Here is a 57,233-nt window from a genome sequence, read left to right as displayed (position 1 = left end):
TGCGAAGTCACGCAGGCAGGCAGCACCACCGTTACCATCAGCGGCCTGGGTGGACAGGCGCCGCGCTCGCCGGCACGGCTGTTCATGGGCAACGCCGGCACGGCCATGCGCCCGCTGACCGCGGCGCTCTCGGTGCTGGGTGGCGATTTCGAACTGTCCGGCATCGCACGCATGCACGAGCGCCCCATTGGCGACCTGGTCGACGCCTTGCGCCAACTGGGCTGCACGATCACCTGCACCGGTGTGGAAGGTTATCCGCCGCTGCGCATTGGCCAGCCCGCGCTGCGGCTGGACGCGCCGGTTCGCGTGCGCGGCGACGTGTCCAGCCAGTTCCTGACCGCGCTGCTGATGGCGCTGCCGCTGGCGGGGCATCGTGCCTCCATGCACGGCGAGGCGGCACGCGACATCGTGATCGAGGTGGTGGGCGAACTGATCTCCAAGCCCTACATCGAGATCACCCTGAACCTGCTGGCACGGTTCGGCATTGCCGTACGCCGCGAGGGCTGGCAGCGTTTCATCATTCCTGCCGGCAGCCGCTACCAGTCGCCGGGAGAGATCCATGTCGAGGCCGACGCATCGTCCGCCAGCTATTTCATCGGCCTCGGTGCGCTGGTTGCACCCGGCGCGGACGGCCAGGGCATCCGCATCCAGGGTGTGGGGGCGGCATCGATCCAGGGTGACATCCGCTTCGTCGAGGCGGCCCAGGCCATGGGCGCACACGTGACGAGCGGCCCGAACTGGCTTGAAATCACACGCGGCGCCTGGCCCTTGAAGGCCATCGACCTCGACTGCAACCACATTCCCGACGCCGCGATGACACTGGGCGTGATGGCGCTCTATGCCGACGGCCCCACCACGCTGCGCAATATCGCCAGCTGGCGCGTCAAGGAAACCGATCGGATTGCCGCCATGGCCCACGAACTGCGAAAGCTGGGCGCCACGGTGGAAGAAGGCGCCGATTTCATCCGGGTCACCCCGCCAGCCACGCCCGCCCACTGGAAGACAGCCCGCATCCACACGTACGACGACCACCGCGTTGCCATGTGTTTTTCGCTCGCAGCCTTCAATCCGGCCGGCCTGCCGGTACGCATCGAAGATCCGAAATGTGTCGCAAAGACATTTCCGGACTACTTCGAGGCGCTGTTTGCGCTGGCCCAGGCGGCCCCCGGGCGGATTCCGGTGATCTGCGTCGATGGCCCAAGCGCCTCGGGCAAGGGTACGCTGGCCGGTCAGGTCGCCGAACGCCTGGGCTACCACTACCTGGATTCGGGCGCGCTGTACCGCGTGGCCGCGCACGCGGCCCTGCGCAGCGGACGAAGCCTGGAGCCTGAGAATGAACCCGCCATCGCCGATCTGGCCCGGCAGTTGCCGGTCACATTTTCGGGTGAACGGGTACTGCTGGACGGCTCGGATGTGACGGAGGCCATCCGCAGCGAGGAAGGCGGCATGAACGCCTCCCGGGTTTCGACGATGCCGGCCGTGCGCGCCGCGCTCGTGGCGCTGCAACAGGGCTTTTCAAGGCTGCCCGGCCTGGTGGCCGACGGGCGCGACATGGGCACCGTGATCTTCCCATCGGCGCCGCTGAAGGTCTTCCTGACCGCCAGCGCCGCCCAACGCGCCGAACGCCGGCATAAGCAGTTGATTTCTAAGGGAATTTCAACTACACTTGACAGTCTTCGCGCCGACTTGGAAGCGCGTGATACCCGGGATTCAACCCGCAGTGTTGCGCCTCTGAAGCCGGCCGCAGATGCCCTGCAACTGGACAATTCGGCCTTGACGATTGAAGAATCGGTCGAGACCGTGTTGCGCTGGTGGCAGGACAGGCAGCCGTTCGGGTCTTCCTGAACCGCTGCAAATGCTGGCAGGCGTTTCACCGCGCTCGCCCTGGCCCACCCAGCCCCCGCCGCGCCTCACGCGCACCGGCTGTGTGGTTCGACAACCCAACCCGCGGGCCAAGCCCGCAAGCAACCGCCGCAGTCAGCCTCAACAAACGATGGCCATTCCGCTGTCGTACGACCTGTTTCTGCGCATCAGGAAAATCAATGTCTGAATCTTTTGCCGCCCTGTTTGAAGAATCCCTGCAACGCACCGAAATGCGTCCGGGCGAAGTCATCACCGCCGAAGTCGTGCGCATCGAGCACAGCTTCGTGGTGGTCAACGCCGGCCTCAAGTCCGAGGCCTACGTTCCCCTGGAAGAGTTCAAGAACGACAAGGGCGAAGTCGAAGTCCAGGTCGGCGACTTCGTGTCGGTGGCCATCGGCTCCATCGAAAACGGTTACGGCGACACCATCCTGTCGCGCGACACTGCCAAGCGCCTGGCGTCGTGGATGAGCCTGGAAAAGGCCCTGGAATCCGGCGAGTTCGTCACCGGCACGACCAGTGGCAAGGTCAAGGGCGGTCTGACCGTGCTGGTCAACGGTATCCGCGCCTTCCTGCCCGGCTCGCTGGTGGACACCCGCCCGACCAAGGACCTGTCCCCGTACGAGAACAAGACCCTGGAATTCAAGGTCATCAAGCTCGACCGCAAGCGCAACAACGTGGTGCTGAGCCGCCGCGCCGTGGTGGAAGCCAGCATGGGCGAAGAGCGCGCCAAGCTGATGGAAACCCTCAAGGAAGGTTCCGTGGTGCGTGGTGTGGTCAAGAACATCACCGAATACGGCGCGTTCGTGGACCTCGGCGGCATCGACGGCCTGTTGCACATCACCGACATGGCCTGGCGCCGTGTCCGCCACCCGAGCGAAGTCGTTCAGGCCGGCCAGGAAATCTCCGCCAAGATCCTCAAGTTCGACACCGAGAAGAACCGCGTGTCGCTGGGTCTCAAGCAGATGGGCGATGACCCCTGGATGGGCGTGAACCGCCGCTACCCGCAAGGCACGCGCATGTTCGGCAAGATCACCAACATCGCCGACTACGGCGCGTTCGTGGAACTTGAGCCCGGCATCGAAGGCCTGGTGCACGTCTCCGAGATGGACTGGACCAACAAGAACATCGCCCCGAGCAAGCTCGTGACGCTGGGCGACGAAGTCGAAGTCATGGTCCTGGAGATCGACGAAGACAAGCGCCGCATCAGCCTGGGCATGAAGCAGTGCAAGGCCAACCCGTGGCAGGAATTCGCGCAGAACACCAAGCGCGGCGACCGCGTCAAGGGCCCGATCAAGTCGATCACCGACTTCGGCGTGTTCGTGGGTCTTGCCGCCGGCATCGACGGCCTGGTGCACCTGTCCGACCTGTCCTGGAACGAGCCGGGCGAAGCCGCCGTGCGCAACTACAAGAAGGGCCAGGAAGTCGAAGCCCTGGTGCTGGCCGTGGACGTGGACCGCGAGCGCATCTCCCTGGGCATCAAGCAGCTCGACCAGGATCCGTTCACCACTTTCGTGTCGGTGAATGACAAGGGCCAGGTCGTGACCGGCAAGGTCAAGACGGTTGACGCCCGCGGCGCCGAGATCGATCTGGGCGAAGACATCATCGGCTACCTGCGCGCCAGCGAAATCTCCCGCGATCGCGTGGAAGATGCCCGCAACGTGCTCAAGGAAGGCGACGAAGTCACGGCCGTGGTGGTCAACGTGGATCGCAAGACCCGCAACATCCAGCTGTCGATCAAGGCCAAGGACATGGCCGACCAGAACGAAGCCATGCAGAGCCTGAGCCAGCAGTCGGCGCGTGAAAACGCCGGCACGACCAGCCTGGGTGCGCTGCTGCGCGCCAAGCTGGACAACAACGAAAAGTAAGCTGCGCTGACCGGGACAGATCCCGCCGGCCCGGCGCTCCCTCGCGGAGCGCCCCGCACGGAGGCTCTGTCCCTTTTCGCGTCCTTCCTGCTCCCTGACCCGCACCGGCACGATGACCCGCTCCGACCTCGTTGAAGAACTGGCCGCCCGTTTCAGCCAGTTGACCCACCGCGATGCCGAGTTCGCCGTGAAAGCCATTCTGGACGCCATGAGCGACGCCCTGGTGCGCGGGCATCGCATCGAAATCCGCGGATTCGGCAGCTTCTCGATCAACCGCCGGCCCCCACGCATCGGGCGCAATCCGCGCTCGGGCGAGAGCGTGGCGATCCCGGAAAAGCGCGTGCCACACTTCAAGCCGGGCAAGGCCCTGCGCGAAGCCGTGGACCGGCGTACCGCCGAACTCAACAGCGGCAAACCCGACTGAGTCAAACTGGCGCGGCCATGCTGCGCCACCCTCCTTGACCGTCAGGGCCACCGGTAGAATCGATCCGTCACCGGGGGGACCCATGAAGAAACTCTTGTGGCTGCTTAAGTGGATGCTTAAGGCAGCCATTTTTTTTACCCTTTTCGCCTTTGCGCTGAACAACCAGCAGGACGCCAGCGTGCACTTTTTCTTTGGCACGCAATGGCGCGCGCCGCTCGTGCTGGTGGTGCTGGCCGCCTTCACGGCGGGCGTGGCCATCGGCGTGCTGGGCATGGTTCCGCGCTGGTGGAAGCACCGCAAGGCGGCGCAACGTGCTCCGATGCAGGCGCCCGGCCAGCCGTCGGCCCAGCCCACCGCAACCCATCCGGCCGAACATGGACTTTGACATCGTCTGGATCCTGCTCGGCCTGCCGCTGGCCTTCATGCTGGGCTGGCTCGCGTCGCGCTTTGACCTGCGCCAGCTCCGGGTGGAAAACCGCCGAGCGCCCAAGGCCTACTTCAAGGGCCTGAACTTCCTGCTCAACGAGCAACAGGATCAGGCGATCGATGCCTTCATCGAGGCCGTCCAGAGCGACCCCGACACCTCGGAGCTGCATTTCGCCCTGGGCAACCTGTTCCGCCGCCGCGGCGAATACGACCGCGCCGTGCGTGTCCATGAACACCTGCTCTCGCGCGGCGACCTGCCACCGGCCGACCGCGTGCGCGCCCAGCATGCGCTGGCACTGGACTTCCTCAAGGCCGGCCTGCTGGACCGCGCGGAAGACGCGCTGCGCAAGCTGGAAAACACCCCGTTCGAAACCCAGGCCCGCCTGGCCTTGCTGGCCATCTACGAGCGCTCACGCGAGTGGCCCCAGGCCGCCGAGGTGGCGCACAAGCTGGAGGCCTCGGGCGAGGCCAGCTTTGCCGGGCGGCTGGCGCATTACCTGTGCGAGCAGGCCGCCGCGCTGACCACGGCAGGCGATCACGAAGGGGCGACCCGGCTGCTCGGGCAGGCCATCGGGGACGCCCCGCAATCCGCCCGCCCGCGCATCCAGCTGGCCGCGCTGCAGCGCAGCCACGGCCAGGACGATGCGGCACTGAAAACCCTTCAGGCATTGATGCAGGCCGTGCCTGGCGCCACACCGCTGGTCGCGGTGTCGCTGGCGGAGACTGCGCTGGCCTGCAATCAGGCGGCAGCCGCGCTGGCCCTGCTGCGAACCAGCTACGAGCAGGTGCCCGCGCTGGACACGATGGAAGCGATCGTCCGTCTGGAAGCGGCCAGCAGTGGCGAAGGCCGCGAGGGCTACATCCGCCATCTGGAGCACGAGCCCTCGCTGATCGCTGCGGCCCGCTGGATCGCCGGCGAAAAGCTGGAGCACGACCAGTTCCATCCGCTGGTCCAGCGTGCGCTGGACCATGCTGTCAAGCCCCTGAGCCGCTACCGCTGTGCCGCCTGTGGGTTCGAGGCCAAGGATCATTTCTGGCAGTGCCCCGGCTGCCAGGCCTGGGACAGCTACCCCCCGCGGCGGGTCGAAGAACTCTGAGGCCGTGACGCCCACGGCGTCAACGGTCTGCGTCCGACGCCCGTTATAGGCAGGACCCGGTAAGTTCGCCGGGTTTTTCATGACCGAGGAGCACCCCCATGTTGAAGAAGATTCTGGCCATCGTGGCCATGCTGTACGCCGCTGCGACCTTCGCCGCAGTGGATGTGAACAAGGCCACCGCCGCCGAACTTGACGGGATCAAGGGCATCGGCCCCGCCATTTCGACCAAGATCATCGACGAGCGCAAGAAAGGCAACTACAAGGACTGGAACGACTTCATCACGCGCGTGCAGGGCGTGGGCGAAGGCAACGCTGCCAAGTTCTCTTCTGAAGGCCTGACCGTCAACGGCGCCACCTTCAGCGGCGCCGCTGCGGCCCCGGCCAAGAAGGATGAGAAGCCGGCCGCGAAGGACGCCAAGCCTGCTGCCAAGGCCGACGAGAAGAAGGCCGATGCCAAGCCGGCCGCCGCTGCGGCATCCGCACCGGCCAAGGACATGAAAGCCGACCCGAAGGCCGAAGCTGCTGCCAAGAAGGAAGCCGACAAGAAGGCCAAGGCTGAAGCGAAGGCCAAGGCCGACGACGAGAAGAAGGCGAAGGCTGAAGCGGACAAGAAGGCCAAGGCCGATGCCACCGCCAAGAAGGCTGATGATGCCAAGGCCAAGGACAGCAAGAAAGACGAGAAGCCCGCTGCCAAACCCGCCGACGCCGCCAAGCCGGTCGCCAGCGCTGCCAGCGCCCCGGCCAAGAAGTAAGCCCTCGTTGGCCCGCTTCAGGCCCCGTCAGCGCGGGGCCGACCTGAAAACCCGCCTCGCGCGGGTTTTTTCATGTCTTTTTGGCCGCTCCCCAGCGCGAAAGGGTCATCAGGCGCTACACCATTGATAGTCGTCAGACCAGGGCGATCAGATCGGTCACCCCCACGTCCACGCCCGCCTGCATGAGCAGCGTCGTGACCTGGCCCCGGTGGTGCGTCTGATGGTTGAAAAAATGCGTCAACGCCTGCCACATCGGATGTTCTCGCTGCACACCCTTTGTGTTGCTGTAGCGCATGGTGCTCTGCGGGAAGTCCGCCGGCAGCGCGGCCAGCCAGGCTTCGATCGCGGCGTCCAGCCGCTCGCGCTGGGCGCGCAGCGCCGCCCAGTCGGCATGCAGTTCGGTCTCGTGGCGGGCGCCCGCGGGCAGCGCGAGCAGGCCGGCGGGCAAGGCATCAGACGCCTCCCCTTGTGCCGCAAAGCGCCCCAGCCACATCGTGTCGCCCCAGAGCAGATGGTTCAGCGTGGCGTGGATGGAGCCGAAAAACGCGCCGCGTGGTGCCTTGCGGGCCGCGTCGTCCAGGCACTCGCAGGCGTCAAACAGGCGGGCGTTGAACCACGTGTTGTAGCGCGCGAGCAAGCGGTAGTTGTCCAGCATCGGATCCACGATCAACTCCTTGTTTCATAGCGATCCGTGACCATTTGGCGCTGGGATGAGCCCATTTCGATCATGGTTTCTCGTCCGCAGCACCAAAGCCGCCGCCGCCGGGGGTGTGGATCTCGAACACATCGCCCGGCAGCATCTCGGCGCTGCCGATGTGGGCCAACGTCTCGACGCGGCCGTCGGCGCGCACCACGCGGTTGATGCCCGGCGCGCCGCTCTGGCCACCGGCCAGGCCGAAGGCCGGATGCACCCGGCCGTTGGACAGGATGCTGGCCGTCATCGCCTCCAGGAAGCGCACGCGGCGCACGCCGCCGTTGCCACCGGTCCAGCGCCCCGCACCGCCCGATCCCTGGCGGATCTCGTAGCTGTCCAGGCGCACCGGAAAGCGGAATTCCAGCACCTCCGGGTCGGTCAGGCGCGAATTGGTCATGTGCGTCTGCACGACGCTGGTCCCATTGAAGCCGCCGTTCAGCAGGCCCGCCGCATCGAACACGCCGCCGGCCCCGCTGCCGCCCGAAATCGTCTCGTAGTACTGGTAGCGAGCATTGCCGAAGGTGAAGTTGTTCATGGTCGGCTGGCTGCCGGCCATCACGCCCAGGGCGCCGAACAGCGCGTTGGTGATGCAGGTGGAGGTTTCCACGTTGCCCGCCACCACCGAGGCCGGCGGATTCGGGTTGAGCATGGAGCCCGGCGGGATGATGACGTGCAGGGGTTTCAGGCAGCCGGCGTTGAGCGGAATGTCGTCGTCCACCAGCGTGCGGAACACATACAGCACTGCCGCCATGCAGACCGCCGTAGGGGCATTGAAGTTGTTGGTCTGCTGGGGGCTGGTACCGGTGAAGTCGATCTCGGCGCTGCGGCTGGCAGCGTCGACGCGGATGGCCACCTGGATCTGCGCGCCGTTGTCCAACGGTAGCGTGAAGGCGCCATCCTTCAGGCGCGTGATGACCCGGCGCACCGACTCCTCGGCGTTGTCCTGCACGTGGCGCATGTAGGCCTGCACCACGTCCAGGCCGAACTGGTCCACCATCTTGCGCAGTTCTTGCACGCCTTTTTCATTGGCGGCGATCTGCGCTTTCAGGTCGGCCATGTTCTGCTGTGGGTTTCTCGACGGATACTCACCGCTTTGCAGCAACGCGATCATTTCCGCCTCGCGCAGCACGCCGCGATCCACCAGCTTGACGTTGTTGATCTGCACGCCCTCTTCCTCGATGCGGGTGGAGAACGGCGGCATCGAACCCGGCGTGGTGCCGCCGATGTCGGCATGGTGACCGCGGCTGCCCACATAGAAAGTCGGCTGGGCAGCGTCGCCGAGGTACACCGGCGTGATGACGGTGATGTCCGGCAGGTGCGTACCGCCGTGGTACGGGTCGTTCAGCACATAGACGTCCCCGGGCTGCATCGTGCCCGCGTTCTCGCGAATGACGGTCTTGATGCTCTCACCCATGCTGCCCAGGTGCACCGGCATGTGCGGCGCGTTGGCGATCAGGTGGCCGTCGGTATCGAACAGCGCGCAGCTGAAGTCCAGCCGCTCCTTGATGTTGACCGAGTAGGCGGTGTTCTGCAGCTGCAGGCCCATCTGCTCGGCGATGTTCATGAACAGGTTGTTGAACACCTCCAGCAGCACCGGGTCTGCGGTGGTGCCGGCGGCGTAGGTCACGGCCCGGGCTTCGCGGCGCTCCAGCACCAGATGGTCCAGCGCCGTCAGCGCCGCTTCCCAGCCGGGCTCGACCACGGTGGTGGCGTTCTGCTCAGCAATGATGGCGGGGCCAGGAATCACGTCGCCGGGGCGCAGGTCCTCACGCACGACCAGCGCAGCATCAAACCACCGGCCACCGGAATACACCGGCACGGTGCTGCGGCGCGGCACTTCGCGCGGCGGGTGCAAGGCATGGCGCGGTTCGGCAGGCGCGTCGCCCGCCACCACGGCCTCGACCGACACCGCCTCCACGACCAGGCCCTTGCCCTGCATCAGGAAGGCAAAGCGCTGGCGGTAGGCGGCTTCGAAGCCGGCGGTGATGGCCGCGAGCAGTTCCACCGGCGAGCTGGCGCCGGCACCGGGCTCAGGCCAACCGACGACCAGCGCCGAGTCGCTGCCCTCGTAGCGCACATGCACGCGCCGGTGCGTCGTGATGGCACCCGCACTCGCCTGCTGCCGGGCCAGTTCGCCCCCTGCAGCCGCGGCCAGGGCGTCGAGCTTCGCAGCGATCTCTGGCAGCGCATCCAGCGCCAGCTTCAACTCGACCGCCTGCTCGCGAATCACGTTCTGGTCGGCCAGGCCCATGCCGTAGGCGCTCAGCACGCCGGCCAGCGGATGCACCAGCACGCGCGTCATGCCCAGCGCGTCGGCCACCAGGCAGGCATGCTGCCCACCCGCGCCGCCGAAGCACTGGAGGGTGTAGCGCGTCACGTCGTAGCCGCGCGCCACCGAAATCTTCTTGATCGCGTTGGCCATCTGCTGCACCGCGATCTGGATGAAGCCTTCCGCCACATCCTCCGCCGCACGGCCGGTCTGGGCGGCCAGCACGGCAAACTTCGCCTTCACCACGTCCCCATCGAGAGCCTCGTCGGCGCCATGGCCAAACACCCTGGGAAAGTACGCCGGCTGGATCTTGCCGACCATCACGTTGGCGTCGGTCACGGCCAGCGGGCCGCCGCGCCGGTAGCTGGCCGGGCCGGGGTTGGCGCCCGCGCTCTGCGGGCCCACGCGAAAACGTGCGCCGTCGAACTGCAGGATGGAGCCGCCACCGGCCGCCACGGTGTGGATGCTCATCATCGGGGCGCGCATGCGCACGCCAGCCACCTGCGTCTCGAACTCGCGTTCGAACTCGCCGGCAAAGTGCGATACGTCCGTGGAGGTGCCGCCCATGTCAAAGCCGATCACGCGCTCCATGCCGGCCAGTTCGGCGGTGCGGGCCATGCCGACGATGCCGCCGGCCGGGCCGGACAGGATCGCGTCCTTGCCCTGAAAGGCGTGTGCGTCGGTCAGGCCCCCGGAGGACTGCATGAAAAAAATCTTCACGCCCGGCATCTCGCCGGCCACCTGCTCCACGTACCGGCGCAGGATGGGCGACAGGTAGGCATCGACCACCGTCGTGTCGCCCCGGCTGACGAACTTCATCATCGGGCTGGTCTGGTGGCTGGTGCTGACCTGGGTGAAGCCCACCTCCCGGGCGATGCGCGCGGCCGCCTGTTCGTGCGCGGTGAAGCGGTAGCCGTGCAGGAAGACGATGGCCACGCTGCGCAGGCCGGCGTCAAATGCGGCCTGCAACTGCGCGCGCAGATGGCCTTCATCGAGCGACTGCACCACGTCGCCTTGCGCGCCGACGCGTTCCTCGGCCTCGATCACGCGGCTGTACAGCAGTTCGGGCAGCACGATGCGCCGGTCGAACAGGCGCGGGCGGTTCTGGTAAGCGATGCGCAGCGCGTCGCGAAACCCGCGCGTGGTGACCAGCAGCGTGGGCTCGCCCTTGCGCTCCAGCAGCGCGTTGGTGGCGACCGTCGTGCCCATCTTCACGCACTCGACCATTGCAGGCGTCACCGGCTGCCCGGGCAGCAGGCCCAGCAGGTGGCGGATGCCGGCCACCGCCGCGTCGCGGTACTGCTCGGGGTTGTCGCTGAGCAGCTTGTGCGTGACGAGTGTGTAGCTGCCGTCCGGCTCCGGCCGCCGGCCCACCACGTCGGTGAAGGTGCCGCCGCGATCGATCCAGAATTGCCAGCGGTTGCCAGCGACTGCGGTGGAATCAGGAAATGCAGGGTTAGTCATAAATCAATAGCTCACAATGACCGAAAGACGCTGGGATGATGCCAATTTGAATCAAAAAACGCGTCACAACGACGCCGCTGCCCGCGCGGCCTGGTCGTACATGCCGGACAACACGCGCAACAGCCGCGCCAGTTCGCCGATGTCGCGGTTCAGGCCGTCGTCGGCCTTGAGCGCGTTGATCAGGCAGGCCTCGCGGATCTCCCGATAGCGCTGCACATGGCCACGCCCGAGCTCGGTGGAGGCATAGGTCACCTCCTTGCCGTTCTTGCTGCCCACCACCACGCCGAGGTTCAGCAGTTTCTTGAGCGAATAGTTGATCAGGTGCGTGTCTTCCACGTTCATGATGAAGCAGATGTCGGCCAGGCGCTTGTCGCGCGCCCGGTGAGTGACGTGGTGCAGCACCAGCACGTCCAGCGGCGTGAGGTCTTTCAGTCCGGCCGCACTCATGCAGTGCGTGATCCAGCGGTGAAAGGCATTGCCAGCGACGATCAGGCCGAACTCGAACTCGCTCAGTTCCGCGCTCTGGGGCGAGACCAGGTGCGCCGACGACACGATGGGCGACGCTGCGGCCGAACGGGCGGCGGGTGCGTCGGCGGCGGGGACGGACTTCTTCGGCATGACCGGACTCCTGGATGAGGCAATGGCGTTACCACGGGGCGGAACGACAGCGTGACGAAGACGCTGCCGCTCCGTCCGGTCTGGCACCGATATTGCAAGAGGCGAATTGTAGGTAGATCAAAAACAATTTATCAACGTTTTGTTGACATTAAGGGAAAACACCGATCATCATCCACCCCGTCGGCACTACAGTCTTTCCACCGTCAACTTGCCTGTTCTAGGAGCCCCTCACCATGAAGCGACGCCTGTTTTCCACCACCGCCATCGTCCTGGCCTTCAGCGCCACCGGCAGCTTTGCCCAGACCAAGTGGGACCTGCCTGCCGCCTACCCGGCCACCAACTTCCATACCGAGAACATCACGCAGTTCGCCAAGGATGTGGACGCGGCCACCGGCGGCAAATTGAAGATCACGGTGCATGCGAATGCCTCGCTGTTCAAGGCCCCCGAGATCAAGCGTGCGGTGCAAGGCGGACAGGCGCAGATCGGTGAAGTCCTGCTGGTGAACTTCGAGAACGAAAACCCGATCTACGGTGCCGATGGCATTCCCTTCCTGGCAACGAGCTTTGCCGAAAGCAAGAAGCTGTATGAGGCCCAGAAGCCGTTCCTGGACAAGATCCTGAATGCGCAGGGCATGAAGCTGCTGTACGCCGTTCCGTGGCCGCCCCAGGGCTTGTATGTCAAGAAGGAAATCGCCTCGGTGGCCGACATGCGCGGCGTGAAGTGGCGCGCCTACAGCCCCGCCACGGCCAAGATGGCCGAACTGATCGGTGCGCAACCGGTCACCATCCAGGCAGCCGAAGTCAGCCAAGCCTTTGCCACAGGCGTGGTGGACAGCATGATGAGCTCCGGCTCGACCGGCTACGACAGCAAGATTTACGAGTCGGTGAAGTACTGGTATGACACCCAGGCCTGGCTGCCCAAGAACGCGGTCATCGTGAACCTGAAAGCCTTCAATGCGCTGGACCCGGCCACGCAGACTGCCGTCACAAAGGCTGCGGCGGAGGCCGAGGCGCGTGGCTGGAAGCTGAGCGCCGAGAAAAACGACTGGTACAAAGCCGAACTGACCAAGAAGGGCATGAAAATCCTGCCGCCCTCGCCCAAGCTCGCATCCGACCTGAAACAGGTGGGCGCCATCATGCTGGCGGACTGGGAAAAGAAGGCGGGGCCCGACGGCCAGGCCCTGGTCGCTGCTTACCGCAAGAAATAAGCCAGCTATTGCATGCGCGCCGCGCTCGACAAACTGTATGACGCGGCCGCTTGGCTGGCTGCGTTCATGATGATCGGCACGCTGCTGATGGTCGTGCTGGGCATGTTGGATCGCTACGTGTCCCTCAATTTCCGCGGCACCGACATGTACGCAGGCTACTGTATGGCCGGTGCCGGTTTCCTGGCACTGGCCCATACCTTGAAGAAGAACGAGCACATCCGCGTCACCCTGCTATTGAACGCGGTGTCGCCAGGCACCAAGCGTGCGCTGGAAATCTGGAGCCTGTGCGCCGCCGTGCTGCTGTCCGGGCTGTTCTGTTTCTACAGCATCAAGCTGGCCTGGCAATCCTGGGACTTCCACGACATCTCCACGGGCAACGATGCCACGCCGCTGTGGATTCCCCAGATTGGCATGGCGCTGGGCACGCTGGTGCTGCTGATCGCCTTTGTTGACGAGTTGGTCATGGAATTGTGCGGCCAGCGCGAGGTCGTCACCAGCGACGAAGCCCTTCACAACGAATAGAAACAGGTAGTCCCATGAGTGAAGTCGGCATCACCGCCTTGCTGGTCTTGTCGCTGTTCCTGATCCTGGGCAGCGGCGTGTGGATCGGCCTCACCCTCGCCGGCGTGGCCTGGATCGGCATGGAATTGTTCTCCAGCCGCCCTGCCGGCGACGCGATGGCGGTGACGATCTGGGGCTCCTCGTCGAGCTGGACATTAACCGCACTGCCGCTGTTCATTTGGATGGGCGAAATCCTGTTTCGCACCAAGCTGTCCGAGAGCATGTTCAAGGGACTGGCGCCCTGGGTGAACTGGCTGCCAGGCCGCTTGCTGCACACCAACGTCATCGGTTGCACCATCTTTGCCGCGGTCTCTGGCTCCAGCGCTGCCACCTGCGCCACCATCGGCAAGATGACCCTTCCTGAGCTGACTGAGCGCGGCTATCCGCAGGACCAGATCATCGGCTCGCTCGCGGGCGCTGGCACGCTGGGTCTCCTGATTCCACCGTCCATCATCATGATCGTCTACGGTGTGACAGCCGAAGTCTCGATTTCGCAGCTCTTTGTGGCCGGCGTGCTGCCTGGGTTGCTGCTCGCCTCGATGTTCAGCGGCTACCTGATCGTCTGGTCGCTGATGAACCCGGGCAAGATTCCACCGACGCGCGAGCAGTACACCTTCATGCAAAAACTCTACGAGTCGCGCCACCTGATTCCGGTGGTCGGCCTGATCACCGCCGTGCTGGGCAGCATCTATACCGGCATTGCCACCGCAACCGAGGCCGCGGCCGTGGGCGTGATGGGCTCCTTTGTGCTGTCGGCGGTGCAGCGGTCGCTGAGCTGGGCGACGTTCAAGGATTCGTTGATGGGCGCCACGCGCCTGTACTGCATGATCGCCCTGATCCTCGCCGGTGCCTCGTTCCTGACGCTGAGCATGGGCTACATCGGCCTGCCTCGTCATCTGGCGGAGTACGTGAGCTCGCTGGGCTTGAGCCCGTTCATGCTGATCCTGGTGCTGTCGGCCTTCTATATCGTGCTGGGCTGCTTCCTGGACGGCATATCTATGGTCGTGCTGACGATGGGTGTGATCCTGCCGACCGTGCAATCGGCTGGCATCGACCTGCTCTGGTTCGGTATCTTCATCGTCATCGTGGTCGAGGCCGCCCAGATCACGCCGCCGGTGGGTTTCAACCTGTTCGTGCTCCAGGGCATGACCAAGAAAGAAATCACCTACATTGCCCGCGTCACCTTGCCCTTCTTCATCCTCATGGTCGTAATGGTGCTGCTGCTGTGGTTCATGCCCCAGATCGCGACCTGGCTGCCGCAGCAGATGGCGCGATAGTCCCCGCAACCGGAGCGCTCTTGCTGGCGCGAATCAGACGCTCGTCATCGAGCAAGGATCAGCTCTTCAAGCCCGTTGCCTAGGTGAACGCATCCTGGAAAGGCAGCCAAGAGGGCTCTCGCGCGTTCAGGGGCAAAGCAGCGGTAGCCACATCGGCGCGCGACAGTGCTGCCAGATCCATCACCGTGATGCTGAAGCGGCCAATGGATGACTCTTGTTGATCATCTGATCGAGGCGCCTGCGGAAGAAATCATCGGTCAATGGCTGGTTTTTCAGAACTCACTCAAGAACTCGCAGTTTCTGAATCAGAAATTTTCGGTTCCTGAGAGCTAACCGCGATGGCATTTACCCTGCAAATCTAGCATTCATACGGGTTTCGAGGATCTTCAGGATCGACTTAGTAGCCGTCATATTCATCGAGTCTTGACGCAGAAATCAGTATTTTTGCAGCCTGATAATTTGAGGGATGTTATCTGCTTTCAGGCCAAAGACCCAGCTTATTGTCGCCGGGTGAGCCGCTCCTCAGGGAATTTCGATAGGGAATTTCCATGGTTTCTGCCCATTTTTGCAAAGCGTCCACGTATCTTACTTTTCCTGCGTCTTCCTTAATCAAGTCGGGGTGCCACTGACTGCTTGCCCTTGAATTTCCCGTATCCGGGGAAAACCCAACGAGTTCTGGATTAATATCGAATCGTACAGTTACATAATCTCCCGAAAAGTATTTACGGTAGCCGACTGCAAGCGCAGTTTTTGGCAACTCTATCTTGTTTACTCGATACCAATCAAAAATTGTTTTATCAAACTCGTTATTTGGCACATTGGTCCAAACTGGATGGGAATGATTGATAAACAAGCATGCTGGAAATTTAAAGTTCCCATCAGTTTGCTTTATCCAGAGCATGTCGGTGCGATTGCAGACTGAGTCGGTCCAATCAGTTACGACACCACTGTGCTTTGTTGCAGCAACAGAGATCGCGCCCACCCATTGATTTTTTTCGTTGACGCGAATCAGATATTTCGTCTCGGTGGAGGAGCCCGGACCACTCGTCATGTTGACGCGAGCTTCCCGTTGATTTAGCACCCGCCAATCGCCGGGAGGAAGTGCGACCGCCATCTTGCCAACTTGCAGCGGGTTTACCGCTGAAGGCAAGGCCTGAACGTGACTTTGCTGGGCGACCAACATGCCGGGATACGTCACGCAAATTAAGCATCCAAGAACATAACGCATTGATAACCTATCGCTTAGATTGATGATGGTACGTGAAGGCCGAATTCAATTCCGAATCACAATTTCACATAACTACTGCCACCTCTGTCCCAATACGACCACAAAAATCCGAAAAGAGATGGCAAATTTCGGATCGGCAGCGCCGACAAAGAGCCTCTCACTCTGAATAGCACAAAATAGTGTAATCCATCAGTTCCGTTCCGAAGCATCGTCACTAGGCTGCCGCAGAAGATGAGCGCCTGAGCCCCGCCGGCGCGCCTGCACGGGGAATCCGCGAGCGAACGAATTGGTCAGCGGCTGCACGGATACGGCTCCCGCAACGCCTGAAAAGGCCTGAACAGCCGTTCGTCATCCAGCAGGCACCAGGTCTTCAGGCCGGTCACCTCAGTGATCGCATCACGGTACGGCGGCATGTTGGTGCATTCCAGCACCACATCGGTCAGCGTTGGCTCGCGCGCCTTCAGCGCCACCGCTGCGGCCACCACATCGGCGCGCGCCAGCGCCAGATCCAGTTCGGGCTGATTGCCCAGGATGCGCGTGGCAAATTCGCCCTTCGGGTCCACGCCCTGAACGACCACATCGCCCAGCCGCTCGCGCGGTACGCCGGCGGCGCGCAGGTGCTCCTTGCCCAGTCTCGTCGCGCTGATGGTCAGCACGCCCACGCGCGGCTGCGCGGCCAGCAGCTTTGGCAGCAGCATCAGGCTGGACGTGATGACCGGCACCTTGGTGGCGGCCTGCAATTCCTTCTGCAGCAGTACCAGGAAGCCGCAGGTGGTGGTGATGGCGGCCGCGCCTTCACGCACCAGCGCGCGAACCACCGAAGCGAACGCAGGCCCCACCCTGCCCGCATGAAGGCCGGCGGCCGACTGCACCACCTTGTCGGGCCAGATGCCGCGCACCACGCGGATGTTCACCGGAACCGGCCAGGTGGCCAGGTTACCGAGGTCGCCCACGGGCCGGGGAAAACGGGTATCCAGCATCACGACGCCCATGAACGGCGCCTGCCCGGGCGTCAGCAGACGCTGCGAAATCTCGGTCGGGGTTTGCATCACGGGTACAGTCATGGCTGTATTGTCCCGTCAAAGTCTGGAAGCTTCATGCTGCAAGTGATCGCGATCTGCGTGGGAGCCTGCGTCGGCGCGCTGACCCGCTGGGGCCTGGGCCTGTGGCTCAACACCGCCGCCGCGCCGCTGCCCTGGGGCACGCTGGCGGCCAACCTGATCGGGGGCTACCTGGTGGGTGTGTGCGTGGCAGTGTTCAACAACCTGCCCGAGCTCGATCCGGTCTGGCGCCTCGCACTGGTCACCGGCTTCCTGGGCGCACTGACCACGTTTTCCAGCTTCAGCGCCGAGGTGGTGGGCATGATCCAACTCCAGCGCTACGCTCTGGCGGCGGGCACGGCCGCGCTGCATCTCCTGGGCTCCCTGGCGCTGACGATTCTTGGCCTCAAGACAGCTATGTTTTTCATAGCAGAATAAGACCATTTGACGACGGAAAGTGGCAATTTTTCTTCATATTTTCCGTTTTCAGACACCTCCGGCGCCCTGAACAGCCGCTGACGGGCCCCGCCGATCCACTAAGATGCGCCCCCGCCCGGTGCGAGCCGGGCCAGCCCTGTTTTCTCCATTTTCCCCAACCCCAAGGAAGCCCTTGTTCAAGAACCTCATCGTCTACCGCATCGGGCCCGACTGGTCCGCCACGGTCGAACACATGGAAGAAGCCCTGGCGCCGGCGCGCTTTGTCGAATGCGGCGCCACCCAGCAAAAGTCGATCGGCTGGATCGAGCCGCGCGGCGAGAAGCACGGCGCCCTGGTCGAATCGATCGGCGGCCAGCGCATCCTCAAGCTGCAGATCGAGACCAAGGCCGTGCCGGGCTCCGTCGTCAAGCGCAAGGCGCAGGAACAGATCGAGCACATCGAAGCCACCACCGGACGCAAGCCTGGCAAGCGCGAGATCAAGGACATCCGCGACGATGCCCTGCTGGCCTTGCTGCCAATGGCATTCACCAAGCAGTCGTCGGTGCAGGTCTGGATCGACCTGGCATCACGACTGCTGATGACGGACGCTGGCAGTCAGGCGAAGGCCGACGAAGTGATCACCGCGCTGGTCAGCGCCCTGCCGGGCCTGCCGCTGACACTGCTGCAGACGATGGTCTCGCCCCAGGTCGCCATGACGCAATGGCTGACCGCCGCATCGCCCGAAGAATGGCCGCTGCGCCTGAGCGTGGAGCGCGAGTGCGAGCTGAAGTCCAACGACGAGGAAAAGTCGGTGGTGAAGTTCACCCGCCACAACCTGCTCAACGACGAGATCCGCCACCACGTGGCGCAAGGCAAATTGCCCGTGACGCTGGCGCTGAGCTGGGACGGCCGCGTCGCCTTCGTGCTGACCGAGGCCTTGCAGCTGAAGAAGATCAGCTTTCTGGAGGGGGTCTTCGAAGGTACCTCGGCCGGCAAGGAAGACGGCTTTGATGCCGATGTCGCGATTGCCACGGGCGAGCTGGGCAAGCTGATTCCCGACCTGATCGATGCGCTGGGCGGGGAAATGCCGCAGACGGCGGCAGCGTCAAGCGCGCCACCCACTGCCTGAGATCCGAAGCCCGGCTCAGCAGGATCCTGATGCAGTGCAGGAAAGGACCCGCTGCAGGTTGTCCTCTGCGCGTTCGGCGAAGCCGTTGAGCATCTCCTGCAGGTCGCTCAGGGACACCGGCACCACGCTGCGCGGTGAACAACTGCCCGGACCGCTGGCCACAACCGTCATCATGGCAAAGCCGCTGGCTTCGTCGGGCAAGCTGTAAAAACCGATCAGATCGCCGGTGTTCAGGAAGCATTCGCCACCCCCGGACAGTTCGGAGACCACCAGGGGCTGCGCCGTCTGGAACAGGTAAGCGGCGGCATCCGGCGCCGCCAGCACCCCGCCCAATGTCAGCGGCGTGCCCGCCTGCAGCAAAGCCACGGTCGAGCGAACCTGCTCCCGAACCCGCAGGCGCACCTCCTCCGAGACCGACACGGCCGCACCCGGGCTGGGGGCTCCTTCGTAGCCAAACGGGGAACCAAGATCCAAGCTGCCGGGCTGTTGCGGGTTGAAGGGGCTGCCCTCGGTTTGGCTGGCAGCCTGCTGCTGCATCTGAACCATGGCACTTCGCACCGAAGCCGCCTGCGGCGATCCATACAGAGAGGTGCCAGACCAAGGCGCGGAATAGGCCCGGCCCTCCTCGAAACCGGACCAGATCTGCATGTCGCCCATCAACACCGCGGGATCGGTGTAGGCCCGCGGCGTGGAAGCAAACGCCACCCATTCGTCCACCATGCCAAACGCCACGGCGGGCAACGGCACAGGGAAAGGAACGACATAGATGGCAATATAGGCTGGCGGCAACGGGCGGGGCCGGTAATAGGCCACCGGCGCGCCGTAGAAAAAGCCGGCATCGTAGTACCGCACGACCGGCCGTGTCTCGTAAACCGGACGCCCCTTCCACCATCGCGTGTAGCGGGTGCGTTCAATCATTCTGCGCGGTTCGCCGGAGAGATCCTTGAAGGTGGTGAAACGATCCCGGTAGACCGGCCGGCCGTCGGGCAGCGTAGCCTCGCGCCGGCCATCCTGACGCGTCACGAAGTCGACCCCGTTGCCGATCGAGCGCTGCTCGAAATCACGACCCCAGACCACACGGCGACCGTCGCCATAAATCCTGGTGGTCGTCCCGGTTCGGCCGTCTTCAATCTGCCGGTAGCCGACGACCCGCCTGCTCCCGTCCGGGCGCAGGGACTGCGTGATCACGGTGCGCGCGCCATCGGGTCCCTGACGGCTGATGTCGAAACCACCACGAGGACCGCGTGGCGCCACCGTGGTGGCGCCATCCACGGTGACCGCCTGGCCCACTTGCGAAGGACTTGCGGGCGACAGGCGGCCCGTTGCGGGCAGGGGAGCGCTCTGGGTCGGCACACCCGGCCTTTGCAGTTCCCGGGCTGCCGCCGGCGTGGCGGGCGGGCTGCCCGACGGCCCCGGAATCGTCGCCGCTGGAGGCAGCTGCGGGACCGCGGGCGACAACCCGGTTGCTCCCGGCCGTGGCCCGGCAGGCTGACTCGAAAGCGGCGGCGGGCCGCGGTACGGCAGATCCCCAACCGGCGCAGGCGGCACGACTGGCGGGCGGGCACCGGCGGGTGGCAGGTTCGGTGCTGCGGTACCCGGCGCAACCGCCTGAACCGGCTGCCCCCGTGCCGCGCTGTTGGCCTCAACCGGTATGCCCGCTGGGGGCGTCCGCGGGCTCGCCAGCGGGTTGGCCCGCGGCTGGGCCTGCGCCTGCGGCGGCACCATTGGCTCAGGCGGACGCACCGCTGGCGCCAAGCGGGTCGGAGCCTCCGGGAACGAGCCTGGCTGGATCTGGCGCTGCTGAACACCCGGTTGATCGCGAACGTCGGCGGGTTGCTGTTTGCGCCGCTGAGGGTCCTGTTGCCGCTCCCTTTGTGCCTGTTGACGGTCATGCTGGGCCTGTTGCTGGGCCTGTTGCTGAGATTGCTGCTGTGCTGGCTGCATCAAGCGCTGCTGCGGGACCGCCCCGGCACCCGTTGGCAGTCGGTCAGGCGCCGGCTGTGGCGCAGGGCGATGGGGATCCGAATTCCTGGAGGGCGCTGGGGTCGCCGGTTTGCGCTCCGGCGGCGGATGGCGGCACTCCGCAGCCGAGGCTCCGTCTGCGCAATTGAGCGCGACGATGACACCCTCGCGCGCAGACCCGGCAATCGCGTGAGGCGCCAGCAGGCAGAGGAAAAGACAAAGGGAGAAAGTTCTGCCGCCTACCGATTTCATGTGCACCCTTTACCCGCAACAACAACGCAACACCTGACGCATCGCCAGTTCCAGCGATACCGGCCTACATTCGCCCAGCCGTTCACGGGAACTACCTGGCCGGCAACTGACTGGGCTGCCCTGGTCGTTGGCCGCTGCCGCCAAGTCCGGCTGGGGGCCGCTGCCAGCCTCCACCTCCGCCAGCACCCGGTGGAGGCCTTTGGCCGCCGCTGCCCCCGCCAACACCCGGAGGCGGCCTTTGACCGCCTCCGCCACCGACGACAGGCGGCGGGTGGCCTCCCGGCGGCCTGAATCCCGGTACGGGCGGGTAAGGGCCTCCTGGAGGTCGGTAGCCGGGGCGCGGCGGGTACCCCGGTCGCGGGGGGTAGCCGCCCGGGCCGTAGCCCGGCCAAGGTCGCGCAACCCAGTAGCTGCGCTGCGGATACCAGGGTCGCCCCACGTAGTGGTTATCCCAATAGTTGCCCACGAAAAAGGCAGTGACGCCAATACCGAGCAAGGCCCCGTAATTGATCAAGGGCACGTAAGTGCCCTGGTAAGGGTAGACGATGTTGCCGGCATAGACCCATCCCCGGCTGGAGCCGACTACCACGTCGCACCAACGGTAGTCTCCCAGGCAGCCTTCCACCGACAGGGCGGCCCCTGGCCAGATCGTGGCGACCACCGGATACTCCCTGGCCGGTCCGGCCCGCAGGTTGACCTCCTTGGCGGCATAAGCCAGCACCGCGTGGGACACCACGGGCACGACAGAAAGAAGGGCCAACCCCAGTTTCGCGAAATGCATTCGTTTCATGGTCTACCTTGGTGAACAAGGGCGCCCTTCTGATTGGCCGCCAGATGACTTAACGCTTCAGGTCACGCCACTGCCGACATCGCCGGTCGGCAGTGGTAAGGACTTGTATTTGACCGGGCGCAAGGAGGGTGGTTTTTTCTGCTTGCACGGAAGGACAGTGCACCATCGGTAGCTGACGTGCAGGACCATAGTCGCTACACTGCAATGGAGATCGTTGGCTTGATTGCCATGCATCTCTGAAAACATCGCTCCACTCTCGGCGAACGTGATGAAAACGCGTCCAGACCGGATGCACAAAGGTGAACTGCAATGAATTTTGTCATCATCGGTGCCGGTCCTGCCGGCGTGCGCGCGGCTGAAACCCTGCGCGAAAATGATTCTCTGGCCACTGTCACATTGGTCGGTGCGGAACCCGGGGAGCCCTATGCGCGCATGGCCATCCCGTACATCCTCAGTGGCGCCATCGACGATGGGGGTGCCCGCCAGCGCCGCTCGCTGGACCATCTGCAGGCCTTGGGCATTCGCTACCTCCATGGCAAGGCCCTGAAGGTGCAGGCCCGTCCGAATGGTGGTCAGGTCGAACTCGCAGACGGCACACAACTCCCCTACGACCGCCTGCTGGTCGCGACCGGTTCATCGCCTTCGCTGCCACCCATCCCCGGCACCGGCTTGCCCGGTGTGGTGACGTGTTGGACGCTGGAGGACGCACACCAGATCGCCGCCAAGCTGACCCCGGGCGCTCGCGTGGTCATGCTGGGCGCGGGTTTCGTCGCGGGCGTGTGCATGAAGTCACTGGTCAACAGCGGAGCCAAGCTGTCTGTTGTGGCAGGGCGCTCGGGCCAGATCCTGCGTTCGATGATGACCCCAGTCGGTAGTCACATGCTGCAGCGCTGGCTGGAAGGCCGCGGCGTGGAGATCATTGGAACCGGGCGCGTGCTCGGGATTGAACCGGGCCCGCGCCTGGTCATGGACACCCGCAGCATCGACGCCGACCTGATCATCATGGCCACCGGCGTGCATCCGAATGTGTCGTTTCTCGAAGGCACCGACGCCGAGATCCGCAGCGGGGTCGTGATCGATGCGCACATGCGCACCACCGTGCCACACATCTACGCCGCCGGTGACGTGGCGCAAGGCCGTGACTTCTCCACCGGCGAGTGGGTGGTACATGCCTTGCAACCCACCGCCACCGAACACGGGCGCGTAGCCGCCCTGAACATGCTCGGCAAGGATGTGCCCTACCGTGGCAGCCTCAGCATGAACGTGCTGGATACGGTGGGCCTGATCTCCCACACCTTCGGTTTGTGGAATGGCATACCCGGCGGAGACCACACCGAAGTGGTGGACGAAGCCAACTTCATCTACACCCGCCTGTGTTTCGATGGCGACCAGTTGATCGGCGCCATCACCATCGGCCACCCGCACCATGTCGGCGCGATCCGCGGCCTGATCCAGTCACACCGCCACCTGGGGGCCTGGAAGGACGAATTGATGAAGAACCCGCACCTGGTGATGGATGCGTTCGTCGACCTGAACAACGGTTGAAGCGGGCGTCGCACCCGCTCGCATCGAGTCGGCTTGAGGGTGGTTTTGCGTCAAACCCTCAGCCGCCGCCGCGCTGCATGTACAGATCAAACCGCTTCATGAAAGCGTGACGTTGCGCTTCGTCCAGCCCGGCAAAACGAAAGTTCACCCGCAGCACCGGCATGCGCACCAGGCCGATCACGCGCGGCGCAGCGACCTGCCATTTCAGGCCCAGTGCGCCGTCGCCGATGCGCACGCCCGCGGCGCCGGACTGCAGTTTCCAGTGATGGTCGCCCATGGCCTGAGGGAGCCAGCGCAACCACTCAGTCTCGGTGCAACCCATTTCACGCTCAAAGCTTTCGGGGTAGAACGCCTGCAAGAAATCAGCCCCCGGCAATCGGCGGCCAGATGGCCAGCACGTCGCCTTCGGCCAGGCTCTTGGTGGCGCGATGCTCCGGCGCAACGTAGCTGCCATTGACCAGCACCAGATGCACCTGCTTCTCGGGCAGACGGTACCGCTCCACCAGTTGGCCAATCGTGGTGTCGGGCGCAATGTCCAGCGCCACCTGATTGGTGTACTTCTCGTCCGTGGGCAGGTAGTCGGTGAGCGAAGCAAACAGTTTGAAGGTGATGTTCATGCCGACACGATTCCCTAGCGCTTGCGTCCGGTCTTGCCGCCGGACCAGTCGTGCTGCCCCAGCGCTGCCGCCTGGTAGGCCTGCACCAGGCGGGTCGGGTCCTGCATCAGTTTGTCCTTCCACTCACCCAGCTTGATCTGGCCTTCGACCAGGCCGCGCATCACGCCGATATGCTCGGTCCAGCCGACCGCGTTGCAGCCCACCATCACGTCGTCCTGAAAACGCAAGCTCAGGTGCCGCCCCGTGGCCTTGTCGGTCAGTTCCACATGGTCATCGCCCGGCTTGCCCTGCCAGTCGCCAAAACTGGCCGAGACCAGGCCCAGGGTGTCCAGCACGTTGATCTGCGTCACGCCGCTAAGGTCGGCCTGCGCCGGCTTGCCCCGCGCGAAGGCGACCATGTTGGTGGCCGCGATACGCGCCTGCTCGGAGGCATTGGGCTGAATCGCGCTGACGATGGTCTTGCCACTGACCTTGTCGAAGGCTTCGGCACAGTCGCCCGCGGCGAACACACCGGGCACATTGGTTTGCAGATGCTCATCGGTCAACACGCCCAGCAGACAGGTGATGCCGGAGTGCTCCAGAAAACCGATCGCCGGACGCACGCCGGCCGCACTGACAACGAGATCGGCCTGCTTGGTGGTGCCGTTGGACAGTTTCACATTCAAGGGTTCACCGGGCTCGATCGACTCGACTCGCGTGCCGGTGAAGACTTCAATGCCCTTGGCCTCGCACCAGTCGCGGATCATGCCGCCCGCCGTCGGCCCCATCATGCGCGGCACCATGCGGTCGCCCATCTCCACCACACTCAGGTGCACACCGCGCGCGAGCAGCGACTCCATGATGATGCAGCCGATAAAACCGGCACCCAATTGCAGCACCCGCGCACCGGGTTTGGCGCGCTCGGCAATGGCACGGGCATCGGCCAGCGTCCAGCAGGTATGAACGCCTTCGGACTGGATGCCGGGGATGGGCGGGCTCACCGGGTGGGAGCCGCTGGCGATCAGCAAGGTGTCGTAGCCCAGCTTTTCTCCGCCCGTCAATTCGATGCTCTTCGTCGCCGCGTCCACCGATTGCACGCGGGCTTGAAGCAGTTTGACCCCCAGATCTTCAAAGTGCGTCGGGCTTTTTCGCAGGTACGTGCCACGCTCATCGATATTGCCCATCAACAGGTAAGGGATGGCCATGCGCGAGTAAGACGGCTCAGGTTCGTCCCCGATGAGGGTGACGCTGTCTTGCGGTGCCAGCTTGCGAAGGGTTTCGGCGGCAATGACACCGGCCGGGCCGGCACCGATGATGACGTGGTGGGTCATGGAGATCTCCAGAAAAAAAAGCGGTCATTGAAGACCGCTTGCTTGTTGCGCTGTGAATACCACTGAGGCTTCCTGGGGTCAAGGTTGATCGGGGTCAGCACACAGGTCCGCTACGCGTCCCGTGATCCGATCCCCAATACCCCCGTCCCCAAAAACCCTGTGCTTTTTACAGTCCCAGGCGTTCCTTGGTCGCGGCGGTGGGACGGCCTTCGCTGTCCCAGCCGCGTGCTTCGTAGTACAGCGGCAGCATCGTGGCCAGTTCGTTGAACTTGCCTTTGGCGGGGCCGGTCTTGCAGGCACTTTCCACACTGGTCAAGCGGGCGGGCAGACTGTCGTCCTTGCTGGTGAAGCCGGCACGATTGTTGAACTCCCGCTCCATGTTCCAGATGCGCTCGCCGATCTTGGCCAGCTCTTCAACGGTGTACTGTTCGCCGCATGCACCCTGCATCTGCGGTGCCAGGTCCTGCAGGCCCCAGGCGAAGGTGGTGAAGATGCACAGACCGGACGAGTCGAACGCGGCGGTGGCATCCTGGAAGGCCTTGACCAGTTCGGGCTTGCCCTGGCTTTCCAGCGGATCGGTCTTGACCGGGATGCCCAGGACTTCGGACGCAATGGTGTAGCCGCGCAGGTGGCAGCCGCCACGGTTGCTGGTGGCGTAGGCCAGGCCAATGCCCTGGATGGCGCGCCCGTCGTAGGCCGGGAATTCCTGACCTTTCGACGACATGCTGAGTTCCGGGTGCCCATAATTGGCGGTCAGACGCTTGGAGCCCTGGCCGATTTCCTTGCCAAAACCACGGCCATTGACGGTTTCTTCGGCCAGGAAAGCCAACGCGCGGGCGGAACCAAACGGGGCTTCGATACCAAGCTGTTCCTTGGTCAGGATGCCCATGGCATAAAGCTCCATGACGGCACCAATGGTCGTGCCAAACGTGATGGGGTCGATGCCTTCTTCGTTGCACAACATGTTGACGTATTGCAGCGCTTCCAGGTCGTTCACGCCATTGGCCGCGCCCAGCGCCCATGCGGCTTCGTATTCGAGCCCGCCGCTGGCACCACGGTACTGCGGCTTGTTTTCGATGGTGAAGTGGTTTTCGTCCATCTTGCTGATGCGACCGCAGGCAATCGTGCAGCCGAAGCAGGCCTGGTTGGTCACCAGTTGCTTCTTGCCGTCGGTCTTGCGCGGCGTGGCCATGGCTTCGGCGCCAATGTCCTTGGCCCCTTCAAACTGGTTGTCCTGATGGTTGCGGGTGGGCAGACCGCCCACTTCGTTGATGACGCTCATCAGCACCTGGGTGCCCATGGCGGGCAAGCCGGTGCCGGTGACGCCGTTCTCGGCCAGGACTTTCTTGCCCGCCTTGACGGCCGCCATGAAGGCTTTCGGGTCGCGCAGGTTGCCCACGCCCTTGGTGCCGCGCACGGCGATCGCCTTGAGGTTCTTGCTGCCCATGACCGCGCCGACGCCGGAGCGGCCCGCCGCGCGGTGCAGGTCATTGACCACGGCGGCAAACAGCACGCCGTTTTCGCCGGCCTTGCCGATGCTGGAGACGCGGGTCAGCGGGTCCTGCAGGCCCTTCTTGATGATCTCTTCGGTTTCCCAGACGCTCTTGCCCCACAGGTGGCTGGCATCGCGCAGCTCGGCCAGATCATCGTTGACGTAAAGGTAGACCGGCTTGGCCGACTTGCCTTCAAAAATGACCATGTCCCACCCGGCCATCTTGAACTCGGCGCCCCAGTAACCGCCCGAGTTGGAGCAGGCAATGGCACCGGTCAGTGGGCCTTTGGTGATGACGGTGTAGCGGCCACCCGTGGAGGCCATGGTGCCGGTCAGCGGACCGGTGGCCCAGATGATCTTGTTGTCGGCGGACAAGGGGTCCACCGTGGCATCCACTTCTTCGACCAGGTACTTGGTACCCAGGCCCCTGGAGCCGAGGTAGGCATGCGCCCAGTCCATGTTGAGGGGTTCGGCCTTGACGGTGCCGGCGGTGAGGTTGACGCGGAGAATTTTTCCTGCCCAAGACATGATGGTGGCTCCTTAAGCGGCGGTGGATTGGTTGCCAAGCTTGTCGGCCCACTGGGCCATCTTGCTCAAACCGGTCCAGTTGGCATCGATGAAGGTGATGGCGCCGGTCGGGCACGCCTCGGCGCAGGCCGGCTCACCCCCGCAGAGGTCGCATTTCTGCACCTTGCCGGTATCGGCCACGTAATTGATCGTGCCAAACGGGCAGGCGATCGTGCAGACCTTGCAGCCCACGCAGGTGGTCTCGTTCACCACCTTGGCGCCGGTGACCTTGTCCACGGTGATCGCCTCCACCGGGCAGGCGTGCAGACACCAGGCCTCGTCGCACTGCGTGCAGGTGTAGGGCACTTTCTTGCCCGTGTGGTGAAAGTCGAAGACCTTGATGCGCGACTTGGCCGTGGCGTAGGTGCCATAGTTCTCGAAGGAACAGGCCATCTCGCACTGCATGCAGCCCGTGCACTTGTCCGCGTTGATATGCAACACCTTTTGCATGTGTCTCTCCTGTGGGTAGCGGCACCTATGAAATGCCTTGCCTATGAATGGGAATGCATAGCGATTGTTGGCTCACTACCCCCTCACAAACCTAGTATTTACCCTTAAATGACCACTTAGCGTCAGATATTCTCAAGATGAGACACTCTGCGGGAAGCGAGCGGCCTGTCCCGATGGCGCCATTTCTGCTCCGCGCAAAACCGGCACAATTCCCAATCAGCCAATGCCCTGCCGATGACCGCCCCCATTGTCCCGCTGCCCACCACGCCCGACCACCGGCTGGCTCGGATCGAGGCCGCGCGCCGAGCCGTGATGAACGACGAACCGCTGACGGCGCCAGCCATGGAGCCCTGGATCGAGCGTTCCTGGCGGCGGTGTCTGGCCAGCGGGCAGCGCCCGGAACAGCGGGTCGGGTTCGACGTGGTGTCCAGCCACGTGTTGCGGCGCACCCTGGAGTCCAACCGCAATCTGATTGACGCGGCGCGGCCGGTTCTGCAAACGCTGGGGCGCGCGATCGCCAACACCCGCTATTTCGCCATCCTGACCAATGCCAGTGGCGTCGTCGTTGATGTGAACGGTCCGATCGACCGGTCCGACCGCCGCGCGAACATGATCACCCGGGTCGGCGTGGATCTTTCGGAGGCGTCCGTCGGAACCACAGCCATCGGCGCTGCGCTGGTGGAGCTGCAGCCGGTGTGGCTGCACCGTGGGGAGCACTTCTTCGCCGACACGTCCGTCTACAGCTGCGCGGGCGCACCGCTGTTCGGGCCGGATGGCCTGTGCGTGGGCATGCTCGACCTGACCGGCATCGAGGCCGTCGAACGCCCGGAGCTGCGCCATATGGTGGTGCAGTCGGCCCGCAGCATCGAGAACGCGCTCACGCTGCGCCAGCCCCATAGCCTGCTGGTGAGGCTGAACTGGCCCGGGGGCGCGATGGGCGAGGACTCAGACGGCATGATCTGCCTGGATGGCGACGGCTGGGTGACCGGCGCGAACCCGACCGCGCGCCAGATGGTTTCACAGCTCGGTGTGTCGGGACGGGAACGGGTGCATGCCAGCGAACTGTTTGCCCTGCCGTTTGAGATGCTGTTTGATGCCAGCGATCAGGCGAACAACGCCATGGAACTGCCCCTGTGGTCGGGCCTTCGCCTTCAGGCACGCGCGCAACGCCCTGGCCATCAGATCGCCGGCGCACCCGCCCAGGATCGCATCCCGTTGAAAGAAGTCGAAATCGCACTGATCCACAAAGCCGTGGCCGATGCGAAGGGCAACGTGCAACAGGCCGCCCGGGCGCTGGGCATCAGCCGCGCCACCGTGTACCGAAAACTGGGCACAGGACGCACCGCGCGGTGAATCTCGCCACCCGTCAGCGCGGCAAAGCGAGAACCAACGCGGAATGGGCCATTCTCGCCGTTGCAGGGTGTCCCGGTGTAGCCCTGAAGGGATGGGTGGCAAAACCCACCCAATGCCCTCCGCCGTGCAAGGCCAGGACGACCTCGTCCTGGCCCGCGCCAGCCGATACCCGTTCGACTTCACCGGGCAGTTCATTTTCGGCCGCAGTCTGAATCGGCTCGGTCTGCCCTTCGTCCACAGCTTGTACTTTTACCGCGGTGGCCTTGCACAGCACCAGCACCCGCAATCCCGGGCCCAACGCGAGCAGATCAGCGCTCTCACGCGTGACGCTGGCGACCAGGATCGCGCGGCCGGGCGTGCACAGCCGCACTCGAACGGTCAGATCGGCCGGAGCCAGAACCTCAACGTCCTGAACTTCGCACGGCAACTGGTTGCGCATGCTGGTCTGCAAGCCGAGACCGCTCGCGATCAGGGGCTGACCTGCGAAGCGTGCCAGAACGGCGTCGCGGGCGCGCTGGAGCTCGTCGGCCATCGCCAGCAGTTGCAGGCCCTGCGGGGTGATGCGTGCGCCACCGCCGCCACTGCCGCCGACGGTACGATCCACCAGCGGTGCCTCGCTGAGGTTGGTCAACGTGTCGATCGCCTGCCACGCCGCCTTGTAGCTGATGCCGGCGTCGCGCGCCGCCTGCGAGATCGAGCCGGTCTCGCCCACCCGCCGCAACACCTCCAGCCGCTTGTCGCTGACGGCGTGACCAAGGGCTTCCGTCAATGCGGCTGGTGCAAGGGCTGACATGTCGGAGTTCCTCCACAAAGTGCGCATCGATGGCAGGGTCGACCGACCGATCGCTATTCCAAAATCGAATATCGATCTGCTACCATCGCTATTCCTATTATGAACAACGTATCCACGCCCCCGCACTGTGAGCGCCTGAAGACCGCGCGGGGCCTTTTTTCGACCGGGCTTTTCGCCTTCGCGGCGTTGCTGCCCGTCGCGCAAGCGGAAACCGCCCGGGTCGCCGCGGCGTCCGACCTGAAATTCGCTTTCGACGAACTGAAGCCGCTGTTCGAGACGACCCATCCATCGCACAAGCTTGAACTCGTCATGGGTTCTTCGGGCAAATTCACGCAGCAGATTGAAAACGGCGCGCCGTTCGACGTGTTTTTCTCGGCCGATGTCAGCCTGCCGAAGCGGCTTCTGGACAGTGGCAAAGCCCTGGCGCCCGTGACCACCTATGCCTTCGGCCGCATCGTGCTCTGGAGCGCCAAGCTGGATGCGACCCGACTCACACTCAAGGACCTGGACCGTCCGGACATCCGCAAGATCGCGATCGCGTCGCCCGACCATGCGCCCTATGGTGCCCGTGCCAAGGAGGCCCTGGTCCGTATCGGCATGTGGGCCAAGGTGGAGTCCAAGATTGCCCTGGGCGAAAACATCTCGCACACTGCGCAACTGGTGGACATGCAAGCCGCCGAGGTGGGCGTGATCGCGCTGTCGCTGGCCCTCAATGAGCAATTGGCACGCAAGGGGGGTTACCACCTGATCCCCGCCGATCTGCACAGCCCGCTGGAGCAGGCCTATGTCATTACCCACCACGGCAAGAACAACACGGCCGCCAAGACCTTTGTGGATTTCATGGGCACGCCGACGGCCCGAAAGGTCATGCGGCGCTACGGCTTCATACTGCCGGGAGAACAACTCCGATGAGCGGCCCGCCAACCACCCTGGGGCTGACCGGTGACGAATGGCAGTCGATCGCGCTGACTGCCGAACTGGCCGGACTGACCACGCTCATCCTTCTGGCGCTCGCGGCGCCACTGGCCTGGTGGCTCACCCGAACCGGCTCACGCTGGTCCAGCGCGGTATCGGCTCTGGTGTCACTCCCTTTGGTGCTGCCGCCCACGGTGATCGGCTTTTACCTGTTGCTGGCCCTGGGACCACAGGGGGCCGTGGGCGGTACGCTGGAGCGCCTGGGCCTGTACCACCTGGCCTTCAGTTTCACCGGGATTCTGATCGGCTCGATCATCTATTCGCTGCCGTTCGCGGTGCAGCCGCTGCGTGAGGCCTTCGCGGCCATCGACCCGCGTGTGCTCGACGCCGCCGCAACCCTGCGCGCCAGCGCCTGGGACCGGTTCTTCTCCGTGGTCCTGCCGCTGTCGCGCGGCGGCGTCCTGACCGCCGTGGTGATCACCTTTGCCCACACCATCGGCGAGTTCGGGGTGATCGCCATGCTCGGCGGCAACATCGCCGGCGAAACACGGGTGGTCTCCATCGCCATCTACGACCACACCCAGGCCCTCGAATACGACGCGGCGCACCGGCTCTCAGCCGTGTTGCTGTGCTTCTCCTTTGTCACCTTGCTGGCCTTCTATGCCATCAACCGGAGGGTGATGAGTCCGATCAAACCGCAGTGACCGCCACGCCATGATCGAAGGCCATCTCCGCCTGCAGCGCGGGTGCTTTCTGCTCGACAGCGGTCCCTTCGCCTTTGCGGCCGAAGGCGTGACCGCCTTGTTCGGCCGCTCCGGCTGCGGCAAAAGCACGCTGTTGCGGGCCATCGCCGGGCTCGATGCGGCCACCACCGGCCAACTGCGGTTTCGGGGTGAGGTCTGGCAGGATGGTCGCCGGGCGTTGCCGGCGGCACGGCGCGACATCGGTTTCGTGTTTCAGGATGCCGCACTTTTCCCGCACCTGAGCGTGCGCCGTAATCTGCTCTACGCCATTAAGCGGGCGCCCGGCGCGGACAAAAAGGATCTGGATCGCCTGGCCGAACGAGTGGGCATCACCTCGCACCTCGACCAGGACGTCACCACCCTGTCGGGCGGTCAGCGTCAACGCGTGGCCATCGCGCGCGCCTTGCTCATGCGCCCGCGCGTGTTGTTAATGGACGAACCGCTGGCCGCCCTGGACTGGCGGGCCAAGGCCGAACTGTTGCCGCTGATCGACGGACTGACCCTGGAATCCGGCATTGCCGTCCTGTACATCACCCACGCGCCCCAGGAAGTGGAGCGCCTGGCCGCGCGTGTGATGTTCATGGAAGCCGGCCGCGTGCAGCAAATCGAGAGCCTGCGCGACGCGCTGGCGCGCCCGGACTCGCCACTGTTCGCCGAGGAAGGGCCGGTGTCTGTGCTGCACGGTCACCTGGGTCCGGGTCCGGGCCCAGGACTAGCCACATTCGACTGTGGCGAATCCCGCTTCACCCTTCTGCAACCGGACGGCGCGATGCGCAGCGCCACGCGGTTGCGGGTGCTCGCTCGCGACGTGGCGCTGGCGACCACACAGCCCGTCGGGTTGAGCATGCTCAACCAGCTTCCTGTGCGCATCACCGCGATGCATCCGCACGACGATGGCCGGATCACGGTGATGTGCGCGCTACCCGGTGGCCAGATGCTGCTGGCCAGCATCACCCGGTATTCGCAGCAGGCACTGCAACTGGCTCCGGATCAGCCGGTCTGGGCACTGGTGAAGTCCGTGGCACTGATGGACTGAATCCGATCACCGCGCCACCGCGACGGCATTCGGGAAAAACAGCTGCTCGCCACCGATCTTGTAGCTGGCGATCACGTTCTGGCCGGCAGGCGACACCACCCAGTCCACGAACTTCTGTGCATCCGCCGCCTTCACATGCGGGTGCTTCGCGGGGTTGACCACCATCACGCCGTACTGGTTGAACAGCTGCTTGTCGCCTTCGACCAGAATCGCCAGGTCGGCGCGGTTCTTGAAGTTGAGCCAGGTGCCACGGTCGGCCAGCACATAGGCGCCGGTGGAGGCTGCCATGTTGAGCGCGGGCCCCATGCCGCAACCGCATTCCTTGTAGCCGCTGCCCTTTTTGTCGGCCAGGCCGGCCTGACTCCAGAAACGCAGTTCGGCGGCGTGGGTGCCACTTTTGTCGCCGCGCGAAATGAAAGCGCCGTTGGCGGCGCTGATCTTCTTCAGAGCGGCGACGATGTCACTGCCCTTGGTCGCTACCGGATCGCCCTTGGGCCCGACCAGCACGAAATCGTTGTACATGACCGGGTAGCGCCTGAGGCCGAAGCCCTCGGCGACGAATTTCTCCTCGGCCGCCTGGTCGTGCACGAACACCACGTCGGCATCGCCACGGCGCGCCGTGTCCAAGGCCTGGCCGGTGCCCAGCGCCACGACCTTGACGTCGATGCCGCTGGCCTTCTTGAATTCGGGCAACAGGTGGGCGAACAGACCGGACTGCTCGGTCGAGGTGGTGGACGACATCACGATCGACTGGGCCTGGGCCAGCCCGGACACTATCATTCCGATAGCTACCAATGACCATTTGACGCTGGGGTGGTGGCAAAAATACTTGAAATCCTTCACGGAAGCTCTCCTTTGACAAACAAATGGGCGGCCGGATACTGCGACTGCAGCAGCAGGCCGTTGAAAAACTGGTCCACCGGCAGATCGGCCAACACTCGGCCTTGCTCCAGGTAGATCACGCGCGTGGCCAGGCGTTTGACCTGGCCCAGGTTGTGGCTCGCGAACACCAGGGACACCGGGCCTTGGCGCGCGCCGTCGGCCAAGGCCCCGGTGGCGAATTCCGCCACCAGCGTCTCCACGTCGTGCTTGGCGCGGGGGTCCAGACTGGCGGTGGGCTCGTCCAGCAGCAGGACGTCGGGCCGGCTGGCCCAGGCGCGCGCAAGCGCCAGGCGCTGTTGCTGCCCACCGGACAGTGTCCTGGCATTGCGTCCGGCCAGGCTGGCCATACCGACGCGATCCAGCGCCTGCATGGCACGCTGCTTCGCGTCGGCCCAGCCCAGCCCACCCAGCCAAAGGCCGAGCGCGATGTTGTTGCGCACCGTGGTACGCAACATGTAGGGCCGCTGAAACAGAAGGGCCTGACGCGCGGCCGCATCGCGCACGATGCGTCCACCCGCGGGCTGCACCAGCCCGTTGAGCAGGCGCAGCATCGTGCTCTTGCCGCAGCCGTTGGCGCCCACCAGCGCGACGCGCTCGCCATGGCGCAGCCGCACGCTCACGTCCTGCAAGGCGTCCACCGGACCCAGCCGCACGCAGACCCGGTCCAGATCGAACAGCAAAGGGAAATCGGAGCCCGAGGCCAGCCGCTGCGCGGCCGGTGCGTCGTGCAGCGGGCTGTTCACGGGCGCCCTGTCGAAGGCGTCCCGCTTCATGAGGCCAGCACCGCGGCAGGGGCTGCCACGCCCCCGTCCAGACGCTCGCGCCAGCGGCGCAGCGCCGAGATCAGGGCGTTGAGCAGGAGCACCACCGCCAGCAGGATCAGGCCCAGCGCCAGCGCCAGCGGCAGGTCGCCCTTGCTGGTTTCCAGTGCGATCGCGGTGGTCATGACCCGCGTGAACCCGTCGATGTTGCCGCCGACGATCATCACCGCGCCCACTTCCGAAATGGCGCGGCCGAACGAGGCGATCAGCACGGTCAGAAGTGCGTAGCGCTCGTCCCAGGCCAGCAGCAGCCCGCGCAGGGCGGTGTGCGCCCCCAGCGAGCGCAGCTGTTCGCCATGTGAGCGCTCAGCATCCTCCACCGCCTGGCGGGTGAGCGCCGTGACGACAGGAACCACCAGAACCACCTGTGCCAGCACCATCGCCTTGAAACTGAACATCCAGCCCAGGAAACCCAGCGGGCCGGTCCGGGACAGCATCAGGTAGACCAGCAGGCCCACCACGACGGAGGGCAGGGCGAGCAAGGTGTTGAGAACCGTCAGCACCGCATCCCGGCCGGCAAACCGCGCCACGGCCAGCCAGGCACCCGCCACCAGTCCGACGCCGCAGGCGATGGCACAGGCCGTCGCGCTGACCGCGAGCGAGCGCCCCACGACGGTCCACAGCCCCGTATCAAAGGAAACGATCAGCGCCAATGCCGTCGTGGCGCTTTCAGAGAAGGTGGACATGGAGCAAAGGCGGGGCGGACGGCATGGATCGGGTATCGTAGGCATCCGATCAATTCCCTGCGATATGTTCCACCGTGCATAGGGTCCAGCTCCACTACACGCTGCGGCGCGACGCCAGCGACGCGCTGGTGCGCCACCCGCTGATCGACCTGCTGCAGGCCGTGGACGCGCACGGCTCCATTTCGGCGGCGGCGCGCGCGCTGGGCTTGTCGTATCGCCACGTCTGGGGCGAGCTCAAACGCTGGGAAGACGAGCTGGGCAGCGAACTCATCCTTTGGGAAAAAGGCCAGTCGGCCCGCCTGTCGGACTTCGGGGCCAAGCTCATGTGGGCCGAGCGCCAGGCGCAGGCCCGCCTGAGCCCGCAGATCGAGGCGCTGCGCGCCGATCTGGAGCGGGCCTTTGCGGTGGCCTTCGACCCGTCCGCGCACGTGCTGACGCTGTACGCCAGCCATGACGACGCCTTGCCTGCCCTGCGCGCACATGCAGCCGCCGAGCACAACCTGCATCTGGACATCCGTTTCACCGGCAGCGTGGACGCCATTGCTGCGCTCAACGAAGGCCGCTGCATCATGGCCGGCTTCCACACGCTGACCCAGCCCGACCCCGATTCGCTGGCGGCGCGAACCTACAAGCCACTGCTGCAGCCGGGATTGCACAAGATCATCGGCTTTGGCCGGCGCACGCAGGGCCTGATCGTCGCGCCCGGCAACCCGCTGGGCCTGCACAGCCTCCACGATGTGGCGCGCACCGGCGCACGCTTCGTGAACCGGCCGATGGGCTCGGGCACGCGGGTGCTGCTGGACGATCTGCTGGCCGACGCCGGTCTGTCCGCAGCCGCCCTGTCGGGCTATGCCGACACCGAGCCCTCCCACGCGGCTGTCGCCCAGGCCGTTGCGGCCGGACAGGCCGATGCCGGCCTCGGCATCGAGCTGGCCGCTCGCTCGCGCGGGCTTGACTTTGTTCCCCTGGCGCACGAGGACTACCACCTGGTCTGCCTGAAATCCGCCCTGGAGCAACCGGCCATCCAGGCCTTGCGCGCGACCTTGCACAGTGCCGCCTGGCAAGAGCGCATGGCTGCGCTGGCCGGCTACACCTGCACGCGCTGCGGTGACATCCTTTCGTTGCGCGAGCGGCTGCCCTGGTGGACCTTTCGGCCAAAAAAGCGCCCCATCCCAGCGTCGGATGGTCACCGATAGCTATTGAATTGATACCCCCTGCATGGGGTCAGATTGCGCAGGACCGGAATCCGTAGAAGCCTTCATCGTCCCCGGCCAGGCTGAACCCCCGGAATTTCGGGTGCTTCATGCGTGAGCGCGTCGCCCACGAAGCGCCGCGTTGCACCCGCGCGCGCCCGAAGTGCGGCATCGAATAGTCCGCCCACGGATTGGGCGAAAAGCCCGGATAGGGCTGGAGGCGGCTGGCGGTCCATTCGTGCACCTCGCCCCAGCGAAACCCGCGGCGCACCGCGACATGCGCGGCCAGCTCCCACTCGGCCTCGTCGGGCAGGCGCCGGCCCGCCCAGCGGCACCAGGCATCCGCCTCCCACCAGCTGCAATGGGTCACCAGGTGATGCCCCGCCACGCGGACCGGCTGCCCGAAGCGCATCTGCAGAACGGCGCCGGCCCCGCCGAACCGCGCCACGCCGATCTGATCCACATGGCGCGGCCCGCGCCGCCCCCCGGTCGCGTCCTGCGCCTGCAGCCAGGCCCAGCCGTCCGCATGCCATAGTTCGGGCCGGTCGTAGCCGCCATCGTCGACGAACTCGATGTACTGCGACCAGCTCACCGGTTGCGCGTCGATCTCGAATTCGGGCACGGCCACGGCATGGGCCCATTTCTCGTTGTCAAACACAAACCCGCCTGGCGCAGAGCCGAGCGACCAGCGCGCGGCCGGCACGACCAGCGGATCGCGCGCCGCGGCTGTCTGCGTCTCGGGCAAGCCCAGCGGCACGCCGAGCGTCTGGGCCAGCGTCACCAGCCGCTCACCCAGTTGGTCTTCATGAAACAGCGCCAGACGGTAGAAATAGAGGGCGTCGTCGTTGTCCGGCGTCTTTTCCAGCAACTCCAGCGTGGTCTCCAGGGTTTCCAGAAGCCAGGCGCGGGTGGCCGCGAATCCCGGCAAGCCCACCGGGCCCGGCACCTGGGAGGGCTCATGCTGCGCCCACCAGATGTCGGCGTGGGGCTCGATGGACGCCAGGCGCGGCGGCTGATGCGGGCAGGCGCTGCCCTGGGCGCGCAGCGTGTTGCGGGCGATCCAGTACTCGGCAAACCAGCCGGCGTGCCCGGCCAGCCACACCGCTGGTGCGTGCCCGGTTGCGGCTGGCGCCGGTGGCGCCTGCGTGACCGTGGCTTCATGGGCCGCCAGCAGGCGCAGTGTGTGGTTGCGCGCGTCGATGAGCGCGAGCGACAGCCCGTCGCGCCCTGCCTGGCGCATGGCGGGCGAATCGATATCGTGAGCGGTGGATTCCTGCACGCGGCGTCCTGTGTTCAAAATCCGATTATTGGCGGCGCTGCACGGCGTTCGGACGAAAAGCTGCGCGCCTAGCGTTTACCCTGATTCAGACAATTTTCAGCGGGTCGCAAAGTTTTTTCATGCCGCAGGTCGAGGGTATCGACCATAGAATCGCCCATCCTGCGTCACACTCGCGCGGATTTTGACGGCTGCCTGCGGCCACCCTGCCAACATTGACGGAGACACCATGCCTTTCCTGTTATCCCTGTCCCGACGCATCGACGGCTTCACCGAGTTCATCGGTCGCTGGGTCGCCTGGCTCGTGCTGGCGGCCGTGCTGATCAGCGCCACGAACGCGGTGGTCCGCAAAGCCTTCAACATCGGCTCCAACGCGTTCCTGGAAATCCAGTGGTACCTGTTCGCCGCCGTCTTCCTGCTGGCCGCCGGCTACACCATGATGCGCCAGGAGCACGTGCGCATCGACGTGATCTCGGGCCGTTTTTCCAAGCGCACGCAGATCTGGATCGACGTCATCGGAATCTGCCTGTTCCTGTTCCCTTTCATCTTCATGATCATCAAGCTGGCCATGCCACTGGTGATCAACGCCTATGTCACCAAGGAGGTGTCTTCCAACGCGGGCGGCCTGATCCGCTGGCCGGTGTTTGCGCTGCTACCGCTGGGCTTGTTGCTGCTGGGCATCCAGGGGGTGTCGGAACTGATCAAGCGCATCGCCTTTCTCAAGGGGCTGATCCCCGATCCGACGAAGAAACAAGGGGTCAAGACACCCGAAGAGGAACTCGCCGAGTTCCTGCTGCAGAAAGAAGTCGCGGCGCGTGAAGCGGCGCAGGCAGGAGCCCTGAAATGACCGCCTTCCTTGTTGCCAACCTGGCGCCGATCATGTTCGGCTCCCTGATCGTCTTCCTGCTGTTCGGCTACCCGGTGGCGTTTTCGCTGGCGGCTTGCGGCCTGTTCTTCGGTTTCGTCGGCATCGAGCTGGGCACCATCAATCCCGCGTTCCTGCAAAGCCTGCCGCTGCGCATGTTCGGCATCATGCAGAACGACACCTTGCTGGCCATTCCCTTCTTCACGTTCATGGGGCTGATCCTGGAGCGATCCGGCATGGCCGAGGACTTGCTGGACACCATCGGCCAGCTGTTCGGCCCGATCCGCGGCGGCCTGGCCTATGCGGTGATTCTGGTGGGCGCCATGCTGGCCGCCACCACGGGTGTCGTGGCCGCATCGGTGATCTCGATGGGCCTGATCTCGCTGCCCATCATGCTGCGCTACGGCTATGACCGTCGGGTGGCCAGCGGCGTGATTGCTGCCTCGGGCACGCTGGCGCAGATCATCCCGCCCTCGCTGGTGCTGATCATCCTGGCCGACCAGCTGGGCAAGAGCGTGGGCGACCTGTACGCCGGCGCCTTTGTCCCCGGCTTCGTGCTGACCGGCCTGTACGTCGGCTACATCCTGCTGGTCAGCCTGATCAAGCCAACTTTCGTCCCGGCGCTGCCGGCCGAGGCCCGCACCATCCGCGAGGACGACGGCACCTCCGGCCTGCGGTCGCTGGGCATCTTGACGGTGCTGTCGGTCATCGCCGCGGTCGCCTTTGCCAAGACGCGCCCTGAAGGGACCCCGCTGGACGAAAAGATCGTCGTGTCGATGTGCGTCGGCGTCGGTGTGGCCTTCTTTGCCGCCGTCCTGAACAAAGCGACGAAGCTCGGCCTGCTCTCCCGCATGGCCGAACGGGTGACGTTTGTGCTGATCCCGCCGCTGGGGCTGATCTTCCTGGTGCTGGGCACGATCTTCCTGGGCATTGCCACGCCGACCGAAGGCGGCGCCATGGGCGCCATGGGCGCCCTGGTGATGGCGATTGCCCGTCGGCGCATCGACTTCAAGTTGCTTCGCCAGGCCATGGACTCCACCATGAAGCTGTCGTGCTTCGTGCTGTTCATCCTGGTGGGCGCCACGGTGTTCAGCCTGGCGTTCCAGGGCGCGGACGGCCCGGTCTGGGTGGAGCATCTGCTAACCGGCCTGCCAGGCGGACAGCTGGGTTTCCTGATCGTCGTGAACATTCTGGTGTTCCTGCTGGCCTTTTTCCTGGACTTCTTCGAGCTGGCCTTCATCATTGTCCCGCTGGTCGGCCCCGTGGCCGAGAAGATGGGCATCGACCTGGTGTGGTTCGGCGTGCTGCTGGCGGTGAACATGCAGACGTCGTTCATGCACCCGCCGTTCGGCTTCGCCCTGTTCTACCTGCGCAGCGTGGCGCCGGTGGACGACTACACCGACAAGGTCACCAAGAAACCCATCAAGAAGGTCACAATCGAGCAGATCTACTGGGGCTCGGTGCCCTTCGTGCTGATCCAGATCATCATGGTTGGCCTGATCATCGCTTTCCCGGGCATCGTCTCCACAAACACCACCAAGGGCCCGACCATCGATGCGGACAAGGTTCTGATGCAGATGGAGAAAGCACCCAAGGCGGACCCTGCGCCGGCAGGAGCGGACGGTAGCGCGCCGGCAACGACCGACAGCGACAAGGAAGACCCGATGAAGGGCCTGCTGGAGTCCATCAAGTCAGATCAGGGCAAGAAGCCCTGACCCACCCGAACCCGGCGCCAGGTGCCGGGCCAAAAAAAACCCCGCCTTGGCGGGGTTTTTTCTTGCCCGATCGCCGGGTCAGCGCCTCATCACAGCTTCTGGGCCTGCATGAAGTCGTCGAACGACGCTTCGGGGAAACGGAACCAGAGGTTCGCGTCGCGACGGTAGACGGACCAGTCGTCGTAGATCTTCTTCCAGGCCGGGTTGGACGCGTTGAGTTCCGCGTACACCTCCTGGGCGGACTTGAAGGCCGCGGCCATCACGTCCTTCGGGAACGGCAGGACCTTGACGCCCTGTCCCACCAATTGCTTGAGCGCGATGGGGTTCTTGACGTCGTACTTGGCCTGCATGTCGGTATGCGCATAAGCCGCCGCGCACTCGATGATCGCCTTGTACTCGCTCGACAGGCCCTCATAGGACTTCTGGTTGACGTACAGCGTCAATTGCGGGCCGCCTTCCCACCAGCCGGGGTAGTAGTAGAACGGCGCCACCTTGTTGAAGCCCAGTTTCTGGTCATCGTAGGGGCCGATCCACTCGGCGGCGTCGATCGTGCCTTTCTCCAGCGCCTGGTAGATTTCGCCGCCGGGAATGTTCTGCGGCACCGTGCCCAGGCGCTCCAGCACCTTGCCACCGAAGCCGCCGACGCGGAACTTCAGACCCTTGAGGTCGGCCACCGACTTGATTTCCTTGCGGTACCAGCCGCCCATCTGCGCGCCGGTGTTGCCCATCGGGAAGTTCACGATGCCCACCTTGGCATAGAACTCACGCATGAGCTTGAGGCCATTGCCTTCGTACATCCAGGCCGTCATCTGGCGGCTGTTCAGGCCAAAAGGAACGGCGCAGTCCAGCGCATAGGTGGGATCCTTGCCAAAAAAGTAGTACGGCGCGGTGTGGGCCATTTCCACGGTGCCATTGGACACGCCGTCCAGCACGCCGAACGGAGGCATCAGTTCGCCGCCCGCATGGGTCGTGATGACGAACTTGCCGCCCGTCATCTCGCTGACTTTCTTGGCGAAGACTTCTTCGGCACCATAGATGGTGTCCAGCGACTTCGGGAAGCTGGACGCGAGGCGCCAGCGCAGCGTGGCGCCCTGTGCATGCACGGCAGGTGCGGCACCTGCGGCCAGAACACCGGCAATGCCGGCGTGTTTGATAACGGAACGACGATCCATGGGCTAACTCCTACGTTTTGTTGAATAACCCGGACACGCCAAGCAGCCCGGGGACTCGGGAAGTCAACCGGCATTGTAGGAAGTTGCCATGCGCCGCCGGGGCGGGTTTTCCCTCGCGACCGACGCTACGAACACGGGTCTTGATCTGGCGCAGAGAGGTCGTGCCTGGGGCGCAGCCCTTTTCACGCCATCCGTGAAAACGATTCAGCTCCGACGACAAGCGGTTGCCGCGTGCCGGAATTCAGGCAACGGCCTTCAGCGCCGGACGCCCAGCTTCGATGATCCCCGCAAAACGCCGAACGATGGACGCCTCGATGCCGGCCGCGTCCAGCCCCTGCATCGCCAGCAAGCGGGCCGGATCGCCGTGCTCGATGAACACATCCGGCAGCCCCAGTTGCAGCAGGGGCATGACGATCCCGGCCGCCTGCAGCGCCTCACCGACGGCACTGCCGGCACCGCCCATGACGGCACCCTCTTCCACCGTCACCAGGGCTTCATGTTCAGCGGCCACCTTCAGCAGCAACTCGACATCCAGCGGCTTGACCCAGCGCATGTTGACCACCGTCGCGCCCAGCTTCTCAGCCGCCTGCAGCGCCGGGTACAGCAGCGTGCCGAATGCCAGGATGGCAATGCCCTTGCGGGACCCGTCCGGTCCACCCGCGCGGGCTCTGCGGATTTCTCCCTTGCCAAACGGCAGGGCCGCCAGGCCCGGCTCGGTGGCCACCCCGGCGCCGGCCCCGCGCGGATAGCGCACGGCCACAGGACCGTCCTGCTCGAACGCGCTGGACAGCAACTGGCGGCATTCGCGCTCATCGGCCGGGCAGGCCAGCGCCATGTTCGGAATACAGCGCAGGAAGGCAATGTCGTAGGCCCCGGCGTGGGTCGCGCCGTCGGCACCGACGAGGCCGGAACGATCCAGCGCAAACACGACAGGCAGGTTCTGGATCGCCACATCGTGGATCAGCTGGTCGTAGGCGCGCTGCAGGAAGGTGGAATAGATCGCCACCACCGGCTTCAGTCCCTCGCAAGCAAGACCCGCCGCAAAAGTGACCGCATGCTGCTCGGCGATGCCTACGTCGTAATAGCGTGCGGGGAAGCGCTTCTCGAACTCCACCATGCCGGAGCCTTCACGCATCGCCGGCGTGATGCCGACGAGCCGCGTGTCCTGCTCCGCCATGTCGCACAACCACTCACCGAAGACCTGGGTGAACGTGGTTTTGGGGGTGGCCGCCGGCGGCACCAGGCCGATCGCGGGGTCGAACTTGCCGGGTCCATGATAGGCGACGGGATCCGCCTCGGCCCGCTTGTACCCCTGCCCCTTTTTCGTGACCACGTGCAGGAACTGCGGCCCGTCGAGGTGACGGATGTTCTCCAGCGTCGGGATCAGCGACTCCAGGTCATGGCCGTCGATCGGGCCCACGTAGTTGAAGCCGAACTTCTCGAACAGCGTCGCGGGCAAGACCATGCCCTTGGCGTGCTCTTCCAGCCGCTTGGCCAGCTCGAACAGGGGCGGCGCCACGCGCAGCACGTTCTTGCCGACGTTCTTTGCCGCCGAATAGAACTGGCCGCTCATGAGCTGGGCCAGATAGCGATTCAGCGCACCCACCGGCGGACTGATCGACATGTCGTTGTCGTTCAGGATCACCAGCAGCTTGCAATCCTCCACGCCGGCATTGTTGAGGGCCTCAAAAGCCATGCCGGCGGTCATCGCGCCATCGCCGATGATGGCCACGCAATGGCGTTGCTCCCCCTTCTGGCGCGACGCCAGGGCCATGCCCAGCGCAGCCGAGATGCTGGTGGACGAGTGCGCCGTGCCAAACGTGTCGTATTCGCTCTCGGCGCGCTGCGGGAAACCGCTGAGTCCACCGAGCTGGCGCAGCGTGGGCATGCGGTCGCGGCGCCCGGTCAGAATCTTGTGCGGATAGGTCTGGTGGCCCACGTCCCAGACCAGACGGTCATCCGGGGTATTGAAAACGTAGTGCAGCGCCACGGTGAGCTCGACGGTGCCGAGGTTGGAGCTCAGATGGCCGCCGGTGCGGGCCACGTTGTCGAGCACGCACGCCCGCAGCTCGTCGGCAACCGCCTTCAACTGGGCGCGCGGCAACTGGCGCAGGTCGGCCGGATCGTTGATGGTTTCAAGCAGCTTGGTCATGTTCTTGTGCCTCTTCCCTTACTTGTCCCGGTGCACCACCACGCCTGCGAGCGCGCGCAGCGCCCGCGTCGATGGAGCGGCAAGGCCGCTGGCGTCCAGTGCCGCCATCGCCTGGGCGTACAGCTCCTGGACATAGTCCCGGGAACGCTCCAGGCCCAGCACGGACACATAGGTCGGTTTGTCGGCGGCTGCGTCCTTGCCGGCGGTCTTGCCGAGGATCGCCGTGTCGGTCGTGACATCCAGGATGTCGTCGACCACCTGAAACGCCAGCCCGATGGCGTCACCGAAGCGTGACAGCGCCTGTCCGGTTGCCGCATGGATCGTACCGTCCGGTTCGCGGCAGGCCGCGCCCATCATCACGCTGCCGCGCAGCAGCGCTCCGGTCTTGAGCCGGTGCATCTGGCGCAACTGGTTTTCCGTGAGCGCCTGTCCCACACTGGCCAGGTCGATGGCCTGCCCCCCCGCCATGCCTTCGTGTCCGGCCGCACGCGCCAGTAGCCGGCACAGCCGCGCCTGAACGGCGGCACTGAACAGGGCTTCGTCCGGTGTCAACAGCTCGAACGCCAGCGCCTGCAGGGCATCTCCGGCCAGCAACGCCAGCGCCTCGCCATATTGAACATGCACCGTGGGCTTGCCACGGCGCAGGACGTCGTTGTCCATGCAGGGCATGTCGTCATGCACCAGCGAATAGGCGTGAATCAACTCGACGGCACACGCGGTACGCAGGGCGGCCTGGTCGATCGCAGTACGCCCGGCCTGCGCCACGCCCTCGCTGACCGATTCAGAGGCCGCCAGAACCAGCAAGGGCCGCAGGCGTTTGCCGCCATCGAGAACCGCATAGCGCATGGCCTCGCCCAGGCCCGCAGGGGCGTCCTCGGCGACCCAGGCGGCCAGCGCACGCTCAACCCGTGCGCCCTGTTCCGCTGCCCAGGACTGGAAATCAAATCCGGCGCTCACGCCTGCGTCCATGGCTTGATGACCCCGTCGTCCAGCACCCGGATCTGGTTTTCGACCTTTTCCAGCCGGTCGCGGCAGAACTTCAGCAGCTCAGCGCCCCGCTGGTAGCCGGTCAGCAGTTCTTCAAGCGGCAATTGTCCGGACTCAAGGCGGGCAACCAGTTGCTCAAGCTCTTCCAGCGCTGCCTCGTAGCTGACAGGCTGTTCGGGCGCGGCTTTTGTTGCGGGGGCCTTGGGCATGGGATCGTTGCAGAGTAAACCTGTGATTTTAGGCGGTTGCCCGCGAAGGGGCGGACCTGGCACGGGACCGATTAGGGCGAGTGCCCCATTTGCGCACGGAAATGCCCCCGAAGGGTACAATCAGCGCTCTTTCAGTCGGCGCAGCCGGCTTTCCTCAGCGCCTGCTCCAGGGGGTCAGGCGCCTACCATCCTGCCCCTTCATAGGGGGAGTCTCTAGGTCAGGTCACCCATGTCTGATTTAAGTCTTCAACTGCAGCAGGCCGCAAGCCAACTACCAGTTTCAAGCTACTTTGACGAAGCCTTGCACCAGCTTGAGCTGCGCAACATCTTCCAGCGAGGTCCGCGCTATGTCGGGCACCAGCTCGCCGTGCCCGCCGAGGGTGACTACTACGCACTGCCGCAGGAAGGCGAAGGTCGGGCCCTGGTGCGTACCGCCTCGGGCGTGGAGCTGATTTCCAACGTCTGCCGCCATCGCCAGGCGGTCATGCTCAAGGGTCGGGGTTCTCTGCACCAAAGCGCCAAGGGCAGCGCAGGGGGCAACATCGTCTGCCCGCTGCACCGCTGGACCTATGCGCCTGGCGGCCAGTTGCTGGGGGCACCCCACTTCGCGCACGATCCCTGTCTGGACCTGAACAATTACAAGCTGCGCGAGTGGAACGGCCTGCTGTTCGAAGACAACGGCCGCGACATCGCCGCCGACCTGGCGGGCATGGGTCCGCGCGCCGATCTCGATTTCACCGGCTACGCGCTCGACCGCGTGGAACTGCACGAGTGCAACTACAACTGGAAGACCTTCATCGAGGTCTATCTGGAGGACTACCACGTCGGCCCCTTCCACCCTGGGCTGGGCAGCGTGGTCACCTGTGACGACCTGCGCTGGGAGTTCAAGCCCGAGTATTCGGTGCAGACCGTTGGTGTGACCAACTGGCAGGGCAAGGCGGGCAGCCCGGTCTACGAGCGCTGGCACCGGCAACTGATGCAGTACCGCCAGGGCGCGGCGCCCAAGTTCGGAGCGATCTGGCTCACCTACTACCCGCACATCATGGTGGAGTGGTATCCGCATGTGCTGACCGTTTCAACGCTTCACCCGATCGGGCCGCAGAAGACGCTGAACATGGTGGAGTTCTACTACCCCGAGGAAATCGTTGCCTTCGAGCGAGAATTCGTCGAAGCCCAGCAGGCCGCCTACATGGAGACCTGCATCGAGGACGACGAGATCGGCGAGCGCATGGATGCGGGCCGGCGCGCCCTGATGCAGCGCGGGGACAACGAGGTTGGCCCCTACCAGAGCCCGATGGAAGACGGCATGCAGCATTTCCACGAGTGGTACCGCGGCGTCATGGGCCTTGAGAAGACGCAAGTTTGATAGCGACTATCGACCATTTGGCGCCGGGAATGCGCCTATTTGATACATAAGGACCGGTTTTGCAGGCCTTGTGGATGGTGCTGGCGTCGCTTTTCTTCGCGACGATGAGCGTGTGCATCAAGTACGCCTCGGCGCACTTCAACCTGGTGGAGTTGGTGTGCTACCGCGGCGCCATCGGCATCGTCTTCATGGCCACCTGGTGCCATGTCCGGGGCGTGTCGCTCAAAACCCCCGTGCCAATGATGCACGTGTGGCGCAGCATCGTCGGTGTGGCCTCCCTGACGGCCTGGTTCTACGCCATTGCCAAGTTGCCGCTGGCCACGGCCATGACGCTGAACTACATGAGCGGCATCTGGGTGGCGGCTTTTCTGGTCGGCGGCACGATGATCATGGGCCGCATCCAGGACGTCGGACGCCAGGGCCCCATCGTACTGACCGTGATGGCCGGCTTCACCGGCGTGATCATGACGCTGCGACCCACCCTCGAGCAAAACCAGCTGTTCGCCGGCCTGATCGGCCTGCTTTCGGGCCTGGGCGCCGCATTTGCGTACCTGCAGGTCGCCGCGCTCGGCCGCGTGGGTGAGCCCGAGGCCCGCACCGTGCTGTATTTCTCCGTGGGCGCCACGGTGGCGGGCGCGATCGGCATGCTGTTCACCGGCACCAGCGCCTGGGTCTGGCCGCAGGCCTTGTGGTTGCTGCCGATCGGCGTCCTGGCCGCCCTGGGGCAACTCTGCATGACCCGCGCCTACAGCCAGGGCGCCACGCTGGTGGTGGCCAACCTGCAATACTCTGGGATCGTGTTCGCCGCGCTGTTTGGCATGGTGCTGTTCGGCGACCAGATCCCGGCGATCGGCTGGGCCGGCATGGCGCTGATCATCGCCAGCGGCATCGCTGCCACCTTCCTGCGTTCGCGCGCCCTGCCCAACCCGCCCGCCGAGGAGCACTGACCCATGCCCACCCCATCGACCCCGTTCACCACCCTGATTTCCGTTGAACAGCTGCAGGCCCTGCGGGCCAGCGGCGCGCCGCTGAAGGTGTTTGACTGCACTTCTGAGCTGATGAATCCCGAGGCGGCCGACCGCCTTTACGCGCAGGTTCACATCGCCGGTGCCATGCAGGCGCACCTGGACCGCAACCTCAGCGCGCCAAGTGCCGCTGACGCCGTCAACGGCGGGCGGCACCCCCTGCCGCGGCGCGAGCTGTTTGCCGAGTGGCTGCGCGACACCGGCTTTGACAACACGATGCAGGCCGTGGTCTATGACCGCAATGGCGCCAGTTACTGCGGGCGCCTGTGGTGGATGCTGAAATGGGCCGGCCACGAGGCCGTAGCCGTGCTCGACGGTGGCCTGCAGGCCTGGGAAGCCGCCGGTGGCGCGGTGGAGAGTGGCGCGCCGGCCAAGCCTGAAGTCGGTCACTTCACGCTTTCGGCTGAAAAGACTACGCTCGCCACCACGCCAACCGTGGCCGCCAACCTGGGCCGCCCCGCCCAGACGATCGTCGATGCACGAGCCACCCCCCGCTTCCGCGGCGAAATGGAGCCGCTGGACCCGGTGGCCGGCCACATTCCCGGTGCCTTGAACCGGCCGTTCGGGCTGAACCTCGGGCCCGACGGCCGGTTCAAGGCGCCAGCCGAGCTGAAAGCCGAATTCGAGGCGCTGCTGGCTGGCCGCGACCCGGCAACCGTCGTCCACCACTGCGGCAGCGGCGTCACCGCCGTGCCCAACCTGCTGGCCATGGAAATCGCCGGGCTGGGCCGCGCGGCCCTGTACGCGGGCAGCTGGAGCGAGTGGTGCAACACGCCCGGCCTGCCGTGCGCGCAAGGTTGATTCCACCGTGACCCCCATGAAAACCCCTGAACTGCTCCTGCCCGCCGGCTCGCTGGCCAAGATGCGCGCCGCCTACGACTTTGGCGCGGACGCCGTGTACGCCGGCCAGCCGCGCTATTCCCTGCGCGCGCGCAACAACGAGTTCAGGCTGGAGCAGATCGGCCAGGGCATCGCGGAGGCCCACGCACGGGGCAAGAAGTTCTTCCTGACCAGCAACCTGTTGCCGCACAACGACAAGGTGCGCACCTACATGCGCGACATCGAGCCGGTGATCGCGATGGGCCCCGACGCGCTGATCATGGCCGACCCGGGCCTGATCATGATGGTGCGCGAGAAGTGGCCCGAGGTGGCGATCCACCTCTCGGTACAGGCCAACACGGTGAACTACATGGCGGTGAAGTTCTGGCAGCGTTTGGGCGTGGCGCGCATCATTTTGTCGCGCGAACTGAGCCTGGAGGAGATCGAGAAGATCCGCCAGGAATGCCCGGACATTGAGCTGGAAGTCTTCGTGCACGGCGCGCTGTGCATCGCCTACTCGGGGCGCTGCCTGCTCTCGGGCTATTTCAACCGGCGGGACCCGAACCAGGGCACCTGCACCAACGCCTGCCGATGGAACTACACCCCGCAGGCCGGTAGCGACGACAACGATGCGGGCGAAGTGCAGCCTGTGAAGCTGGAGGGCGATTTCAACTTTGCCGAGGCACAGCTTGAAGCGGAGCAGTCGTTTTCCGCCTGTGGCGGCGGCACGCGGCATCCGCTGGCCGACCGCGTCTACCTGCTCGAAGAGAAAGAGCGCCCCGGCCAGCTCATGCCGATCATGGAAGACGAGCACGGCACCTACATCATGAACAGCAAAGATTTGCGGGCTGTGGAACATGTCGAGCGGCTGGTGAAGATCGGCGTCGATTCCCTCAAGATCGAGGGCCGCACCAAGAGCCAGTACTACGTCACTCGCACGGCGCAGACCTACCGCCGCGCCATCGACGATGCCGTGGCCGGTCGGCCGTTCAACCCGAATCTGATCACGGAACTTGAAGGCCTGGCCAACAGGGGCTACACCGCGGGTTTCCTGGAGCGGCGGCCGGCGCAGGACTACCAGAACTACGAGACCGGAAGCTCCGAGGCGCACCACAGCCAGTTCGTCGGCGAGGTGCTGTCGACCAAAGACGGCTGGGCCGAGGTCGAAACCAAGAACCGCTTCGCGGTGGGCGATACGCTGGAGATCATCCACCCGGCCGGCAACCGCATCTCGGTGCTGGAACAGATGAAGAGCCTAGAAGGCGAATCCATCCAGGTGGCCTCGGGCAGTCCGATGCGGGTGTGGATTCCCGTGGCCGGCCCCGCGGAGGGCGCCCTGCTCGCCCGGGTTTTCGCACCTCAGGCCTCGCCTCCGCTGGCACGCGCCTGATCGCTGGCCAGTCTGCCCCGCTTGCGCGGCGCCCTGGCCTCGCCACCTGTCACCGCGGTGATCGTCACCCCACAGGGACTCGTGCACCATGCGGGCGACCCGTTACCCACCGCATGAGGCCCCATGAGCGAGACCAGCCTTCAGACCCACCACCGCATCTGCCCCCTCTGTGAGGCTTGTTGTGGACTTGAGGTGCAAACCCAGGGTGACCAGGTGATCCGCGTGCGCGGCCACGCGAGCGATATCTTCAGCCACGGCTACCTGTGTCCCAAGGGCGTGGCGCTGAAGGATCTGCACGAAGACCCGGACCGCCTGCGAGCCCCACTGATCAAGCGCAACGGCGTGTTCCATGAAGCGAGTTGGGACGAGGCCTTCGCCGAGATCGAGCGCCGCCTGCCCCCGCTGATAGCGCAGCATGGCCGCAACGCCGTCGGCGTGGTCGCCGGCAACCCCACCTCGCACAAGCTGGGACTGATGCTCTATTACCCACGCCTGCTGAAGGCGCTGGGCACCCGCAACATCTTCAGCGCTGCGACGCTGGACCAGATGCCACGCCACGTGGTCAGCGGCCTGCTCTACGGCCACTGGATGAGCGTGCCGGTGCCGGATATCGCGCGCACGGACTGGCTGCTGGTGCTGGGCGCCAACCCCGTGGCCAGCAACGGCAGCATGTGGACCGTGCCCGACTTCCGCGGCAAGGCCCGGGCGATGCAGGCCCGTGGCGGGCGCCTGATCGTGATCGACCCGCGCCGCAGCGAAACCGCAGCACTGGCCGACGAGCACCATTTCATCCGGCCCGGATCCGATGCGTTCCTGCTGGCAGGCATGCTGCACCACCTGTTTGCCGAGGGGCTGGTGAGCGGCGGGGCCGCCTCGGCACTGGTCGACGGGCTCGACCGGGTGCGCGAGGCCGTCGCCCCTTTCTCTCCGGCGCGCGTGTCCCCGCGCTGCGGGGTGCACGCTGAAACCATTCAGCGCCTCGCGACCGAACTGGCCAGCACGCCGCGCGCTGCGCTGTACGGCCGCATCGGCACCTGCACCCAGCGCTTCGGCACCCTCTCCACCTGGCTGATCGATGTGCTGAACATCCTGACCGGCCACCTGGACCAACCCGGCGGAACGATGTTTCCGAAGGCGGCCGCGTTTGCCGCCAACACCCAGGGCAAGCCCGGCAGCGGCCGCGGCGTGGTGACCGGACGTTTTGCGACGCGCGTCAGCCAGGCGCCCGAGGTGATGGGCGAGGTTCCGATCACCTGCCTGGCTGAGGAGATCGAGACACCTGGCGAAGGCCAGGTCCGCGCGTTGATCACCCTGGCCACCAACCCGGTGCTGTCTTCGCCCAACGGCGCCCGGCTGGCGCGGGCCCTTGACGGCCTGGATTTCATGGTCAGCATGGACATCTACCTGAACGAGACCACGCGCCACGCGGATGTCATCCTGCCCGGTCCGTCTCCCCTGGAGGATCTTCACTACGACGTGCCCTACCCGCAGATGTCGTGGATGAACCATGCGCGGTTCAGTGCGCCCGTGTTCGCGCGTGCGTCCGGACAGCCCGCCGAGTGGGAAACCTTGTTGCGCCTGGCCGCCATCGCGCAAGGGCTGGCAGTGCCCCACGATGCCCGCGCCATCGACGAGCAACTGTTCGCCGAAGATGTACGGCGCCAGTTTGGAGACCAGGCGCCCGCCGTCCTGCGGGCCAGCGCAGGCCTGCATGGGCCGGAGCGACTGCTGGATCTGGCGCTGCGCCATGGGCCGTACCAGCTGGATCTGGCCCGAGTCAAGGCGGCCGAGGACGGCTTGGATCTCGGCTTCCTGATGCCCCGTCTGCACGAACTCCTGCGCACCCCCACCGGACGCATCGACCTGGCGCCTTCCGATTTGCTGGCCGAACTGGGGCACGCGAAACGTTCCATGCAGGAAGGCGCTCCATCCCTGGTGATCGTCGGGCGGCGCGATGCACGCTCCAACAACAGCTGGATGCACAACCTGCCCACCCTGGAAAAAGGTCCGATGCGCTGCACCCTGCTGGTCCACCCGAACGATGCCGCACGGCATTCCCTCGTCGCCGGCGCTCAGGCGCGGTTACGGCGTCCCGACGGGCAGGGTGAGTCGCTGACGGTTGAAGTCACCATCACCGACGAGGTCATGCCGGGCGTGGTGAGCCTGCCGCACGGCTGGGGTCACGATGCGCCGGGCATTCGGCTGACCCTCGCCGGGCGTCGCCCGGGGGTCAACCTCAATGCCTTGCTGGCCGACACCGAACGCGATCCCCTGTCAGGAAATGCCGTTCTGAGCGGGATCGAAGTCGAGCTCGAAGCCACCTGAACCGGGTTCGACAACACCCGTGAAAAAGCCCCGCAGGCCTCCATGCCTGCGGGGCTTTTTCTTTCAGCGCGCGGCTTCAGGCGGTCACGGCCTTGGCGTTCTCTAGGTATTCCTCGATCTGGTTGAAATTGAGGTACTTGTAGATCGCCGCGCCATCCTTGTTCACGATGCCCATGGCTTCGTGGTACTCGGCCACCGTCGGGATCTTGCCCAGCTTGGACGCAATGGCGGCCAACTCGGCCGAACCCAGGAACACGTTGGTGTTCTTGCCCAGGCGGTTGGGAAAGTTGCGGGTGGACGTGGAGATCACCGTGGCGCCTTCGCGAACCTGGGCCTGGTTGCCCATGCACAGCGAGCAGCCCGGCATTTCGGTGCGGGCGCCAGCGGCGCCAAAGCTGGCGTAGTGGCCTTCCTTGATCAATTCGCTCTCGTCCATCTTGGTCGGCGGCGCGACCCACAGCTTGACCGGAATGTCGCGGCTGCCACCCAGCAGCTTGGCCGCGGCCCGGAAGTGGCCGATGTTGGTCATGCACGAACCGATGAAGGCCTCATCGATCTTGGTGCCGGCGACTTCGGACAAGAACTTGGCGTCGTCGGGGTCGTTCGGACAACAGACGATCGGCTCCTTGATGTCGGCCAGATCGATCTCGATCACCGCGGCGTATTCGGCGTCCTTGTCGGCTTCGAGCAACTCGGGCTTGGCCAGCCAGGCTTCGACCTTTTCGATACGACGGGCCAGCGTCTTGGCGTCGGCATAACCGTCGGCGATCATGTTCTTCATCAGAACGACGTTCGACTTCAGGTACTCCTGCACCGGCTCCTTGTTGAGCTTGATGGTGCAGCCCGCAGCGGAACGCTCAGCCGATGCGTCGGACAGCTCGAACGCCTGCTCTACCTTCAGGTCCGGCAGACCTTCGATTTCCAGAATGCGGCCGGAGAACACGTTCTTCTTGCCGGCCTTGGCCACGGTCAGCAGACCGGCCTTGATGGCGTACAGCGGGATGGCGTGCACCAGGTCACGCAGCGTGACGCCGGGTTGCATCTGGCCCTTGAAACGCACCAGCACCGACTCGGGCATGTCCAGCGGCATGACACCCGTGGCGGCACCGAAGGCCACCAGGCCGGAGCCCGCAGGGAAGGAAATGCCGATCGGGAAGCGCGTGTGCGAATCGCCGCCCGTGCCCACGGTGTCGGGCAGCAACAGGCGGTTGAGCCAGCTGTGAATCACGCCGTCGCCCGGACGCAAGGCCACCCCACCACGGCTGGAGATGAACTTGGGCAGTTCGCGGTGGGTCTTGACGTCCACCGGTTTCGGATAGGCGGCGGTGTGGCAGAAGGACTGCATCACCAGATCGGCGGAGAAGCCCAGGCAGGCCAGATCCTTGAGCTCGTCACGGGTCATCGGGCCGGTGGTGTCCTGCGAGCCCACGGTGGTCATGCGCGGCTCACAATAGGTGCCGGGGCGCACGCCCTGGCCTTCAGGCAGCCCGACGGCACGGCCGACCATCTTCTGCGCCAGCGTGAAGCCTGCTTTGGTCGCAGCAGGCACGCTCGGCAGGCGGAACAGCGTGGAGGCGGGCAGGCCCAGGAATTCGCGCGCCTTTGCGGTCAGGGAGCGGCCGATGATCAGGTTGATGCGGCCGCCGGCGCGCACTTCGTCGAACAGGACGTCGCTCTTGAGCTTGAACTCGGCCACGGTCTCGCCGTTCTTGACCAGCTTGCCGTCGTAGGGCAGCACATCGATCACGTCGCCCATTTCCAGCTTGGATACATCCACCTCGATCGGCAGCGAACCAGAGTCTTCCTGCGTGTTGAAGAAGATGGGAGCGATCTTGCCGCCTAGCGTGACGCCGCCGAAGCGCTTGTTCGGCACGAACGGGATGTCCTGGCCGGTGGCCCAGATCACGCTGTTGGTGGCGGATTTTCGGCTGGAGCCCGTACCCACCACATCGCCCACGTAGGCAACCAGGTGCCCCTTCTTTTTCAGATCCTCGATGAACTGCATTGGGCCGCGCTTGCCGTCTTCCTCAGGCCTGAAAGCCGCGTCCGGACGCGTGTTCTTCAGCATGGCAAGGTAGTGCATCGGGATGTCAGGGCGCGTGGTGGCATCCGGGGCGGGCGAGAGGTCGTCGGTGTTGGTCTCGCCGGGCACCTTGAACACGGTGACGGTGATCTTTTTCGCGACTTCGGGGCGGCTGGTAAACCATTCGGCATCGGCCCAGCTTTGCATCACTTCCTTGGCCGTGACGTTGCCGGCCTTGGCCTTTTCCGCCACGTCGTTGAAGTAATCGAACATCAGCAAGGTCTTCTTCAGGGCCGCACCGGCCACGGCCGCCACTTCGGCGTCGTCCAGCAGTTCGATCAGAGGATGCACGTTGTAACCGCCCACCATGGTGCCGAGCAGCTCCGTGGCCTTGGCTTTGGAGATCAGGCCCACCGCAATGTCACCATGCGCCACGGCAGCGAGGAAGCTGGCCTTGACCTTGGCGGCATCGTCCACGCCGGGCGGTACGCGGTGCGTCAGCAGGTCCATCAGGAAGGCCTCTTCACCGGCCGGCGGGTTCTTGATCAGCTCGATGAGGTCGGCCACCTGCTTCGCATCGAGTGGAAGCGGCGGAATACCCAAGGCCGCACGCTCTGCGGCATGTTCACGATAAGCTTTCAACATGATTTCATTCTCCAAAGATCACAACAATTTTGTTCAAATGCCCAATTACCCTTGATCCAGCCTCAAAGGGTCTCTTTCTGCTATCGAATCAGCACTTTTCCTTACCGCAACCGGCCGGACTGGACATGTCAAGCAAGCTTGGTGCCGGATTCTTCTTGAGTGCCTCCGCCACCGCGATCTGAGCCGGGCTGACACATTCGTCGGCCAGCCGCTTGCCCGCCTTCTGGTCCATCAGCATCGACTTGTTCGACAGTTGCAGCCAGACTGCGCCACCATCATGATGGTCCTCCAGGCGTATCGCTCCGGTACTGGTGACTACCGGATGCATGCGATAGGCAAAACCCTTGCCCCGCACACTGAAGTAGCCCGGCGCCTTGGGATCGGCTTCCACTACGACGGAAGCGCCGAGCTCACAGGGCAGGTTGCCGGTTTGGACTCGGTCGGCGATGGCGAGCTCAGCCGGCGTCAGCGCCACATCGGCAGCACGGATGCCCGCAGCCGCCTGATTTGCCGCACTGTTGAGCTGGGTGCGGCTGCTGGTTTCCGTCTTTTTGGCGGGCGCTTTCGCTGCAGTCTTCGTGGTCGGCTTCTTGGCCGTTTCGCCCGCAGGCTGCGCCAGCACCACTGAGGGCGACAAGAGGATCAGAGACAAGGCAAGCAGACGCTTCATGGGAACTCCGTTCATGGATGGGTCAGTCAGTGTAGAAAATAGGACTGGATGGTATCGGGCAATGGCCGACCGGTCTGGTGGGCACGCTCGATCACCTGCCAGTAGTAGCGGTAACTGGCCCGGTCGTGCAGCTGATTGTCGTGTCGAATCGGCGCCCAATCAGCCAAGGCCGCCGCTTCAATGATGGCGCTGGCTCGCTCGATGTCGCGCTCCTGAGGTGCAAAGGCATCCAGAATGGGGCGGATCTGCCCCGGATGAATGCTCCACATGCGGGTGTAGCCCAGCTCCTGGGCGGCGCGGGTGGCGGCCGCCCGCAAGGCTTCGGAATCGGTCAACTCGGTCACCACGCAATGGGACGGGACCTTGCCGTGGGCGTGGCAGGCCGCGGCAATTTCCAGCTTGGCCCGCACCACGAGTGGGTGGGTGAACTGACCGCTTGACGACATGGCCTGTGCCGGGATCGCACCCCCGTGCGCGGAAACGAAATCCATCAGCCCGAAGCTCAGGCTTTGCACCCGGGGATGGGCTGCGATCTCGAAGGCACGATGCACCGCCGCTGGCGACTCGATCAAGACGTGAAGAGGCAGATGGTCCGCCGACGCCGCCACCAGCGCCGTTTCGGCTCGCCGGACATCGTCCAGCGACTCGACCTTCGGAACCATGACGTGGGTGAGACGATGGCCGGCCTGGCCTGCAATCACGGCCATGTCGGACTCAAAGGCGGGGTGGTCCACCGGATGCACCCGCACCGCCACGCGGGCGTCAACTCCAGCCTCCAGGGCGATCCGGGTGACAAGGGCGGCATGGTCCGCCTCGCCGCCCACGGGCGCGCCGTCCTCGCAATCCAAGGTGACATCGAACACGCAGGCGCCAAACTCTTCGGCCAGTTCGGACTGGAGTTGCAGGCTTTTGAGCATCCGCGCCTCCACGCCGCTGTAATGGTCACAGACCGGGAGTTGCCCCCCGGCAGCCTGTGCGCCCAGCAGGATCTCGCGCGGATGCTTCACGGACGCGGTGATGCCGAATTACAGCAGGTGCTTGACGCCGTCTTGCTCGCCCTGCAGTTCGGCCAGGGTCTTGTTGATGCATTCCTGCGAGAACGCGTCAATGGGCAGGCCTTCGACGATCTTGTACTCGCCGCCTTCGCAGGTGACGGGATAGCCGAACATCACTTCAGCCGGGATGCCGTAGTCCCCTTTGGACGGGATGCCCATGGTGACCCACTTGCCGTTGGTGCCCAGGGCCCAGTCGCGCATGTGATCGATGGCGGCGTTGGCTGCCGAAGCCGCCGACGACAGGCCACGGGCGGCGATGATGGCGGCGCCGCGCTTGCCGACGGTGGGCAGGAACACATTGGCGTTCCAGTCATGGTCGTTGATGGTGTCCTTGACCGATTTGCCATTCACAGTGGCAAAGCGATAGTCGGCGTACATGGTCGGAGAATGGTTGCCCCACACGGCCAGCTTTTCGATGTCGCCCACGGCGCAGCCGATCTTGGCGGCGATCTGCGAGGCCGCACGGTTGTGATCCAGGCGCAGCATGGCGGTGAAATTCTTGGCGGGCAGGCTGGGGGCCGACTTCATGGCGATGTAGGCGTTGGTGTTGGCGGGGTTGCCCACGACCAGGACCTTGACGTTGCGCGAAGCGACCTTGTCCAGAGCCTTGCCCTGGGCAGTGAAAATCTGGGCATTGGCTGCCAGCAAGTCGGCGCGCTCCATGCCAGGGCCGCGCGGGCGGGCGCCGACCAGCAGCGCGTAGTCGGTGTCCTTGAAGGCGGTCATCGGGTCGGAGTGGGCTTCGATGCCGGCCAGCAGTGGGAAAGCGCAATCTTCCAGCTCCATGATCACGCCTTTGAGGGCGTTCTGCGCTTTTTCGTCCGGAATTTCCAGCAGCTGCAGGATGACCGGCTGGTCCTTGCCGAGCATTTCGCCCGATGCAATGCGGAACAAGAGGGCGTAACCGATTTGACCAGCTGCGCCGGTGACGGCGACACGGACGGGTTTTTTGCTCATGACAGGAACTCCAGGACGTGGTTGTTGAAACAGGTGGACGGCATCCACACCCATGGCCTGGACACCGTTGAACAGCCTTAGAGTTTACCCTCGATTTCCGCTCGCGTCAATTTGTCTTATGTCTTATATAAGATATGATTTGCACCCGTGCCGGCGTATCCCTTACCCCTCTCTTGATGTCCCAGACCTCGCCCTCTTCCGCTGAAAGCGCCGACCCGGCAGGGGCGCCGGCGCCCTTGCCGGCAACCCCGGCATTCAGTCCGCTGTACCAGCAGATCAAGGGTCTGATCCTGCAGAGCCTGCAAACCGGCGAATGGAAGCCAGGCGAGGCCATTCCCAGCGAGATGGAGTTGTCCGCGCGATTTCGGGTCAGCCAGGGCACGGTACGCAAGGCGATCGATGAATTGGCAGCCGAAAACCTGGTGGTGCGCCGCCAGGGCAAGGGCACCTTTGTTGCCACGCATTCCGAGCAGCATGTCCAGTACCGCTTCTTGCGGCTGATGCCGGATTCAGGCGACCTTGACGACGAAGGCCCGGCCCAGCGCAGCATCCTCGACTGCCGCCGGGTCCGTGCCGCTGCAGATGTGGCCCGCGCTCTTGCCCTGCGTCCGGGCGACGCAGTGATGCAGATCCGAAGGGTTCTCTCGTTCAAGGGCGTCCCGGCCATCCTGGAGGACGTGTGGCTTCCTGGACAGGCCTTCAAGGGGCTGAGCGCCGAAAAAATCGCACAGTATCCTGGACCCACCTATGCCATGTACGAGGCCGATTTCGGTGTGCGCATGGTGCGCGCGGTCGAAAATATCCGAGCCGTCGGTGCCGAGGTCGCACAGGGCGAGCTGCTTC

50 protein-coding genes (1 of these 50 running past the window's edge) are annotated in these 57,233 nt (G+C 64.8%); 25 read left to right on the top strand and 25 right to left on the bottom strand.

Translation table 11 applies throughout. The features are described from left to right. The 6 genes from ACMUOY_RS14890 to ACMUOY_RS14865 form a co-directional block, all read left to right on the top strand. Positions 1-1,845, top strand: partial view of a bifunctional 3-phosphoshikimate 1-carboxyvinyltransferase/cytidylate kinase gene (locus ACMUOY_RS14890; protein WP_413893515.1) — the 3' portion only. Its footprint begins 192 nt before the window's first position; the window shows 1,845 of its 2,037 coding nt (coding positions 193-2,037); its start codon lies off the left edge, out of view; the stop codon is at positions 1,843-1,845. A 197-nt stretch (positions 1,846-2,042) separates the two neighbouring features. Beyond that, positions 2,043-3,728, top strand: coding sequence for a 30S ribosomal protein S1 (gene rpsA, locus ACMUOY_RS14885; RefSeq protein ID WP_413893514.1), 1,686 nt, complete (start codon positions 2,043-2,045; stop codon positions 3,726-3,728). 94 nt (positions 3,729-3,822) lie between these two features. Beyond that, positions 3,823-4,152 carry an integration host factor subunit beta gene (locus ACMUOY_RS14880; protein ID WP_413893532.1) on the top strand — a complete coding sequence of 110 codons (330 nt, stop codon included), beginning with the start codon at positions 3,823-3,825 and terminating at the stop codon, positions 4,150-4,152. Between the two features lie 82 nt (positions 4,153-4,234). Next, positions 4,235-4,537 carry a LapA family protein gene (locus ACMUOY_RS14875; protein WP_413893513.1) on the top strand — a complete coding sequence of 101 codons (303 nt, stop codon included), beginning with the start codon at positions 4,235-4,237 and terminating at the stop codon, positions 4,535-4,537. Beyond that, positions 4,527-5,675 carry a lipopolysaccharide assembly protein LapB gene (gene lapB / locus ACMUOY_RS14870; protein ID WP_413893512.1) on the top strand — a complete coding sequence of 383 codons (1,149 nt, stop codon included), beginning with the start codon at positions 4,527-4,529 and terminating at the stop codon, positions 5,673-5,675. Before ACMUOY_RS14875 ends, lapB begins: the two co-directional genes overlap by 11 nt. Positions 5,676-5,773: 98 nt before the next feature. After that, entirely contained in the window at positions 5,774-6,427 is a 654-nt protein-coding gene (locus ACMUOY_RS14865; RefSeq protein ID WP_413893511.1) for a ComEA family DNA-binding protein, read from the top strand. 133 nt (positions 6,428-6,560) lie between these two features. Here the strand turns inward: ACMUOY_RS14865 and ACMUOY_RS14860 are convergent, their stop codons facing one another. The 3 genes from ACMUOY_RS14860 to ACMUOY_RS14850 all read right to left on the bottom strand — a co-directional run bounded on the left by ACMUOY_RS14860 (position 6,561) and on the right by ACMUOY_RS14850 (position 11,472). Further along, on the bottom strand, positions 6,561-7,082 hold the full coding sequence (locus ACMUOY_RS14860; protein ID WP_413893531.1) for a DinB family protein: 522 nt from the start codon (positions 7,080-7,082) through the stop codon (positions 6,561-6,563). A 70-nt stretch (positions 7,083-7,152) separates the two neighbouring features. After that, positions 7,153-10,854: a hydantoinase B/oxoprolinase family protein gene (locus ACMUOY_RS14855; RefSeq protein WP_413893510.1), complete on the bottom strand. Its 3,702-nt coding sequence runs from the start codon at positions 10,852-10,854 to the stop codon at positions 7,153-7,155. Positions 10,855-10,917: 63 nt separating this feature from the next. Beyond that, positions 10,918-11,472, bottom strand: a complete 555-nt coding sequence (locus tag ACMUOY_RS14850; protein WP_413893509.1) for a winged helix DNA-binding protein — start codon at positions 11,470-11,472, stop codon at positions 10,918-10,920. Positions 11,473-11,705: 233 nt separating this feature from the next. On the opposite strand from ACMUOY_RS14850, the gene ACMUOY_RS14845 reads away from it, so the two are divergent. Genes ACMUOY_RS14845 through ACMUOY_RS14835 form a run of 3 tightly spaced genes read left to right on the top strand, consistent with a single transcriptional unit; the run spans position 11,706 to position 14,518 of the window. Further along, complete coding sequence (locus tag ACMUOY_RS14845) at positions 11,706-12,680, top strand: TRAP transporter substrate-binding protein (protein ID WP_413893508.1); 975 nt, start codon at positions 11,706-11,708, stop codon at positions 12,678-12,680. A gap of 12 nt (positions 12,681-12,692) precedes the next feature. Next, entirely contained in the window at positions 12,693-13,202 is a 510-nt protein-coding gene (locus tag ACMUOY_RS14840; RefSeq protein WP_413893507.1) for a TRAP transporter small permease, read from the top strand. 14 nt (positions 13,203-13,216) lie between these two features. After that, positions 13,217-14,518, top strand: a complete 1,302-nt coding sequence (locus tag ACMUOY_RS14835) for a TRAP transporter large permease (protein WP_413893506.1) — start codon at positions 13,217-13,219, stop codon at positions 14,516-14,518. Between the two features lie 469 nt (positions 14,519-14,987). Here the strand turns inward: ACMUOY_RS14835 and ACMUOY_RS14830 are convergent, their stop codons facing one another. After that, a complete protein-coding gene (locus ACMUOY_RS14830; protein WP_413893505.1) occupies positions 14,988-15,701 on the bottom strand; it encodes a hypothetical protein in 714 nt (237 codons plus the stop codon). A gap of 335 nt (positions 15,702-16,036) precedes the next feature. After that, on the bottom strand, positions 16,037-16,810 hold the full coding sequence (locus tag ACMUOY_RS14825; protein WP_413893504.1) for an aspartate/glutamate racemase family protein: 774 nt from the start codon (positions 16,808-16,810) through the stop codon (positions 16,037-16,039). 33 nt (positions 16,811-16,843) lie between these two features. On the opposite strand from ACMUOY_RS14825, the gene crcB reads away from it, so the two are divergent. Together crcB and ACMUOY_RS14815 are read left to right on the top strand one after the other, a co-directional pair. Then, on the top strand, positions 16,844-17,224 hold the full coding sequence (gene crcB / locus ACMUOY_RS14820) for a fluoride efflux transporter CrcB (protein WP_413893503.1): 381 nt from the start codon (positions 16,844-16,846) through the stop codon (positions 17,222-17,224). 172 nt (positions 17,225-17,396) lie between these two features. Then, positions 17,397-18,332 carry a recombination-associated protein RdgC gene (locus tag ACMUOY_RS14815; RefSeq protein ID WP_413893502.1) on the top strand — a complete coding sequence of 312 codons (936 nt, stop codon included), beginning with the start codon at positions 17,397-17,399 and terminating at the stop codon, positions 18,330-18,332. A gap of 15 nt (positions 18,333-18,347) precedes the next feature. Here ACMUOY_RS14815 and ACMUOY_RS14810 read toward each other — a convergent pair whose 3' ends face one another. Both ACMUOY_RS14810 and ACMUOY_RS14805 read right to left on the bottom strand, forming a co-directional pair. Continuing rightward, complete coding sequence (locus tag ACMUOY_RS14810) at positions 18,348-19,790, bottom strand: hypothetical protein (RefSeq protein ID WP_413893501.1); 1,443 nt, start codon at positions 19,788-19,790, stop codon at positions 18,348-18,350. 847 nt (positions 19,791-20,637) lie between these two features. Then, positions 20,638-21,327 carry an SH3 domain-containing protein gene (locus tag ACMUOY_RS14805; protein WP_413893530.1) on the bottom strand — a complete coding sequence of 230 codons (690 nt, stop codon included), beginning with the start codon at positions 21,325-21,327 and terminating at the stop codon, positions 20,638-20,640. 318 nt (positions 21,328-21,645) lie between these two features. Here ACMUOY_RS14805 and ACMUOY_RS14800 point away from each other — a divergent pair, with 318 nt between their 5' ends. Next, complete coding sequence (locus tag ACMUOY_RS14800; protein WP_413893500.1) at positions 21,646-22,881, top strand: NAD(P)/FAD-dependent oxidoreductase; 1,236 nt, start codon at positions 21,646-21,648, stop codon at positions 22,879-22,881. Between the two features lie 58 nt (positions 22,882-22,939). On the opposite strand, the gene ACMUOY_RS14795 is transcribed toward ACMUOY_RS14800, so the two are convergent. The 5 genes from ACMUOY_RS14795 to ACMUOY_RS14775 all read right to left on the bottom strand — a co-directional run bounded on the left by ACMUOY_RS14795 (position 22,940) and on the right by ACMUOY_RS14775 (position 27,317). Beyond that, positions 22,940-23,179 carry a hypothetical protein gene (locus tag ACMUOY_RS14795; RefSeq protein ID WP_413893499.1) on the bottom strand — a complete coding sequence of 80 codons (240 nt, stop codon included), beginning with the start codon at positions 23,177-23,179 and terminating at the stop codon, positions 22,940-22,942. Between the two features lie 64 nt (positions 23,180-23,243). Then, entirely contained in the window at positions 23,244-23,498 is a 255-nt protein-coding gene (locus ACMUOY_RS14790) for a MoaD/ThiS family protein (RefSeq protein ID WP_413893498.1), read from the bottom strand. A 14-nt stretch (positions 23,499-23,512) separates the two neighbouring features. Continuing rightward, positions 23,513-24,808, bottom strand: coding sequence for an NAD(P)/FAD-dependent oxidoreductase (locus ACMUOY_RS14785; protein WP_413893497.1), 1,296 nt, complete (start codon positions 24,806-24,808; stop codon positions 23,513-23,515). Between the two features lie 166 nt (positions 24,809-24,974). Continuing rightward, positions 24,975-26,828 (bottom strand): aldehyde ferredoxin oxidoreductase family protein, encoded by a 1,854-nt coding sequence (locus ACMUOY_RS14780; RefSeq protein WP_413893496.1) that lies wholly within the window; start codon positions 26,826-26,828, stop codon positions 24,975-24,977. Between the two features lie 12 nt (positions 26,829-26,840). Further along, complete coding sequence (locus tag ACMUOY_RS14775; RefSeq protein WP_413893495.1) at positions 26,841-27,317, bottom strand: 4Fe-4S dicluster domain-containing protein; 477 nt, start codon at positions 27,315-27,317, stop codon at positions 26,841-26,843. Between the two features lie 234 nt (positions 27,318-27,551). Between ACMUOY_RS14775 and ACMUOY_RS14770 the strand changes: the two genes are divergently transcribed. After that, the gene (locus ACMUOY_RS14770) at positions 27,552-28,670 is read left to right on the top strand and encodes a sigma-54-dependent Fis family transcriptional regulator (protein WP_413893494.1); all 1,119 of its coding nucleotides are present in this window, start codon (positions 27,552-27,554) and stop codon (positions 28,668-28,670) included. A gap of 13 nt (positions 28,671-28,683) precedes the next feature. On the opposite strand, the gene ACMUOY_RS14765 is transcribed toward ACMUOY_RS14770, so the two are convergent. Continuing rightward, complete coding sequence (locus ACMUOY_RS14765; RefSeq protein WP_413893493.1) at positions 28,684-29,463, bottom strand: TOBE domain-containing protein; 780 nt, start codon at positions 29,461-29,463, stop codon at positions 28,684-28,686. 99 nt (positions 29,464-29,562) lie between these two features. On the opposite strand from ACMUOY_RS14765, the gene modA reads away from it, so the two are divergent. Genes modA through modC form a run of 3 tightly spaced genes read left to right on the top strand, consistent with a single transcriptional unit; the run spans position 29,563 to position 32,157 of the window. Next, positions 29,563-30,375, top strand: a complete 813-nt coding sequence (modA, locus tag ACMUOY_RS14760; RefSeq protein WP_413893492.1) for a molybdate ABC transporter substrate-binding protein — start codon at positions 29,563-29,565, stop codon at positions 30,373-30,375. A gap of 17 nt (positions 30,376-30,392) precedes the next feature. Next, entirely contained in the window at positions 30,393-31,082 is a 690-nt protein-coding gene (gene modB, locus ACMUOY_RS14755) for a molybdate ABC transporter permease subunit (protein WP_413893529.1), read from the top strand. Between the two features lie 10 nt (positions 31,083-31,092). Next, the gene (gene modC, locus ACMUOY_RS14750; protein ID WP_413893491.1) at positions 31,093-32,157 is read left to right on the top strand and encodes a molybdenum ABC transporter ATP-binding protein; all 1,065 of its coding nucleotides are present in this window, start codon (positions 31,093-31,095) and stop codon (positions 32,155-32,157) included. Between the two features lie 6 nt (positions 32,158-32,163). Here modC and ACMUOY_RS14745 read toward each other — a convergent pair whose 3' ends face one another. From ACMUOY_RS14745 to ACMUOY_RS14735, 3 genes are read right to left on the bottom strand one after another with little or no spacing between them, the layout of a single operon-like run. After that, a complete protein-coding gene (locus ACMUOY_RS14745) occupies positions 32,164-32,937 on the bottom strand; it encodes an extracellular solute-binding protein (protein ID WP_413893528.1) in 774 nt (257 codons plus the stop codon). A gap of 59 nt (positions 32,938-32,996) precedes the next feature. Then, positions 32,997-33,812, bottom strand: a complete 816-nt coding sequence (locus ACMUOY_RS14740; protein WP_413893490.1) for an energy-coupling factor ABC transporter ATP-binding protein — start codon at positions 33,810-33,812, stop codon at positions 32,997-32,999. Continuing rightward, on the bottom strand, positions 33,809-34,546 hold the full coding sequence (locus tag ACMUOY_RS14735) for an ABC transporter permease (RefSeq protein ID WP_413893489.1): 738 nt from the start codon (positions 34,544-34,546) through the stop codon (positions 33,809-33,811). Before ACMUOY_RS14735 ends, ACMUOY_RS14740 begins: the two co-directional genes overlap by 4 nt. A gap of 74 nt (positions 34,547-34,620) precedes the next feature. Between ACMUOY_RS14735 and ACMUOY_RS14730 the strand changes: the two genes are divergently transcribed. Then, a complete protein-coding gene (locus ACMUOY_RS14730; protein ID WP_413893488.1) occupies positions 34,621-35,742 on the top strand; it encodes a substrate-binding domain-containing protein in 1,122 nt (373 codons plus the stop codon). A gap of 28 nt (positions 35,743-35,770) precedes the next feature. Here the strand turns inward: ACMUOY_RS14730 and ACMUOY_RS14725 are convergent, their stop codons facing one another. Further along, positions 35,771-36,979: an SUMF1/EgtB/PvdO family nonheme iron enzyme gene (locus ACMUOY_RS14725; RefSeq protein WP_413893527.1), complete on the bottom strand. Its 1,209-nt coding sequence runs from the start codon at positions 36,977-36,979 to the stop codon at positions 35,771-35,773. Between the two features lie 265 nt (positions 36,980-37,244). On the opposite strand from ACMUOY_RS14725, the gene ACMUOY_RS14720 reads away from it, so the two are divergent. Together ACMUOY_RS14720 and ACMUOY_RS14715 are read left to right on the top strand one after the other, a co-directional pair. After that, positions 37,245-37,862 (top strand): TRAP transporter small permease subunit, encoded by a 618-nt coding sequence (locus ACMUOY_RS14720; RefSeq protein ID WP_413893487.1) that lies wholly within the window; start codon positions 37,245-37,247, stop codon positions 37,860-37,862. Next, on the top strand, positions 37,859-39,595 hold the full coding sequence (locus ACMUOY_RS14715) for a TRAP transporter large permease (RefSeq protein ID WP_413893486.1): 1,737 nt from the start codon (positions 37,859-37,861) through the stop codon (positions 39,593-39,595). Before ACMUOY_RS14720 ends, ACMUOY_RS14715 begins: the two co-directional genes overlap by 4 nt. Positions 39,596-39,684: 89 nt before the next feature. On the opposite strand, the gene ACMUOY_RS14710 is transcribed toward ACMUOY_RS14715, so the two are convergent. The 4 genes from ACMUOY_RS14710 to ACMUOY_RS14695 all read right to left on the bottom strand — a co-directional run bounded on the left by ACMUOY_RS14710 (position 39,685) and on the right by ACMUOY_RS14695 (position 44,115). Beyond that, complete coding sequence (locus ACMUOY_RS14710; RefSeq protein ID WP_413893485.1) at positions 39,685-40,767, bottom strand: TRAP transporter substrate-binding protein; 1,083 nt, start codon at positions 40,765-40,767, stop codon at positions 39,685-39,687. 241 nt (positions 40,768-41,008) lie between these two features. Continuing rightward, positions 41,009-42,919: a 1-deoxy-D-xylulose-5-phosphate synthase gene (gene dxs / locus ACMUOY_RS14705; protein ID WP_413893484.1), complete on the bottom strand. Its 1,911-nt coding sequence runs from the start codon at positions 42,917-42,919 to the stop codon at positions 41,009-41,011. A gap of 18 nt (positions 42,920-42,937) precedes the next feature. Next, on the bottom strand, positions 42,938-43,888 hold the full coding sequence (locus tag ACMUOY_RS14700) for a polyprenyl synthetase family protein (RefSeq protein ID WP_413893483.1): 951 nt from the start codon (positions 43,886-43,888) through the stop codon (positions 42,938-42,940). Next, on the bottom strand, positions 43,873-44,115 hold the full coding sequence (locus ACMUOY_RS14695) for an exodeoxyribonuclease VII small subunit (protein WP_413893482.1): 243 nt from the start codon (positions 44,113-44,115) through the stop codon (positions 43,873-43,875). Before ACMUOY_RS14695 ends, ACMUOY_RS14700 begins: the two co-directional genes overlap by 16 nt. 229 nt (positions 44,116-44,344) lie before the next feature. Here ACMUOY_RS14695 and ACMUOY_RS14690 point away from each other — a divergent pair, with 229 nt between their 5' ends. The 5 genes from ACMUOY_RS14690 to ACMUOY_RS14670 all read left to right on the top strand — a co-directional run bounded on the left by ACMUOY_RS14690 (position 44,345) and on the right by ACMUOY_RS14670 (position 51,040). Beyond that, entirely contained in the window at positions 44,345-45,481 is a 1,137-nt protein-coding gene (locus ACMUOY_RS14690; RefSeq protein WP_413893481.1) for an aromatic ring-hydroxylating oxygenase subunit alpha, read from the top strand. 59 nt (positions 45,482-45,540) lie between these two features. Then, positions 45,541-46,428, top strand: coding sequence for a DMT family transporter (locus ACMUOY_RS14685; RefSeq protein WP_413893480.1), 888 nt, complete (start codon positions 45,541-45,543; stop codon positions 46,426-46,428). Positions 46,429-46,431: 3 nt separating this feature from the next. Further along, complete coding sequence (locus tag ACMUOY_RS14680) at positions 46,432-47,307, top strand: sulfurtransferase (RefSeq protein WP_413893479.1); 876 nt, start codon at positions 46,432-46,434, stop codon at positions 47,305-47,307. A 16-nt stretch (positions 47,308-47,323) separates the two neighbouring features. Further along, positions 47,324-48,715 carry a peptidase U32 family protein gene (yegQ, locus tag ACMUOY_RS14675; RefSeq protein ID WP_413893478.1) on the top strand — a complete coding sequence of 464 codons (1,392 nt, stop codon included), beginning with the start codon at positions 47,324-47,326 and terminating at the stop codon, positions 48,713-48,715. 123 nt (positions 48,716-48,838) lie between these two features. Next, positions 48,839-51,040 carry a molybdopterin-dependent oxidoreductase gene (locus tag ACMUOY_RS14670; protein WP_413893477.1) on the top strand — a complete coding sequence of 734 codons (2,202 nt, stop codon included), beginning with the start codon at positions 48,839-48,841 and terminating at the stop codon, positions 51,038-51,040. Between the two features lie 76 nt (positions 51,041-51,116). Here the strand turns inward: ACMUOY_RS14670 and acnB are convergent, their stop codons facing one another. The 4 genes from acnB to ACMUOY_RS14650 all read right to left on the bottom strand — a co-directional run bounded on the left by acnB (position 51,117) and on the right by ACMUOY_RS14650 (position 56,390). Beyond that, positions 51,117-53,708, bottom strand: coding sequence for a bifunctional aconitate hydratase 2/2-methylisocitrate dehydratase (gene acnB, locus ACMUOY_RS14665; protein ID WP_413893476.1), 2,592 nt, complete (start codon positions 53,706-53,708; stop codon positions 51,117-51,119). 88 nt (positions 53,709-53,796) lie between these two features. Then, positions 53,797-54,378 (bottom strand): hypothetical protein, encoded by a 582-nt coding sequence (locus ACMUOY_RS14660; protein ID WP_413893475.1) that lies wholly within the window; start codon positions 54,376-54,378, stop codon positions 53,797-53,799. A 26-nt stretch (positions 54,379-54,404) separates the two neighbouring features. Then, positions 54,405-55,385, bottom strand: a complete 981-nt coding sequence (locus tag ACMUOY_RS14655; protein ID WP_413893474.1) for an HpcH/HpaI aldolase/citrate lyase family protein — start codon at positions 55,383-55,385, stop codon at positions 54,405-54,407. Positions 55,386-55,403: 18 nt separating this feature from the next. Further along, the gene (locus ACMUOY_RS14650) at positions 55,404-56,390 is read right to left on the bottom strand and encodes a malate dehydrogenase (protein WP_413893473.1); all 987 of its coding nucleotides are present in this window, start codon (positions 56,388-56,390) and stop codon (positions 55,404-55,406) included. A gap of 176 nt (positions 56,391-56,566) precedes the next feature. Here ACMUOY_RS14650 and ACMUOY_RS14645 point away from each other — a divergent pair. Continuing rightward, the coding region (locus ACMUOY_RS14645; protein WP_413893472.1) for a GntR family transcriptional regulator at positions 56,567-57,233 on the top strand (667 nt) is incomplete at its 3' end.

This window comes from Candidatus Skiveiella danica (assembly GCF_022705245.1).
GTDB classification, from domain to species: Bacteria; Pseudomonadota; Gammaproteobacteria; order Burkholderiales; family Burkholderiaceae_C; genus Skiveiella; species Skiveiella danica.
Note: the sequence above shows the minus strand (reverse complement) of the source record. Positions and strands in the feature narration are given on the sequence as shown.

Coding starts and splice junctions, on each gene's coding strand:
- ACMUOY_RS14835 (WP_413893506.1), top strand. CDS start 13,217: ATGAGTGAAGTCGGCATCACCGCCTTGCTGGTCTTGTCGCTGTTCCTG.
- crcB (WP_413893503.1), top strand. CDS start 16,844: ATGCTGCAAGTGATCGCGATCTGCGTGGGAGCCTGCGTCGGCGCGCTG.
- modA (WP_413893492.1), top strand. CDS start 29,563: ATGAACAACGTATCCACGCCCCCGCACTGTGAGCGCCTGAAGACCGCG.
- ACMUOY_RS14850 (WP_413893509.1), bottom strand. CDS start 11,472: ATGCCGAAGAAGTCCGTCCCCGCCGCCGACGCACCCGCCGCCCGTTCG.
- ACMUOY_RS14695 (WP_413893482.1), bottom strand. CDS start 44,115: ATGCCCAAGGCCCCCGCAACAAAAGCCGCGCCCGAACAGCCTGTCAGC.
- ACMUOY_RS14715 (WP_413893486.1), top strand. CDS start 37,859: ATGACCGCCTTCCTTGTTGCCAACCTGGCGCCGATCATGTTCGGCTCC.
- ACMUOY_RS14775 (WP_413893495.1), bottom strand. CDS start 27,317: ATGCAAAAGGTGTTGCATATCAACGCGGACAAGTGCACGGGCTGCATG.
- ACMUOY_RS14855 (WP_413893510.1), bottom strand. CDS start 10,854: ATGACTAACCCTGCATTTCCTGATTCCACCGCAGTCGCTGGCAACCGC.
- dxs (WP_413893484.1), bottom strand. CDS start 42,919: ATGACCAAGCTGCTTGAAACCATCAACGATCCGGCCGACCTGCGCCAG.
- ACMUOY_RS14800 (WP_413893500.1), top strand. CDS start 21,646: ATGAATTTTGTCATCATCGGTGCCGGTCCTGCCGGCGTGCGCGCGGCT.
- ACMUOY_RS14720 (WP_413893487.1), top strand. CDS start 37,245: ATGCCTTTCCTGTTATCCCTGTCCCGACGCATCGACGGCTTCACCGAG.
- ACMUOY_RS14840 (WP_413893507.1), top strand. CDS start 12,693: ATGCGCGCCGCGCTCGACAAACTGTATGACGCGGCCGCTTGGCTGGCT.
- ACMUOY_RS14865 (WP_413893511.1), top strand. CDS start 5,774: ATGTTGAAGAAGATTCTGGCCATCGTGGCCATGCTGTACGCCGCTGCG.
- ACMUOY_RS14680 (WP_413893479.1), top strand. CDS start 46,432: ATGCCCACCCCATCGACCCCGTTCACCACCCTGATTTCCGTTGAACAG.
- ACMUOY_RS14830 (WP_413893505.1), bottom strand. CDS start 15,701: ATGTTGGTCGCCCAGCAAAGTCACGTTCAGGCCTTGCCTTCAGCGGTA.
- ACMUOY_RS14700 (WP_413893483.1), bottom strand. CDS start 43,888: ATGGACGCAGGCGTGAGCGCCGGATTTGATTTCCAGTCCTGGGCAGCG.
- ACMUOY_RS14650 (WP_413893473.1), bottom strand. CDS start 56,390: ATGAGCAAAAAACCCGTCCGTGTCGCCGTCACCGGCGCAGCTGGTCAA.
- ACMUOY_RS14745 (WP_413893528.1), bottom strand. CDS start 32,937: ATGATAGTGTCCGGGCTGGCCCAGGCCCAGTCGATCGTGATGTCGTCC.
- ACMUOY_RS14740 (WP_413893490.1), bottom strand. CDS start 33,812: ATGAAGCGGGACGCCTTCGACAGGGCGCCCGTGAACAGCCCGCTGCAC.
- ACMUOY_RS14805 (WP_413893530.1), bottom strand. CDS start 21,327: ATGCATTTCGCGAAACTGGGGTTGGCCCTTCTTTCTGTCGTGCCCGTG.
- ACMUOY_RS14860 (WP_413893531.1), bottom strand. CDS start 7,082: ATGCTGGACAACTACCGCTTGCTCGCGCGCTACAACACGTGGTTCAAC.
- ACMUOY_RS14725 (WP_413893527.1), bottom strand. CDS start 36,979: ATGCGCCAGGCAGGGCGCGACGGGCTGTCGCTCGCGCTCATCGACGCG.
- acnB (WP_413893476.1), bottom strand. CDS start 53,708: ATGTTGAAAGCTTATCGTGAACATGCCGCAGAGCGTGCGGCCTTGGGT.
- lapB (WP_413893512.1), top strand. CDS start 4,527: ATGGACTTTGACATCGTCTGGATCCTGCTCGGCCTGCCGCTGGCCTTC.
- ACMUOY_RS14770 (WP_413893494.1), top strand. CDS start 27,552: ATGACCGCCCCCATTGTCCCGCTGCCCACCACGCCCGACCACCGGCTG.
- ACMUOY_RS14670 (WP_413893477.1), top strand. CDS start 48,839: ATGAGCGAGACCAGCCTTCAGACCCACCACCGCATCTGCCCCCTCTGT.
- ACMUOY_RS14780 (WP_413893496.1), bottom strand. CDS start 26,828: ATGTCTTGGGCAGGAAAAATTCTCCGCGTCAACCTCACCGCCGGCACC.
- ACMUOY_RS14825 (WP_413893504.1), bottom strand. CDS start 16,810: ATGACTGTACCCGTGATGCAAACCCCGACCGAGATTTCGCAGCGTCTG.
- ACMUOY_RS14710 (WP_413893485.1), bottom strand. CDS start 40,767: ATGGATCGTCGTTCCGTTATCAAACACGCCGGCATTGCCGGTGTTCTG.
- ACMUOY_RS14735 (WP_413893489.1), bottom strand. CDS start 34,546: ATGTCCACCTTCTCTGAAAGCGCCACGACGGCATTGGCGCTGATCGTT.
- rpsA (WP_413893514.1), top strand. CDS start 2,043: ATGTCTGAATCTTTTGCCGCCCTGTTTGAAGAATCCCTGCAACGCACC.
- ACMUOY_RS14845 (WP_413893508.1), top strand. CDS start 11,706: ATGAAGCGACGCCTGTTTTCCACCACCGCCATCGTCCTGGCCTTCAGC.
- ACMUOY_RS14790 (WP_413893498.1), bottom strand. CDS start 23,498: ATGAACATCACCTTCAAACTGTTTGCTTCGCTCACCGACTACCTGCCC.
- ACMUOY_RS14690 (WP_413893481.1), top strand. CDS start 44,345: ATGTCTGATTTAAGTCTTCAACTGCAGCAGGCCGCAAGCCAACTACCA.
- modC (WP_413893491.1), top strand. CDS start 31,093: ATGATCGAAGGCCATCTCCGCCTGCAGCGCGGGTGCTTTCTGCTCGAC.
- ACMUOY_RS14765 (WP_413893493.1), bottom strand. CDS start 29,463: ATGTCAGCCCTTGCACCAGCCGCATTGACGGAAGCCCTTGGTCACGCC.
- ACMUOY_RS14660 (WP_413893475.1), bottom strand. CDS start 54,378: ATGAAGCGTCTGCTTGCCTTGTCTCTGATCCTCTTGTCGCCCTCAGTG.
- ACMUOY_RS14785 (WP_413893497.1), bottom strand. CDS start 24,808: ATGACCCACCACGTCATCATCGGTGCCGGCCCGGCCGGTGTCATTGCC.
- ACMUOY_RS14875 (WP_413893513.1), top strand. CDS start 4,235: ATGAAGAAACTCTTGTGGCTGCTTAAGTGGATGCTTAAGGCAGCCATT.
- yegQ (WP_413893478.1), top strand. CDS start 47,324: ATGAAAACCCCTGAACTGCTCCTGCCCGCCGGCTCGCTGGCCAAGATG.